Origin of the sequence: Anoxybacillus ayderensis (assembly GCF_000833605.1) — a bacterium.
Taxonomy (GTDB): domain Bacteria; phylum Bacillota; class Bacilli; order Bacillales; family Anoxybacillaceae; genus Anoxybacillus; species Anoxybacillus ayderensis.
Genome location: NZ_JXTG01000018.1, coordinates 1 through 42,215, shown reverse-complemented (window position 1 = coordinate 42,215; position 42,215 = coordinate 1). Strand labels below are relative to the sequence as shown.

Sequence of the window (42,215 nt, the reverse complement as noted above, 5' to 3'; positions counted from 1 at the left end):
GGAGTTGTATGAACGAAGAAAAGAGACAATCGAACGAAATTTTGCAGATTTGAAAGAGAAGCATGGTCTGCGCTGGACAAATTACCGTGGATTGGAAAGAAACCAGATGCAGGCGATGCTTGTTTGTGCTGCGATGAATTTAAAGAAATTAGCAAACTACCTATGGAGAATGGGCACCTCTCCTCTTTTTCAATTATGTATGTCGTTATTTTCGTCGGTTCATCAAGGAAAACAAATATCAAAATGGAACAAAATGGTTGTAAAACAACTGTCTTACAACCATTTTGTCAACAGTCTGAGAGCTGATTTTGCACAATAGCAAAACAGCTCCTTATCATTTATGCATTGTTTTTTAAAATTTCAGATTTAAATATTTGTTCGTACACCGGCCACTTTAACACTCGTTTTAAATATTCTTTAAATGAATACACCTTCTTTGGACTTTTTCTAGCATGCACTTGTGCAATAAACGTTTGCAACCTTACTTTTACCATAAATTGATAAGGGTTATCGTCCTCCAATACCGGAATTTCGATAATTTTTACTTTTTGCCCATCTACGTTTTTAAACTCTAGGCTTTTGAATAACAAAATATCAATCCTCTTTTTTGACCGATTTACTTATATTATACACGATTTTTATGTTGAAGTATGTCACATTTCGTCATCGATTTATAAAAAATTTTTGTCAAATGAGCAAATGGAACAAGCTGCTATCTTTATTCACTTCCATAAACGGAAAACCTTTTTTCTTCATTCGTTCGATGAGCGGACCGTAATCTTCACGACATTTTAATTCAATGCCAACGAGAGCGGGGCCACTTTCTTTATTATTTTTTTTCGTATATTCAAAGAGTGTAATGTCGTCTGTTGGTCCTAATACTTCATCGAGAAATTCCCGCAAAGCGCCAGCACGTTGCGGAAAATTCACAATAAAATAATGTTGAAGTCCTTCATAAATCATAGAACGCTCTTTAATTTCTTGCATGCGCCCAATATCGTTGTTTCCTCCGCTAATAATACAAACAACGGTCTTGCCACGAATATGTTCTTTATATAAATCAAGCGCAGCAACCGGCAACGCTCCAGCAGGCTCGACTACAATCGCGTTTTCATTATAAAGTTGCAAAATCGTTGTACATGCTTTTCCTTCAGGAACAACGACAATATCATCGACCATTTCTTTTGCTAATGCAAATGTTTTTTCCCCCACACGTTTCACTGCCGCGCCATCTACAAATGGATCAATTTCACTTAAAGTGACGACTTCTTCTGCTTCAAACGATTTTTTCATGGAAGGAGCTCCTTCAGGTTCGACGCCAACTAATTTCGTTGCTGGTGAAATACTTTTGATATACGTTCCGACACCAGAAATAAGCCCCCCACCGCCAATGCTTGCAAACACATAATCAATCGCTTCTTCACAATCATTTAAAATTTCAACACCAACTGTTCCTTGCCCAGCAATCACAGCTTCATCATCGAATGGATGGATAAATGTTCGCTGCTCTTGCTTTGCGCAAATAAGTGCTTGTTCATAGGAATCATCAAATGTATCGCCAACTAAAATAATGTCAACAAACTCTCGACCAAAAAACTGTACTTGCGATACTTTTTGTCTCGGAGTTGTAGATGGCATATAAATTTTCCCATGCACACCGAGCGCTCGACATGAATAAGCTACACCTTGAGCGTGATTGCCTGCACTTGCGCAAACAATTCCATTTTTCTTTTCTTCTTCACTTAAGCTTTTCATTCGATAATATGCACCACGAATTTTAAACGAGCGAACGACTTGTAAATCTTCCCGTTTAAAATATACATGACAATCATACCGTTCTGAAAGCAATTCATTTTTTTGTAAAGGGGTATGATACACGACATCTTTTAACGTTTGATAAGCAATTAAAATATCTTCTACATATACGCCATGTTTTCGTTTTACTTGTTGTTCCATTTTCTCGTTTCCTTTCTATTTATAATTTCATTGTCAAAATTATGTTATTCTAAAATATATCATATTTTCGAATAAAGAAAAGTAAATTTTCTAAAAATTATTCAAAAAGATGAAGCTCGCCAATTAGCGAGCTGTTCGTTCATATATACAAAATGTGTGTGGATAACGATTTTTTTCGTCTTGCACACCTTGTCGAGCGGTACGAAGCACCCATTGCTTTTCATCAATTGGTGGGAAAAATGCATCTCCTGTAAACGTTTCGTCAATATGTGTAACGTACAATTGATCGGCTAGCGGCATCGCTTGTTCAAACACTTGTGCCCCCCCGATAACAAACAAATGACCATGTTGCTGTTCTATTTGTTCGATGTCATCAATTGAATGAATGACTTGAACATTCGAATCCGCTGAAAACGTGTTGTCCCGTGTAAGTACGATGTTTATTCTTCCAGGAAGCGGACGGCCGATCGATTCAAATGTTTTTCGCCCCATGACAATCGGATGACCCATAGTTACATGTTTAAAATAAGCTAAATCCGACGGTAAGTGCCAAGGTAATGTATTGTTCCAACCAATGACTCGATTTCGATCCATCGCGACAATAATAGAAATCAATTGACTCACTTCCCTTACACAGACACGTCCGCTTTAATGTGCGGATGCGGATGATAATCAACAATTTCAAAATCTTCAAAGCGATATTCAAAGATAGACGCTGGTTTTCGTTTAATGACTAATTTCGGAAGTGGACGCGGTTCTCTCGTTAATTGCAACTTCGCTTGTTCGATATGATTCATATATAAATGAACATCACCGCCAGTAAAAATAAGTTCTTTCGGTTGTAGATCGCATTGTTGAGCAACCATATGCGTAAGTAGTGCATAGCTTGCGATATTGAACGGAAGACCTAAAAACGTATCAACCGAACGCTGTTGCCACATGCACGATAACGTCCCATTTTCCACGTAAAACTGAAAAGCATAATGGCAAGGAGGCAACTTCATATTGTCTAATTCCGCAACATTCCATGCGCTTACTAAAAGACGGCGCGAATTTGGATTGTGCTTTATTTGTTCAATCACTTCGCTAATTTGATCAATCGTTCGGCCGTCTGCTCCCCTCCATGAACGCCATTGAGCTCCATATACCGGACCTAAATCTCCGTTTTCATCTGCCCATTCATCCCAAATTGTTACACCATTTTCTTTTAAATAACGAATATTCGTATCCCCACTTAAAAACCAGAGCAACTCATGAATAATTGAACGAATATGTAACTTTTTTGTTGTAAGTAAAGGAAATCCTTCACGTAAATCAAAACGCAATTGACGTCCAAATACAGAAATCGTCCCTGTTCCCGTACGGTCATCCTTATACACACCGTTTTGTAAAATATCTTCAAGTAATTGTAAATATTGCTTCATGACACCCTCACCCTTTTTTATGTACTGTCATTTATTATGACATAAACGATAAAAGTAGGAAAGACAAAAACCGTAGGATTTTCCCCTACGGTTTAACAAATACGAGGCAACATTAATCCTGTTAATCGATATAATCTTCGTGTTGTGCCAAGCGGTGTTCGCAACAATAATTGACCTTTATTTGTTGCTCGAACAGTTCCGATGACAGCGGCATCTTTTCCTTCAGGTTGAGAACGAAGGGCATCAAGAACAGCCTGTTCATCTTCTTTTGGAACGATCATGACCACTTTTCCCTCATTGGCCAAATAGAGCGGATCAAAACCGAGCAATTCACATGCTCCTTCCACTTCTTGTTTTACAGGGATACGTTCTTCCTCCAATTCAATCGTTACCCCAAAATCTTCACAAATTTCTACAAGGGCAGTCGCTAATCCCCCGCGGGTTGGATCGCGCATCAGGCGAATGCGTTGACTTGCTTGTAACGCTTTGGCAATGAGCGGATACAATGTTGCACAGTCGCTCTCAACCGTTGATACAAGACCTAATTCCCCTCGGGCCACTAATATAGCTACTCCATGATCACCAACTGAACCGCTGACAATGACCGAGTCGCCTTCACACATTTTAGGCTCAAGCGGATGGGAAATGACTCCGATCCCTGTTGTATTAATATATAATCCATCCGCACTACCACGTTCAACAACTTTTGTATCGCCCGCAACAATCGCCACATTTGCTTTTTTTGCTTCTTCAGCCATCGATTGCACGATCGTTTTTAAATCACCAATTGGAAACCCTTCTTCGATAATAAAACTACAAGTCATGACTTTCGGGATCGCTCCAACGACCGCTAAATCATTTATTGTTCCAGCTACCGCTAACTTTCCAATGTTTCCACCTGGAAAGAAAAGAGGTTTAACGACAAAACTATCCGTTGTCATGGCTAGCTCATGCAGGTCTAACGTAAACGTAGCTGCATCGAATTTTGCATGACGATCGTTATGAAACATAGAAACAAAAATATCCGCAATGAGCTGATGAGCTAACTGTCCTCCGTCTCCGTGGGCGAGCGTTATTCGCTCCATTTGTTACTCCTCCCTCATATATTGATAATACGCTGCACAACTACCTTCTGATGACACCATACAAGGTCCAATCGGATGAAGCGGTGTACATGCTTTCCCAAACAATACACATTGTGGTGGATCGATAAGCCCACGAATGACTTCTCCACACCGACACTTTGTTCGACGCGGTTCGCGCGTTAAAACAGAAAACTTCACCTTTGCGTTAAACCGATCATACTCTTTCTTAAAATCCATTCCACTTTGTGAAATCACCCCGATACCGCGCCACGCCTCATCGCATAATGTGAAATAATGGTTCATCCAATATTTCGCTTGTACATTTCCTTGTTCATTCACTACACTTTTATAATCGTTTAATACAATAGCGTGCTGTTTGAGTGCTAACATTAATAAATGACGAATTGCACTTAACATATGTAATGCTTCAAATCCACTAATTACTGCAGGCATATTGTATTCCGTTGCTAAAAATTCAAAATGAGCTCTCCCCATCACCATGGATACGTGCCCAGGGAGTAAAAAACCGTCTAGTGACACGTCTCCATCGTGAAGTAATTGCCGCAAAATTGGCTCCACTAGCTTTGTCGACATCCACATGGAAAAATTGTGCACTTGCTTTTCTTCTGCTTCTTTTATTGCTGCAGCTAAAATTGGGATGGTTGTCTCAAACCCTATCCCTAAAAAAATAACTTCTTGATACGGATGCTGTTCAGCAATACGAACCGCATCAACTGGAGAGTAGACGACACGCACATCTTTTCCTTCTGTCTTCGCTTGCATCAACGTTCCATAAGATCCAGGCACCCGCATCATGTCGCCAAATGTGCAAATGATTCGATCTGCACCATCTGTCAAAGAAATCATTGCATCAATTGTTACTTGATCAGTGACGCAAACAGGACAACCAGGACCAGAAATGAGACGAACGTATCCTTCGAGCGCTTTTTTTACTCCCGTACGAGCAAGTGCCATCGTATGTGAACCGCACACTTCCATAAACGAAGGCATTCGTCCAAACGTTTGTTGAAACTGATTTGCTAACGTCTGTACTTCTTTTAACAACGTTCGACTGAGCGCTGAACGAGTTGGGCTATCCATCACGTCTAGCATCGACTAGCTTCCTCCATTCTTCCAAACTTTCTTTTGCATACTGTTCATCAATAATCGACATCGCCTGTCCAGCATGCACAATGACATAGTCGCCAATTTTGACTTCAGGAACAAAAATAATTCCAACATCCATTTGCGATCCCATGACATCTACTCGTGCGGAAAAACCTTCAATATGTAACACTTTTGCCGGTACTCCTACACACATACACGATCCCTCCTATGTGCTGCGATGATTAACTGTCCAAGAGCTAGTCCTCCATCATTGCACGGTACTTTTTGATGCGTGTAAACACACAATCCAAGCTTACTGAGTTCTTGACGAAGACGTTTAACGATATAACGATTATGCATACTCCCTCCCGATAATACGATATTTCGTTCGTACGTTGGATATTGTTGTAAAGCTAAACGAACCAATTCGACAGACGCTTGCACGACTGTTTCATGGAAGCGACCAGCAATGATATTTACTTGTTCATGAGCTTCAACATCTTCCCATATCGCTTGCCACATCTTTGCCAAATCAATTTCCCATTCATCCTGTTTTTTTATATGAAACGGATAAGCTTCATATATTTTTGTATCATCAATAAATTCAGAAAGTCGAACAGCCGCCTCTCCATCGTACGTACTATGCGTGCAAACGTACAAAAAGGCACTAACGGCGTCAAATAGCCTCCCGCACGTACCTGCTAAAGGAGAGTGTAGCCCTTTTTCGACCATTTGTTTTAATACACGTACCTCTTGTGCTCTTTCGGTAAATCGCTTCTCCGCCAGAGCATATCCTTGTTCACCGAAATAATGTCCGAGCATGCCGACGGCTGTACGCCAAGGCTCTTTGATGCAACGCTCTCCACCTGGAAGCGGAGTATACGTTAAATGCCCGAGCCGTTTATATTGTGAAGCATCTCCGTACAGTAGCTCAAACCCCCATATATGTCCGTCCTCCCCGTATCCTGTTCCATCTAAAATAAGGCCAAAACAAGGGGAATATATGTGATTTTCCTCCATGCACGAAACCATATGTGCATGATGGTGTTGGACAGCTACAATATCGGTATGCCATTGTTTTGCGATGTTCCACGTTTCATAGTTTGGATGCAAATCAACAGCAATTGCTTTTGGTGTCACTCCCATCCAAGTGCGTAAATGTTCGTATTCCCTTTGGAAATGTTCAACGACTTCTACATGCTCTAAGTCACCAATATGAGGTCCTAAAAAAATTTGATGATGTCTCCCAAACGCGAATGCATTTTTTTGTTGCCCACCAAGTGCTACAATTTCATGAACGTCATACTTCGTCTCTAATGGATCGGGAACAAAGCCACGCGCTCGTCGAATAAAATGAATCTTGCCACTCTCTATTTGAACAACAGAATCATCAATAGGGTGAACAATCGGACGATTATGTACAAGAAAATAATCAGCAATGCCTTGTAAATCACGTAAAGCTTGTTCATCTTCGTATATCATGGGCACCCCTGAACGATTCGCACTTGTCATCACGACAACAGGCAATCGGTCATCAAGCAATAAATGGTGAAGTGGGGTGTACGGTAACATCACTCCAACTGTTTGTAACCCCGGAGCAACCGATGAAGCAATCATTGTGTTTTTTCTTTGTTTCACAACAACAATGGGAGCTTCCGGCGAAGTTAACAACCGTTTTTCTTCCACAGTTACATGACAGAATTGTTCTACAATATCAAGGGAGGCTGCCATGATAGCTAGCGGACGATGAGGCCGTTGTTTTCTTATTCGTAATTGTCGGACAGCCACTTCATTTGTCGCATCACAAGCTAAGTGATATCCACCTAATCCTTTCACCGCAACAATCGCCCCAGCACGAATATATTCCTTCGCTTGTTCAATGGCATCTCCTTGCAACGCTTGCCCATCTGGCATCAATAATGCAACAGATGGACCGCATGTTGGACAAGCAATAGGCTGAGCGTGATGACGGCGGTTCATAGGATCTTTGTACTCTTGCTCACATCGTTCACACATTTGGAACGAGCGCATCGATGTAAACGGACGATCGTACGGTAACTGTTCAATGATTGTATAACGAGGGCCACATTGTGTGCAATTAATAAACGGATAGCGATACCGATGATCATTTGGATCATACATTTCTCGTAAACAATCTTCACAAACAGCCGTATCAATTGGAATTACGAGCGAAGAACTTCCTGTTCGTTCGCTCGGAATGATAGAAAAATCTTTAAAAGCACGCCATTGTGATAAAGTTACAACCATCTCATCGATGCGAGATAGCCGCGGTGCCTCCATCGGTAAAGAGTAAATAAACTGGTCAACTGCATATGCATCGCCTTCGATATGAATAAAAACCCCATCCATATTATTTTGGACTATTCCTTTTACTTGATATCGCTGGGCAAGTGCGAAAATAAAAGGACGGAAGCCAACTCCTTGCACTCGTCCTTTCACTGTGATATTGACTGCTTTTTGCATCGAGCAACCCCTTCTCGAATCCAATGTAACCATTCATCCATTCCTTCACCCGTTTTTGCTGACAATGGAAGCAACTTAGACTGTGGATGAATACATGATAAATCTTCTTTCGCTTGTTCGACATCAAAATCAAGATACGGTAGTAAATCAATTTTATTTAGTAAAACAAGCTCTGTTCTCATAAACATCGTCGGATATTTTGGGATTTTGTCATTCCCTTCTGGTACGCTTAACACAGCTACTTTATGTTGCTGTCCTAAATCATAACCGGATGGACAAACAAGATTTCCTACATTTTCAATAAATAAAATATCAAGATGTTGAAAATCAAATTGCGGTAAAACAGCCGCAATCATGCGAGCATCTAAATGGCACCCTCCATGCGTATTAATTTGTACGGCTTGCGCACCAAGGGCACGAATGCGATCTGCATCTTTTTCTGTTGCTAAATCCCCTTCAATGACACCGATACGAAACTCATTTGCTAACGCCTCAATCGTCTTCTCTAAAATAGTTGTCTTCCCTGCGCCCGGTGAGCTCATTATATTGATGACAAGCGTATTCGTTTCCTCAAATAATTGACGGTTAAACGCAGCTGCACGGTTATTGTTTGTTAACACATCAACTTCCAATGTAATTTTCATGCGTCAAACTCCCTTCATATGCCAATATACGAAATGTTTCTCCTGCTACAATGTTTCCACTCGGAAGTAAACATGCTGGACATTGAGCAATTTTTGTCACGGGCTCATATTGGCTTCCACAAATTGCGCAAACTGCTTTCGCTTTCTCTATATGAATGATCAATTCAGCATTCATTGTTAAACAGTTATTTGCTTGCATTTTGTACACATCAAACGCAAATTGTAATGCATCCGGAAGCACATTGCTTAACGTGCCAACAAGCAATTCTACTTTTTTCACATATTTTATCTTTTTCATTTGAGCATCTTGCTCGATTAACTGAACGATTTCTCCCATTAACGCCATCTCATGCATAAGAATCCCTTTCTATTTGCACATACCACTCATCTCCTTCTCGTTTTGTAGGAAGAAGTGGCATATGCAACGTTCCTTTTTGTGAAAATACATGCCATTCACGATCACAATACAAGCAAATAAAACGATGATCTTGCTGAATATAATGCGGCATGACTTGACAATGTGAACAAATAGCTTTTCTTACATATAACGTCCCTTCATGTTTGTAAACAACGAGCGGGATGCGATCAACAGTTTTGATTTCAACGTCACATATATCATCGCACGGGCCAATAGCATGCCACGTGCGATGATTAGAAAATAATTTCTTCACTTTTTCCACCTCGTCTTCTAATAATGGGGCGGAAGCTTCTTTCATTGTTTCAATTAAACTATTACGCATCATTTTTAAAAATTGCAGGCGATTCATGGCGTACGACACCACTTCTCTACTTGGTGAACAACTCGCTCAACAACGTGTGGAAGTTGTGCTTGGACAATTGGCGATAACTCTAATCCGAGACATAAAGATGCAGGTTGAACACCAAATAAAACCATTTGTTTTGGACATGTTTGACGTATTTTGGCGGCTGACAACACTTCCTGAAAACCGAGTTGATGAATGGACATTTTAATTCCAAAATATGCTGGAATTTCATCATCGATTAACGTAACGATTGTTCCTGCTTCTTTCCCTGCATTGACAGCATCGACAATTGCCAAATACTCCGTCTCTTCAATTGTCCCAAGTAAACGCATCCCATCAGTTGAACCTTCAATCACTTCTACGTCGTCATATTTCGCCAATTTTTCTTCTAATAAAGGCAAAATATGAATGCCTACTCCTTCATCGGAATATAGTAAGTTTCCTATTCCGAGAACAGTTATTTTTTTATTTTTCATCCTGTTCACCTAATGCTTCTTTTTTTCTTTCTAGTTTATAGCCAGTAAAAATGGATGACATCGTTCCATTTCGTTGTAAATAGTCTTCGCGAAATGCCATATATACGTGTACAACAGTAAAAATGATAAACCCCCATGCTACAAGATGATGCCACGAACGAACAGAATAGCTATCGCCACCAAATAAATGGGCAACCCACATAAACATTTTTCCATAAATTGATTCTGGTTGTGGTTCAAATAATAAATAGTAACCTGTAAGCATCATAATGATCGAACCAAGACCAATAAAAATCCAATAACTTAATTGGGCGAGTGGATTATGTCCAATGTAATGTTTTTTATTGTTTTTCATAAATAAGTAATATTTTATTGTTTCAAACGCTTCCTTCCAAAAAGAAAGGCGAAACGGATTCGATGTCGCATGCTCATTTCCTTTGTACACCCAATACCAACGGACAGCTAAGTTAATAGTAAAAAGAAAAGCAACGAAAAAGTGGATATAGCGCGCCCACCCCATTAAAAAGGAATAATATGCCTCTTCTTGAATAGATGCGGACACAAACGGGCGACCGATGAACACGCCCGTAATCATTAACACTAGAATAGAAAAAGCATTAATCCAGTGAAAAATACGAACAGGTAGCTCCCATACGTACACTTTCACCATGTGATCGTTTAATTCAATATGTTTTGCTTTTCGTGACCGCTTCCAAATGACTTCCGTCCGTTTTTGTTCAATTTTTGGATTTGTCGGGATCGACATACACTCCCCTCCTACCCAATACGAATATGAGTCGTTTGTTTCGATTCAAGATCTGTTAAATGAACCGCACATGCTAAACATGGATCGAACGAATGGACGATGCGCAAAATCTCTAACGGCTTTTCTTTATCGAGCAATGGCGTTCCTTTTAAAGATGCTTCATACGCACCAATTTGTCCTTTATGATCACGCGGTGAAGCATTCCACGTCGTCGGAACAACCGCTTGATAGTTTTTCGTTTTTCCATCTTCAATTTCAATCCAATGACCTAGCGCTCCACGTGGCGCTTCCATCCATCCGACTCCTTTCGCTTTTTTCGGCCATGTACTTGGCTCCCATTTTGTTCGATCAAATGTAATTTGGTTTCCATTGCGAATATTCGCCAATAATGCGTCCATATCGTCACGCATCCATTTTGCAACAAGAATGGACTCAAGTCCGCGCGCTACTGTGCGACCAAGTGCTGAACGCATCGCTTCAAGCGGCCAATTCAATTTTTTCAACGTGTCATCTATTAATCCGACAAACTCATCTTTCTTTAAAGCATAGCCAACGAGCATGCGTGCAAGTGGACCTGTTTCCATCGGATGCTCTTTCCATCTTGGGGATTTTAACCAGCTATATTTTTCATCTGTATTTAATGTTTTAAACGGTGGCTTTGGTCCTGTATAACGAAGTGACGTTTCACCCTCCCACGGATGCTTACCAACGCCCCCTTCTTTTCCGTCATACGTATACCACGAGTGATCGATAAACTCTTTTACTTGTTCTGGATCTTTCGGATCGACATCGAGCACTTCATTGAAGTTTCCATTTAAAATGACACCACGTGGGAAACGGTATAAGTGAACGTCTCGAATATCGCCTGTTGAAAAATCTCCATAACATAAATAGTTGTTTAAACCACCACCATATGTCCAATCTTTATAAAATGAGCCGATCGCCAATAAGTCTGGGATGTAAACATTATTTACAAACTCTACTGCCTGATCGATAATTTGCGAAACATGCATCAAACGTTCGGCATGAATGGCATTATCGCTATTAATATCAATTGGCGTAGCCATCCCACCGACGACATAGTGAGGATGTGGGTTTTTTCCTCCAAAAATCGTATGAATTTTCACAATTTCTTTTTGCCAATCAAGCGCTTCTAAATAATGAGCAACAGCAAGTAAATTCACTTCAGGTGGTAACTTATATGCTTTATGCCCCCAATAGCCGTTTGCAAAAATGCCGAGTTGTCCACTATCCACAACTTTTTGTACTTTCATTTGAATGTCTTTAAAATAACCTGGAGACGATTTTGGCCAACTAGAAAGCGACTGAGCAATGCGGCTTGTTTCGTTTGGATCTGCTTTAAGCGCACTTAATACATCAACCCAATCAAATGCATGTAAATGATAAAAGTGAACGACATGGTCATGTAAAAAAACAGCCGCGTTCATAATGTCACGAATCAAATGTGCGTTTCTTGGAATTTTAATATCAAGCGCATCTTCAACGGAACGGATAGAAGCTAAAGCATGAGTTGTTGTACAAACACCGCAAATGCGTTGCACATATGCCCAAACATCCCGTGGATCGCGATCTCGTACAATTAACTCAATGCCACGAACGGCTGTACCTGAACTAAATGCTTCTTGAATGACACCGCTGTCATCAACATCTACTTCAATGCGTAAATGCCCTTCAATTCGTGTTACTGGATCGACAACAATACGTTCTGTCATCTTTATTCACCTCGATCATGATGTTCATCTTTTTTCTTCATTGCTGTTACCGCAGCATGAGCAGCGACACCTGCAGCAGTCACACCAACCGCAATCGCTCCGACCGTTTCTGGATTAATCGTCGTTTGAGATGCAGGAATTTTTGCACGACGAACGAAGAAAGGACCGTTATCCCAAAAACCTTTCTCGGAGCAACCGATACATGGATTGCCGGATTGAATTGGATAACTAACCCCACCGTTCCAGCGCATTTCCGCACAGGAGTTATATGTTGTTGGCCCCTTACAGCCTACTTTATATAAGCAATATCCTTGTCTTGCTCCTTCATCATCAAACGATTCCGCAAATAAGCCTGCATCAAAATATGCGCGACGATTACATTTATCGTGAATACGATGACGATAAAATGCTTTTGGTCTGCCAAGATGATCAAGCTCTGGAAATTTCCCGAACGTAATAATGTGTGCAATAACACCTGTCATGACTTCTGCAATTGGCGGGCATCCTGGGACTAATATAATAGGTTTATCTTTCACAAAATGCGTAATCGGTTTGGCTTTTGTTGGATTTGGATATGCCGCAGGAATCCCTCCCCACGATGAACAGCTTCCATATGCAATAATCGCTTTTGCTCCTTTAGCAGCGCGAAGAAACGTTTCTTTTGCCGATACGCCACCAACGGTTAAAAATGCATCGTCTGTTGGCAAGCTTCCTTCCACTGCAAGTATGTATTCTCCCGGATAATGTTCAAGAACATGTTCCAGCGCAGCTTCAACTTGATGACCCGAAGCAGCAGAAAGCACTTCCGAATATTCGAGAGAAATCATATTTAACAGCACACTTTCCACTTTCGGATGCGTCGAACGAATAAATGATTCAGAGCACCCTGTACAGTCTTGAAACTGTAACCAAATAACCGGAACACGCTGGTTCTTTTCCATCGCTGCAACCACTTGGTCCGTTTGTGAAAAATCAAGCCCCATTGTCGCCGCAAGTGCTGTACACATTTTTAAAAAATCGCGTCTCGTAAAACCGCGATCAAGCACTTCTTCTAAAATAGTTTTTCTTTTCACATAGCTCCTCCCCTTCACATGATAGCGTTTACATTTAATTATATATGATTATTTCCCTTTATGTTATTTTAATGGTTTAATTGTCACAAAATGTTCTTAAATATATTAACAACATGAAAATAGTTTTTATTATAATAAGTAGATAAATAAAAAAGCGCCTTCTATTCGGAAGACGCTTCTTGCTTCAACTGTTTTTCTTTTCGTTTATACACAAATTTCGAGATTGATATACTTACTTCATATAACAAAAGCAACGGGATCGTTACTAAAAAGTCAGAAATAAAATCTGGTGGTGTAATCGTAACCGCGATAATTACTAATACAAAATACGCGTATTTTCTTACTTTTTGTAACGCGTATGGATTAATAATGCCAATGCTTGTTAGAAACATAACGATAATCGGCAATTCAAACAATATCGCAAACGGAATCGTCATGTTCAAAATAAACCGAAAATATTTTTCTGTTGTAAACATCGTTGCGAACAAATCTTCACCGAGGCTCATTAAAAAATGAAACACCATAGGCAACACAACAAAGTATCCAAAGCATAAGCCGAGTACAAATAGTAAAAACGTAGCTGGAATATATGACAGCGTTACTTTTCGCTCCCGTGGTGTAAGAGCAGGCTTCACGAACATCCATACTTGCCAAACGAATACAGGAATCGTCATTGTAATCGCAAACACGCCAGCTAACATCACATATACCCATAAAATATCGGTCGGACTTAAAATCGTTAGCTTCACATCTAAATCAGCAATAAGCCAACGGTATAAATCTTGCACAAAAATAAATCCTAAAATAAAAAATAAAATAAGTGCCCCAACAACAATAAACACGCGTTTGCGTAATTCTTCCAAATGTTCGACTAACGTCATCTCTTTATCTTCATATCGTTTCTTTTCTTCCACGAGCGTAAACACCAACCTTTTTCCATGTTAAAAACGGCAACACATCGTTGCCGCCTTATGATTTACGCGCTTCTTTCTTTTCATCAAGCTCCTCTAATACTTCATCACGCAATCCTTTTGTTGACTTTTTAAATTCACGCAATGTTTCACCAAAAGCCCGTCCGATTTCAGGTAGTTTTTTCGGTCCGAAAATGACAAGAGCGATGACAAGGATTAAAATTAAGCCAGGTACTCCGATATTTGAAAGCATAACGTCATCTCCTTTTTTTTATACATACGCTTCTTTTATTGTATTGCTAAGATCTTCATTTTTCAATGACAAATTTTTAAGAGGTGTGAGAAATGTTTGACAATCGACATACAGTATACGCTATTTTCTTTACCATATCTAGCGATATTACCGTAAAAGTCGGGCAATTAGGCAGCTTTTTATTCCCGAGCGGAAACTATATTTATGTGGGAAGTGCGAAACGAAACATTCAATCACGTATTCAGCGCCATATGCAACTGGAAAAGCGAAAACGCTGGCATATCGATTACATTCGTCCATACGGTGAAATTACACACGTTCAAACGTATTCCTCCGAACTGAGCGAATGTGAACGAGCCCAACAGCTGTTTCAACAATACAAAGGACAATGGATTGTAAAAAAATTTGGCTCATCGGACTGCCGCTGTTTTTCCCACCTTATTTATTATAAAGAATAAACGAGGGATGTATTCCCTCGTTTAACTTGCTTTCTCATATTGTTTTTCGTATTTTTCTTCCGATTTTGCAATAATAACTGCACATGCCGCATCGCCTGTAATATTCACGACTGTTCTCGTCATATCAAGTAAGCGGTCAACTCCTAAAATAAGGGCAATTCCTTCAACAGGTAGACCAACGGATGTTAACACCATGGAAAGCATAATTAAACCAACACCTGGAACACCTGCTGTACCAATACTCGCAAGTGTTGCCGTTAAAATGACGGTCAAAAGATCGCTAAATGTTAAGTCCACACCATACACTTGTGCGATAAACATCGTTGCCACACCTTGCATAATGGCTGTTCCATCCATATTAATTGTGGCTCCAAGAGGTTGAACAAAACCGCTAATGCTCTTCGGAACGTTTAAATTTTTTTGTGCTGTTTCCATCGACACTGGCAACGTAGCATTGCTGCTCGATGTACTAAACGCAACAGCCATCGCTGGAGAAAATCCTTTAATAAATGCGATAGGGCTCATTTTCCCAAGTGTCCATACCGCCGTACCATACACGACGAAGAAATGAATAAATAACGCTAACAATACAGCAAACATATATTTCCCCATCGCTGCAATCGCATCAAATCCTTGTCCGCCAATCGCAATCGCAATTAATGCGAACGCACCATATGGCGCAAATTTCATCACCCATTCTACTAAATACATGAGAAGATCATTTGCTTGCTCTACGATGACTCTCACTTGTTTTACTCGATCACCAAGGCGGGCGACAGCCATTCCAACAAGCACCGCAAATACAATGACTTGTAACATATTTCCTTCAACCATGGCTTGGAATGGGTTTGTTGGAATAATATTCAATAATGTGTCTACAACCGGCGGAGCTTCTTTCTTTTCAAACGATGCCCCTTCTAAATTAAAATTCCCTTCTCCTGGACGAATGACAGATCCTAATGTTAAAGCAATTATAAGCGCAAGAGAAGTAGTAATTAAAAAGAATGCAATTGTTTTCATACCAATACGACCGAGCTTTTTCGGGTCACCAACACCAGCTGCTCCTAAAACGAGCGATACAAAAACAATTGGAACAACAAGCAGTTTAATTAAGTTAATAAATATTGTTCCAAGCGGATTGAGTACGTATGTTTTTGCGAGGTCAAACCATTCTGTTGGAAGAGCTAAGTTGAAAATGAGTCCAACGATAATTCCTGCAAACATTCCTAGTAAAATTTTTTTCGTCATTGACATATCCACACCTCCATCAAATTCTGCGTCTTTTGCTGTAAAACGTATTCAACTTCGTTCGGGAAAAGGGTTAAGGGAGAGAACCTATTCAATTGTAAATGTTTTTTTTAAAATTGTAAAGAAAAAATGAATATAATTGTTAGAAAAGTAGTTTAATTTCTTTTTTTACAAAAAAAACTACCACGATAATGTGGTAGTTTACATCCGCTTTGTTTTTTTGCGACTCGAATCTACTTCAATATTTCCTGTTTCGTGTTCAGTCGTACCTTGTCCTTTGATCTCCGGTGAACTTAATCCTGTTTTCGAAGCATCCTTTTTTCGTTTACCCATTTCATTCACCTCCTACTGTCTTATTTTGCATCATTTATGAAAGTTCAATCGTACCAAAATGAAATTTTGCCGTTTTTCTTCGATAAACGAAAAAATGAAATTGCTCAAAACGTGAACTTTGCCAATGATCTTTTAGTACAACTCGTTGTCGAGCTACTCGTTTTGCTTGTTCGATATCTTCTGCTGTCACATCCGTATATAGCGCTGCCTGTTTTAATCCCCTTACTCCATCCGCTTCATCAATAGTTACTTCAAACATCGGATCCAAATAAACAACATCATATGACTGATCATCACATTGCGCTAAAAAAGAGCGAAAATCGGCATGATGTACATGAATGCGTCGCATCGCTTCATTAAGTTCAACGACATCACTTTCCCAATGACGTAACCCTTGTTTTGTTAAGTAAGCGATATGTGCACTCCCTTCAATTCCCACCACTTTTCCTTTCTCACCAACAACTAAGCTAGCAATTATGCTATCAGCTGCTAATCCAAGCGTACAATCTAAAAACGTCATCCCTTTTTGTAATTTCGTCGCTTGTAAAAACGGTTCACTTTCCCCTTTTAAAATACGCTTTGCGCGAAAGGAAGCAGAATTTGGATGAAAAAATAACGGTTCATCTCCGTTAATCAAATGGATTTCTAATCTTTCTTTCCCTACGACCAGAACAGGTTCAGCTATCTGTTGCTGGATGGCTGTAATGGAACGTTTTTGACGCGGGATGTACGGAATTTGTAATTCATCGGCAATTTGTTTCGCTTTTTCAATCATTTGTTCATTCGTTCGGCCAGCAGTTGTCACAATCATACGGTCACCCCAAAAGAAAAAGGATGTCAATTGGACACCCTTAGCAATGTTTTTCAAAAGCTTGCATAATATTTTGCATAATATTTTCAAGAGAATTGGCTTCAATATCGTGGCGTGGAATAAAATGGACAACTTCTTTTCCTTTTAATAAGGCCATCGATGGCGAAGAAGGTTCAATGCCAACAAAATACTCACGCATTTTAGCCGTTGCGTCACGATCTTGTCCAGCAAATACGGTCACAAGATGGTCTGGTTTTTTCTCGCTCATTTGTACCGCCTGAATAGCTGCTGGACGTGCAAGCCCTGCCGCACAACCACAAACAGAATTAATGACAACAAACGTCGTTCCTTCTACTTGTTCCATAAATTGTTCCACTTCTTCACTCGTCCGTAATTCTTTAAAGCCACCGCTGACTAATTCATCACGCATCGGTTGTACGACTTGACGCATATATTCTTCATATGACATAAACATACGTGCATCCCTCCAAATCATTCTTGCTTTTACAAGGATACAACAATGCAAATAGAAAAATCAATAAAATAAAAAACATTGAACAATTTTCTAAAAATTTTTATAATGAATGTATTTATATGATGTAAATGGAGGTTGAGAACATTGCCAATTAATATTCCACGTGATCTTCCAGCTAAAGAAATATTAGAACAAGAAAATATTTTCGTCATGGATGAAGATCGCGCCTATTCTCAAGACATTCGACCGTTAAACATTATTATTTTAAACTTAATGCCACAAAAAGAAAAAGCAGAAACACAACTATTGCGTTTGCTTGGAAATTCACCGCTACAAGTACATGTGACTTTTTTACGTCCCGAAACACATGAAGCGAAAACAACATCAAAACATCATCTTGATCAATTTTATACAACATTTCAACATGTTCAGCATAGAAAATATGACGGCATGATTATTACTGGTGCACCCGTTGAACATTTGCCGTTTGAACAAGTCGATTACTGGGATGAGTTAACTCAAATTATGGAATGGACAAAGACGAATGTCACATCTACGTTACATATTTGTTGGGGTGCACAAGCAGGGATGTACTATCATTACGGTATTCCAAAATACGATTTGCCACAAAAATGTTTCGGCGTATTCGATCATATGTTAGAACAAAAGCACGTCAAACTTACTCGTGGATTTGACGATATTCATAAAATCCCTCACTCGCGCCATACAGATGTGAAACGTGAACATATCGAAGCGGTTTCTGAGTTAACAATTTTATCTTCATCCGAAGAAGCTGGCGTCTGTCTCGTCATTTCAAATGATGGAAAACAAGTATTTTTAACAGGACACCCAGAGTATGATGCCACAACGCTCAAAGAAGAATATGAGCGAGATGTTGCCAAAGGGTTGGACATTCAAATCCCAAAATATTATTTTCCACATGACGATCCGAATAAGCAACCATATAACACGTGGCGTTCCCATGCGAATTTACTGTTTGTCAATTGGCTCAACTACTATGTGTATCAAGAAACGCCATACATTTGGGAGTAAGCTTTCGCTTTTTGCGAGAGCTTTTTTATTGGTAAATATGTAAAGAAGGCATATAATGTCTTGTATACATAAAGGAAGGAGACGTGCAAGATGGTTGATCAAACGAGACATGTTTCGTTTATTGTGACAGGATTGCTGTTAGCTATTTTAATGGCAGCGATGGATAACACGATTGTTGCAACGGCAATTGGGACGATCGTTGCCGATTTAGGTGGCGTGGATCAATTTGTTTGGGTGACATCTGCGTACATGGTTACCGTGATGGCTGGTATGCCGATTTTCGGGAAGTTATCCGATATGTATGGTCGAAAACGTTTCTTTTTATTCGGGTTAATCGTCTTTTTAATCGGTTCTGCGCTCTGCGGTTTAGCACAAAGCATTGTACAACTTAGCATTTTCCGCGCGATTCAAGGAATTGGTGGCGGGGCATTAATGCCAATTGCATTTACAATCGTATTTGACGTATTCCCACCAGAAAAAAGAGGAAAAATGACAGGATTGCTCGGGGCAGTCTTTGGAATGTCAAGCGTGCTTGGTCCGCTCCTCGGTGCTTATATTACCGATTACTTAAGTTGGCATTGGGTATTTTACGTCAATGTGCCAATTGGTTTATTGTCTATTTTTTTCATTGTTCGTTATTACAAAGAAACAACGCCACATACGAAGCAAACAATCGATTGGTTTGGCGCACTCACTCTCATTGTTACAGTCGTTAGCTTAATGTTCGCCCTTGAATTAGGCGGGAAAAAATATGATTGGAATTCATTCACCATCATATCGTTATTTATGATTAGTGCCATTTTCTTACTAACATTTTTGTATGTAGAAACAAAAGTAAAGGAACCAATTATTTCATTTTCGCTATTTAAACGACGAACGTTTGCTGTAGCGCAGTTGCTTGCCTTTTTATACGGTGCGACATTTGTCATTTTAGCTGTTTTTATCCCGGTGTTTGTACAAGCAGTTTATGGCGGTACAGCGAGAAATGCTGGACTCATCTTAATGCCGATGATGCTTGGATCTGTTGCAGGCAGTTCGTTCGCTGGTATTTCACAAACGAAAACATCGTATCGAAACATTATGTTTATTTCTGTGATCGCTTACTTTACAGGCATGCTATCGCTTAGTTTTATGACACCAGAAACGTCAAAATTATGGCTAACGATTTATATGGTATTAACTGGACTTGGAGTCGGATTTTCTTTCTCACTTTTACCATCGGCATCTATGCATAACTTGGAACCACGTTTTCGCGGAACAGCGAATTCAACCAATTCGTTTTTTCGCTCGCTCGGCATGACGATTGGTATAACCATTTTTGGAACAATCCAATCGAATAAACTAATGAGCGAATTACGCGAAACGTTCGGTGCGAGCACAACATCATTTATTCCTGATCCCCATGCATTGTTTGAGCCAGGGACACGGGCACAAATTCCACCAAACGTATTACAAAAAATTGTGGATGCGATGGCTTCGTCGATTACGTATTCGTTTTCTATCGCATTAATTCCGATTGCATTTGCTGCGTTAGCAATTCTCTTTATGGGAAATGAAAAATTAGAAGTGCAACAAAAAGGCAGGGGGCAGTAACACGTCCTCTACCTTTTTTGCAACATAAATAACCACATAAACGAAACAGCCTGTTTTAATTCTATTGGTAGCTGCTGAATGAAATGCTCATCGACGCCACGCTTATATACCCCTTCTTGCGCAACAATCGTGAATCCGTTTTCCTTTGCTAACTGTTCAAACTCCCATGGCATCATCGTATTACAAATGACTGCTTCATCATATAAACGACGATAGCTATTCACTCGAGGAGCGGCTGTTGGGCCGAGAATGCCTACACATACATGTGCATTTGTTTTTAATACCCGACGAACTTCTTCAAGTGCAGCAAGTGGGCGTTCGGTCCATTCCAAGCAGTTAATAATCATCGCCCCGGAAAACGTTTCATCTGGAAAAGGCAAGTTCATAATGTCTGCTTGTTGAAAATGAAGATGTTCATGATATCTTTGTTTTTTCGCTAATTCAATCATTTCGCTTGATAAATCTAATCCGATGACACGATATCCTTGTTGACATAGTTTATATGACCCGTATCCATCCCCACATCCAATATCTGCAATATATCCTTCTTTCGGCATATATGTCTTCACAAACGGGATAATCGCCTTTCGACTTCCTTTCTCCCACATGTCTTCACTACTTTGATGCCACCACTCTGCTCGCTCATCCCATTGCTTCTCCGCTTCTTTATGCCACGCGCGCATAACTCCACCCCTTTTTGAAAAAATAAACATGTTACGTTTATTGTAGCAGAAAGGAGGCGGAAACATGACAAAAAAAGTGAACGAAGGAAGTCGAAATCAAAATGCACCGACACAACACGGGCAACTATATGAAGGTGCAGGAGACAACAGTAAAGGCCGTAAGCAAAACAAAAGCCAAAGCGATAAAACAGAGTAATGAAAAAAGTCGGGCTGATCGCCCGACTCATTCTTCTCGCTTGCTAACACGAATAGCTGGTGTGTTGTTCCCAATATATAACGGAACGCCTTCTTCATGTCGATGGTCATAAAAATAACGATTGATCTCTTGTTCAGCAAACGCTACTTCATCTTCTCGCATTGTTCGTTTTTCCTCCATCGTCTATCCCCCCTAGACGATAGAATAACCGAACAAAACGTTATTCATGCAAAGGCTCGTCTGAAACAATCACTCCATCTTCATCAACATATACGTATGTACCTGGCTTCCACTCTATATCCCCGAAATAAACAACTGTGTCCCGTTTCCCTTTTCCTTCTTTTTTACTTTTGCGCGGACATGTTCCGAGGGCAAGTACACCAATTGGCATCGTACTTATTTCTTTCGAATCACGAATACATCCATGTACAATAATACCTGCTAATTGGCGATCATATGCGATTTGTGCCAGCCGATCACCCACAAGCGCACATTGTTTTGATCCTTTTCCATCAACAACGACTACACTTCCTGCTGGTACTGTTTCTAGCGCCTCTCGAACAAGCACATTATCTTCGAAAACATCTACCGTTGTAATCGGTCCATAAAACGATGTTTTTCCACCGTAACTTTGAAATGTCAGTGAACAAACGCGTACACGTTCCCCGTATTGATCACATAAATCTGCCGTTTTCATCCTCATCCCCCATTTTTGTCAATCTCAACATAATCATATTCAATTTATTCAGAAAAATCAATAAATGAAAGCGAAAAGAACGAACTGTTCTCTTCTATCGCTCCGTTCGTTAAAAAATAAATAAACAAAACGAGAAAGCAGTAAAAAAGCAACGTTTCAAAAAAGCTAGACGTACGATAAGTCATAATAAAACGATATCTTTTTTTAGAAAATGGCCAAAGTAGCGGAACACCTTGACTCGAACAGTAATCAGCTAACACATGAAACGCATAACCGAGACATAATCCGAGCGTAAAAGGAGAAAAATGTTGGAATAATAAAACGGCTGTGATCGCTCCCCATGCTAATAGCGAGTGTGTAAATCCGCGATGACCGAACGCCTTTTTCACTTGTTTCGCCACACCAAGTGAACGGCGACCAATATATGAATTTGGTTCATCAATATCAGGAAGCAACCCTCCAATCGCTAATCCGGCTGCATAGGTAACAGTAAAAGATATAGAGGTATATGTTGCAATCCCGGCACCAATGGCTAATGATGAAACAATATGAGTATGATAACGCATGGTTTTTCACCTCCCTTTTTGTAAACGTTTCACATGACATTTATTATTAACATTCATGAATTTGCGACTGTTTTTTCAATAAATATTCATTTCTTCAACCAACTTTGTGAAACTATTAGCATTATACTAGTATATGAACAAATTGACAAATGAAGCTGGTGAGAAAAAATGATAAAAAAAACACCTGCAGAACTAAGCGTTATGAAAAGTTTAGCATTTTTCGCTGTTGTTTTTCAAAGTGCGTTATTGTATGTTATGAATCATCGCTCTCCACATGCTGAGGAAGCGATTATGATCAGTATATTGTTTCAAGTCGTCAAATTTTCTGCGCCCGTGTTCGTCTTTTTAGTCGGATTTCATATCGCACAACAAACAGATGCGATTCATTATTCACGTTACATGGCCCATAAATGGAGAGAGCTCATTGTTCCATATATAACATGGTCGTTTATTTATTTGATATTATTTTCTAGTCATTCACATGCATTTGAAGCGGTGAAACAACTATTGCTTGGAGAAACAGCTCCTCATTTATGGTACGTCGTCATGATTATACAATTTCATTTGCTTATTGTCGCCATTGTTCCATTTTTCCGATGGCTGAATGAAAAAAAATATTGGAAATTATTTATTATCGTTAGTGCGATCACTTACATGGGCTTCATTACATTCATTTCTCCAATCGTTCAAAGCAAATCATATATACATTACGTTGACCGTACATTTTTAGCTTATTTTTTCTATTTTTGTTTAGGTAGTATGGCTGCGTACACATTGCCATCTTGGAGAAAATTTGTTATTCGAGCCATTCCGCTTAACACGTTTTTATTTTTATCGCTTTTTATTTTTGTTGGTTATGAGTTGTTTATATCTCAAGGTGTTTTTTCTATCGATTTAAGCGCGATTACGTATTTAAAGCCGTCGATGGTGTTATATGTTACATCAGAAATTGTTTTGTTATACGGTTTGTCAATTACTATCGTACAAACAAAATCACGACTATATACAACGTTACGTTTCGTTAGCCGATATACGTATGGAGCATATATCGGACATGTGTTTTTCTTATATATGTTTGCACCGACCATTCCGACAACGATATATTCACTGTTACAAGCGGTGATCTTGTTTACAATTACAACCGTGGCTTCGGTCGGCATTTGTTATATGATACACGCCACACCATTTAGCTTACTTTTTATCGGTCAAGCGCGTGAACATCGGACACTTTCAATCCCAACGATTTCAAAACTGAAAAAAGGCATCCCGAGTTAAATTTAGGGATGTCTTTTTATTTTATTTGCACAAACCTCTTCCTATTTCCAACATATAATAAATCGGACAAATAGCAAAAGGAGGAAAAATATGAGCATTAGCCGAAAAATATTCTTAGGTTACTTCGTCACTTTATTGTTTGTGATCTGTTTAGGAGGATTCCAAATATTTAGAATGACTGAAACAAAAGAGATGTACAATCACTTAATCGATCATCGTTTTAATATCATTACAAAAACAGATGAAATGGTCACTCTTTTTTATGAAGAGAGAAAAGATATACTAACTTACTTGCTACTAAAAGATGATAAATTTTTAGCGAGTTATGGAGAAAAACGAAGGAGTTTTTATAAAAATTATGAACAAATAAGCTTAATGTTAACAACAACCGAAAGCAAAACGATTATTAACCAATTACAACAACTAGAATATCAATATTTCCAACTTGTACAACAATTTTTACGTACAACTAATAAACAAGAACAAGCAAGTATTGTCCAGAAGCTTCAGCAAACAGGGAACCATTTTTTACAAAACGCTGAACAAATGTTACAGCGACAAAAAACATTATTAGCAACGGATCAACAACGCATTGAACAGTACATGAAACAAACGTATATGATATCACTCATAATTATCGTATCCCTCATTTTATTTGGTAGCGCTGCTTCCTTTTTTATTAGCCGTCAAATTTCTAAACCGATCCATCTCGTTTCTGATGAGTTACAGCGCGTAGCGAAACAAGATTTATCTTCCCCACCTTTACCCGTGAAAACAAAAGATGAAACAAAATATATGATTGAATCGATTAATCATATGAAAGCAAAATTAAAAGAAACGATCGAAACGATGAAAGACATTTCTATTCATATGGCATCGCAAGCAGAACAATTTTCCACAAGTGCAGAAGAAAGTACACAAGCAGCTGAAAAAGCAACAGAAATGGCGGAGCAAACATATGGGCAAGCCGAGCAACAATTGCGTATGTTAAAAGAAGCTGATCATTCTTTACATGAGTTTGCGATCGGAATGAATCAAATTGCTGAAAGTACAGAAGATTTGCTTACATCAGCCGAACGAGCACATGATTTTGTCAATCAAGGAAAACATTCCATTCAAGCAGTGACAGCACAAGCCGCCGATATGCGCGATGCTATGTTTACAACAAAAACACTTGTTGAATCTCTCCAACAACGTTCAGAGAAAATCGGAAAAATTACAAACGTCATTACGGCTATTGCCGAACAAACGAATTTACTTGCGCTAAATGCCGCCATTGAAGCTGCGCGTGCCGGTGAACACGGAAAAGGATTTACTGTCGTCGCTCATGAGGTGCGAAAATTATCCGAACAATCGAAAGAAGCGGCAAAAGAAATTGAAACGATGCTAGATCAAATAAAGGTCGAAACAAAAAGAGTAGCGCAAGCCATGGAGGAAAACACGAAAAAACTTGTTGATGGCACGACATACTATGACACAGCAGAACGTTCATTTCAAGTTATTAATCAATCGGTAGAACAAGTGTTTTCTAAAGTACAAACGACATCCGCAGCAATTGAACAAATGACCGCGATTTCAAACGAAATAACCGAAACAATGAAACAATTAAAACAAATAGCGGACGAAGTGATGAAAAGAAGTAAAGAAAGTGCCGTGACGATGGAAGAACAGTTAGCGATGAACGAACAAATTTCTTCCGCTGCCCAAACGCTTGCCCAACTTGGCGATCAGTTACGCACAACAGTGGAATCATTTCGTATATAGACGTGCATACATCTATGCACGTCTACTTCTTGTCAAAATATTTCGCTAATTCAACAATCATCGCCCCCATCCGTTCGTGAGCTGGAGCAATGACATGCGCAATCCCTTCCTCGTGTAACGCTTCTTTCGTTACTTTTCCTACCGCAACAGCCACAACGTCACCGTCAAATGCTCGTTTTATTTCTTGTGCATATCCACCTTCGTTCACAAACGAAAAGAAAAAGCGTACTTGAATCGCTGATGTAAAACAAACTGCTTGTACAGATCGAGAAATAATTTCGTCAACAAGCTGTTTCATTAAATGAGGCGCAGGTGGAGTATGGAGATACGGCCATATCTCTTGATATAAAGCTCCTCGTTTAGTTAAAAATTGTTGCAATGACGGAGCTGAATCTCCATAAAGCTGAATAACAACATGTTTACCTGTCCAATCCACTTCTTCTAGCACATGAACAAGACCTTTTGTCGTTCCATCGTCTGCCGTTATGTGTGGGTTTATGCCGTATGTACGTAGGACGTTCGTCGTTTTATACCCACGCACCGCCACATGCGCTTGACGAATGGCTTGAAGAAACATTTCTCCTACTCCCCACTCGTCTGCTTTTTTCATTAATGTTTCAACACCAATTCCTGTCGTAAAAATAAACCAATCGACTGGCTCATTGACGATTTGATAAAGTTGTTGTTTTAGTTCTTCATTAAAAAACATCGTTCCTTGAGCAGGTCGTGAAATTGGAATACCCCCTTGTTTAACGATAAGCGCACTCATTTCCTCTATTTTACGTGAGGCACATAGTGCAATGTTTTTATTCGCCAACGCTTTCTCAACCATTCATCTCATCTCCTTTTCTTCCCATCACATCACATAAAGGTGCGAAATAGCGCAAATTTTGTAGAAACGTGACATAAAACATCGAATAGTTATATATTCACACGATAACTAAATTCGCCTACAATGTAAAGAGACGATTCGACGAAAATATTCAAATTATTCGAAATATATGTCGAAAGGAGCGGCTTTATATGCCCTCGTTAATTAAAGAAATATTGCTAAATTTATTTTTTATTATATTAGCGCTATTAATTGTTCCCATTTGGCTTGAAGAACGGCGCATATCCGATCACGCAAAAACGATTTTAAAAACGATGGCAATCGGGATATGTATTATATTTTGTATGACGTTTCCTATCCACGTAACGGATAGTCTTATTTTTGATTTACGTCAAGTCGCCATCTGGATTGGCGGTTTATACGGAGGAGCATTGTCAGCCCTTTTTCTTTCGAGCATGGCTGTTATTTATCGCATCATTATCGGTGGCACGGAAGGTATTATTGTGACGATGATCATTACAACCATCCAAGTCATTATTTCCTTCTTTCTTTACCGAAAATTCCAAACGTCTTTTTCCCCGAAACAACGGATTACTTCGATTATTCTTTTATCGATCGGAACAGCTATGTTAACAATGATACTCTCTAGCATATGGATTGTTGATGACTATCAAATTTTACATATCATTTCAACATATTTTCTAGCACAACCAGTTGCAGCGTTTTTAGGTGCTTATATTACTGAAACGATCCAAAAACATAACGATCTTCGTCGCCGCATTGTTCGTGCCGAAAAGATGGAAGTGGTCGGCCATTTAGCCGCTTCGATTTCGCATGAAGTGCGCAATCCATTAACTGTATCTCGAGGATTTATGCAGTTGTTACTACAAAGTGAACGAATGAATTATAAAGATAAACAATACATTCAAATCGCAATTGAAGAAATTGACCGCGCAGAAGCAATTATTACAGATTATTTAACGTTTGCCAAACCAGCTCCAGAACATGTCGAAAAGTTAAATGTAAAAACCGAAATTGAGCGAGTAATTGATATTTTACGCCCTCTCGCCAATATGAACAGCATTGAAATTCAAACGTCTCTAGTGCCATTTGCGGTAAAAGGAGAACGCCAAAAATTTCAACAATGTTTATTGAACGTCATGAAAAATGCTATTGAAGCGATGCCAAATGGAGGTACATTACGTATTAACGTATCGATCGATAAAGATTACGTACTTATTCATATTAGTGACACAGGAGTTGGCATGACAAAAGAACAAATTGAACGTTTAGGGGAACCTTATTTTACAACGAAAGGAACAAAAGGGACAGGTCTTGGGATGATGGTTGTTTATCGCATTGTTGAGACGATGAAAGGAGATTTATTTATTCATAGTGAAGTTGGTGAAGGGACAGACGTATATATGTATTTTCCATCCTATTATAAAACAGATGTCGAGAAATTTTCACGAAAAAACGAAAAAGCGATTCCAATTTGAACAAGTTGTTTATTGACTTGTTCTTTTTTTTGTTTTATTGATTATTTAGAACATAGTTTAATTAATGAAAAAAGGTCGTATGTCAAACGACCTTCTATAGCTGTTTAGAAAATTCTCTACCGAACGCAATGCACAACTGTTTATCTTCATTTGTTGGCGTCAATTCGATCTTCAAACCTTCGAGAACGACTTCAGCCCCTCGTTCTTGCAGTTTTTCGATTAAAATATCAACCGCAGCACCATATTTTTCATAACTTGAGTCGCATGAGCCGAAAACAGCCGCTTTTTTTCCTGTTAAGTCCACGTCATCCAATTCATCATAAAAATCTAAAAAATCATCTGGCAATTCACCATCTCCCCATGTGTACGCTCCAAGCAAAATACCGTCATATTGCTCAAGTTCTGTCGCTGTAGCATCTAACACTTCTTTTACATCCAACTCGACCCCTTGTTCACGTACACCTTGAGCAATCGCTTCTGCCATTTCTTCTGTATTGCCTGTCATGCTTGTAAATACCATGATTACTTTTGCCATCAGTAATCCCCCTATAAATATAATTGATAATAATTTTCAACAATTATATATTAAATGATAATGATTATCTTTGTCAAAATATTTTAGTAAAAAACGCGCGATTTTTCTCATCGCGCGCTCATAATCTATTATTCTTTCACTTCTTTTTTCCATAATCCAACCATTAACGCAGTCACAAGTGAACCGATGAAAATGGCAAGTACATATAACAATGGATTCCCTTTTACAATCGGGATAACGAAAATGCCGCCATGTGGCGCTGGAAGTCCTATACCAAACATCATTGTCAACGCTCCCGCAACGGCTGAACCGACGATGATGGAAGGAATGACACGTCCTGGATCAGCTGCCGCAAACGGAATAGCCCCTTCTGTAATAAACGAAGCACCCATAATATAGCACGTTTTTCCTGCTTCTCGTTCCGCTTTTGTAAATTTCTTTTTGAATAATGTTGTTGCAAGTGCTAATCCTAAAGGAGGCACCATTCCACCTGCCATAATGGCTGCATGTGGTGCGTAATTTCCGGCATCAATCATCGCAATGCCAAACGTAAACGCCGCTTTATTAATCGGTCCACCCATATCAACCGCCATCATACCACCGAGGATAAGACCAAGTAAAACAAGGTTGCCTGTTCCCATATTTTCAAGCCATGTTTTCATTCCTTCATTTAACGCTTTTACTGGATCAATGACGACATACATCATAATGAATCCTGTAAGCAATATCCCAAATAACGGATAAAGAAGAACCGGTTTAATTCCCTCAAGCGATTGTGGTAAACGACTAAACCATTTTTTCAATCCGACAACGAGGTAACCGGCTAAAAAGCCCGCAATTAGTCCACCTAAAAAGCCTGCACCGCCATTTGCTGCCATAAATCCGCCGACCATCCCCGGAGCAAACCCTGGACGATCCGCTATGCTCATCGCAATAAAACCAGCTAACACTGGAATCATAAGTGCAAAGGCACTACCACCACCGATATCCATCAACGCTTTTGCAATCGGATGGAATGATGGATCATTTGGATCAAATGCTTTAATACCAAAAATAAATGAGATCGCAATTAAAATACCGCCACCAACAACGAACGGAAGCATATTCGATACGCCGTTCATTAAATGTTTATAAAATCCTGTTCTTTCTTTCGGTGCATACGAACGATGCCCACCACTTGCGCGATAAATTGGAGCCTCTTGTTTTAATGCGCGATCAATGAGTTGCTCTGGTTTACGAATAGCATCGGCAACAGGTACTTGGATGACATGTTTTCCATCAAATCGATCCATCTCTACTTGCTTATCTGCTGCAACGATAATGGCGACCGCTTCTTCAATTTCTTGTTGTGTTAACTCATTTTTCACACCACTCGAACCGTTTGTTTCTACTTTTATATCTACTCCCATTTCTTTCGCTTTTGCCTTTAAGGCGTCAGCAGCCATATACGTATGCGCAATTCCTGTCGGACAAGCCGTAACAGCTAACACTTTTTTCTTTCCATATAGTTGTTTTTCTTCTGTCACCATTTCTCCCTCCTTTTCTTGAATCGCTTGAATGATCTGTTGTTTTGTCGAAGCGTTTTCAATTTTCGAGCGAAACGATGCATCCATTAACAATGTCGACAAGCGAGATAACGCTTCCAAATGTGTGTTATTCGCTCCTTCTGGTGCAGCAATCATAAAAAACAAATGGCTTCGTTTTCCGTCTAACGAATCGTAATCAATTCCTTCTTTTGAACGTCCAAAAACAACGGCTGGAGTGCGCACCGCTTTCGTTTTTGCATGAGGGATAGCAATTCCTTCGCCAATCCCTGTCGTGCTCTGCGCTTCACGGGCAAAAATAGCTTCAATAAACGTTTGACGATTGTTTAATTTTCCTGTCTTCTCAAGAACGTCTACTAATTCTTCAATCACTTCTTTTTTTGTTCGCGCGTTCAAATCAAGGACAATCGTATCCTCTGTCAACAAATCTGTTATTCTCATACACGCTCCTCCATTCGTATAATTTTTACTTCATCTAATAAGCGATGAACCTCTTCTTCTGTGCATAAATCTTCAGAAAATGCTGTGGCACTCCCCGCGGCAACACTATAACGAAACGCTTCTTCAAGCGATGCTTCGTTCACATATGCAGCTAAAAACCCCGCTACCATCGAATCACCAGCACCAACCGAATTTTTTACTATTCCTTTTGGGGCTTGAGCGACTAATATCACATCTTTATGGAACAAGATGGCCCCATCCCCAGCAAGTGAAACAATAACGTGCTGGACACCATTGTTAATCAGTTTTTTTCCGTATTCCAACGTTTGATGACGACTATGAATACTGACTCCGAACAATTCCCCAAGCTCCATTTGGTTTGGTTTAAGTAAAAACGGCTCGTATGCAACGGCTTGTTTCAGTGCATTGCCACTCGTATCAACGACAACAGCAACCCGTCGTTTTTTTGCTTCTTCCATCATCGTGACGTAAAATGTATCATCTACCGAGGGTGGAAGGCTTCCTGCTAAAACGAGTATATCTCCTTTTTTTAATTGCTTAATTTTAGCAATTAACGCTTCTTTATGTTCGTCGCTAATGATCGGTCCTTCCCCATTTATTTCCGTTTCTTTTTCCCCTTTTAATTTAATGTTTAGTCGCGTTTGTCCAGGCACAGTAATAAAATCTGTTAAAATATGCTCCCTTTTCAATTCATCAGCAATAAACTGACCTGTAAATCCACCAATAAATCCAAGCGCAATATTATGAACGTGTAACCGTTTCAATACACGCGACACATTAATTCCTTTTCCGCCCGGAAAATATGCCGTTTTTGTTGCTCGATTTAATTTTCCAAGTTCGATCTGTTGTGCTGTCACAACATAATCGACGGAAGGATTTAACGTACATGTATAAATCATGATTTCACAACCTCTACTGTCGTTTTTGCTTCATACATTGCTAGCAACTCTTCATCTGTTTCATCCGTAATCATCGTTGCCTCTTGTAATGGTGCAATTTTGGCAAACGTACTTTCGTTTAATTTTGAGTGATCGGCTAATACAAAAGCTTGTTGTGATAAATGAATAGCGGTTTGTTTTATAATCGCTTCTTCCGGATCTGGAGTTGTATAACCAAAATCAATATGAACGCCGTTTACACCGATAAAACATTTGTCAAAACTATACTGTTGCAACGAGTGAATAGCTCCTCGACCAATTAACGCATTCGTTTTTTTCTTAATGAGTCCGCCAACAAGGTACGTTGGAATGTCTTTTTCTAACAGTACCTCAATATGCATAATACCATTCGTTACGACGACGATATTTTTCGCTTCAATATAAGGAATCATCTGTAATGTTGTCGTTCCTGCATCTAAATAAATGCAGTCACCATCTTGAATAAGACTTGCTGCGTATTTTCCAATGAGCTGTTTTTCATGAATGTTTTTCGTCGATTTTTCAAAAACGCTCAACTCTTCTCTTTTTTGTTGCAACAACGCAGCCCCACCATGAACACGCTTTAATTTTTTTTCTTTTTCTAGTTGGCTTAAATCACGTCGAATCGTCGATTCTGAACATTGTGTCGCTTCAACAAATTCATGTAACTTTACCACTTCTTTTTCTTGTAGCAACTGCAAAATAATGCGATGTCTTTCTGGTGTTAACAATTTTACACCTCCTTTTTAAACCGCTTACATCTTTATCATACCGAAGTATCACCAAAAAATCAATCAAATTCATTCAATTTTAATCAAAAATTATCATTATTTTTTACATATCATTCAAAAACAATCATATTTCAGAAAAATAAAAAACTGCCTCATGTAGAGACAGTTTTATTGGTGATTTTCTCAGGATAATATTCTTCAATCATTTGGATAAATGGCTCGACATATTGAGGATCAAATTGCGTACCAGAACAACGGCGCAATTCAACAATCGCTTCGGAGAATGTTTTTGTTCGTTGATACGGGCGGTCTGTCGTCATCGCATCGAATGAGTCAATAATGCACAAAATACGGGCTAACTTTGGTATTTCCTCCCCTTTTAGCCCATAAGGATAACCTCGTCCATCGTAACGCTCGTGATGAAGTTCAACAAGTGGAATCACTTCTTCAAAACGACCATCGGAGAGAACAATTTCTTTCCCCCATATGACGTGTTTTTTCATCATTTCCCATTCATCAGAGGTGAGTTTGCCTGTTTTATTAATAATGTCTCGCGAAACTTCGATTTTACCAATATCATGAACGAGTGCCCCTAAAATAAGAGTCCGTTTTTCTTCTTCTGTAAGCGGCAATCGATCACTAAATTCCATTGCATATGTAAATACACGTTTACTATGACGATATGTATACACGTCTTTATAAAGCAACAGTTTCAGCTGCTCTTCAATTGCATCTAAGTCTTCTTTAAATTTCAATGCATCACGAGATATTCTTTTCTCATCATACAATTGCACATTGTTTTTTCCTTGTGCTTTCGAATAATAAAGCGCTTGGTCAGCTTTATGTAGCAGTTCACTTTCTTCATACATGTCAGATTCATACTCAGCAATTCCGCATGAGAACGAAATACAACGATATGGAAGTCGTTCGACCCCGTCAAATGGCGTGTCATTTAATTTTTTCCGCAATTGATCCATAAAAGCTGCTGCTTCGTGTTTCTCCGTTTTCGGCAAAATGATCGCAAACTCTTCTCCACCATATCGTGCTACTGTAAAACCACGATCTTTCGTTTCATTTTTTAAATACTCCCCAACAAATTTCAACAATCGGTCACCTTGCACATGACCGTGATAATCGTTATATTTTTTAAAATCATCTAAATCTAAAAAAGCAACCGAAAACTGACCACCCGTTCTTTTCGTCTCCCGAAATAGTTCCTTTAAGTAATCTTTAAAATATCCGTGGTTATATAAGCCGGTGAGGTAATCTTTATTTGCCTGGTTAGCCATTTCTTGATACCACTCGAGCACTTTTCCAAACGTAATGGATAACAAAACAACTAAAACTGTAAATAAAAACAACCCAAAAAAACCTTCGTTATCAATTAAAATAATAAGCACTAAAGAAAGAAGTAGTGTGACGAAATATGCAAAAAATACTTCTTTTAAAAGACCTATGTTAAATACCCTATTAAACTTCTTCGATCTATCTGTTAAATAAAACCCTGCTATAATCAAAATGTTAATTGCAAAATATACAGTCAAGCTGAATATGTAAGGATATAGATTTTCTGAAACTTCATCACCTATTTTACCTCCGAAGAAGAAAAAGAGCAAAAACGCTGCTACCATCATCAATAAATACATTGAAAAATTCAAAAGATGCGCCCATAACGGAATATGCCTGTGATATATAATTCTAACCAAAGAAAAAAGTAAAAAACTCCAAATTGCCACAGAAGGGCCAAAATGTAGTGCCGCTGCCAGAAAAATAGCTGAATCCATAGAAAAAGTGTTCTTATTTTCAACTACTTGAATCTCAAAATAAGTTAAAAAAAACGCTGTGATAGCTAAAAAATAGATCCATACCCATTCTTCAACAGTCGGAAGGTGAAAATAAGAACGAAACACCATACTACTCGAAAAAAAGGAAAATAAACCCAAAATATAAATGTATACCTGCGATCGAGTTTTCACCATATATTAGTCACTCACCCTGAATCTATAATCGGATAAAAATGTTAAAAATAAAGGAGGTAAAACCTCCCCAATTTATTTATACCCCAATTATTCTAATCCCTGAAGTCAACGCAACAATAACAGAACCGATAACGACGAGATTAATAAGTACGTTTTTCACGCGTGCGTTCATGTTTTTCACCTCCCTTCATGTGTTGGTTGAAGAGAATTTGTTTGTTTTTCCTTCATCATTAAATACTGAATAAACAAAAACACACCAATATTCATGACTACATCGCCTATGCTAATCACTTTTGCACGCGGATAAGGCGGTGCTAAAGGGATAATGTCCCCTAAGAACGGGAAAATGGTGTCATTTGTAATAGCCGTATGCTTCCCGTAAAGTCCTGTTTTTAGAAGCTCGACGTATTCTTGTCCTAAAACAGCTTGTGTCGCTTCAAGTGAAACAGGCATTCTACCGCCATTCAAAGCAATGACAATGAAATTTAAAAGCACACCAGCAAAAATCGTTTTCATCCCCGGATAATGACGATTAAGCCAAATGAACGTTAATCCAACGATGTAGACAACGATAAATGTGATGTTACTTATATTCGCTAAAATAGCGATACGATCCTGCAACAAGAAAAAAATCCATTGCACAAGCAATAAGATTGGAAAAATCCAACCTCCTTTTAACTTCAAAGTTGCGATGCCTTTGAAATTACCTCCGCGAAATAAGCCAATGAGAATTCCTAAAATAATTCCATCGTATACCATATAGCCCTCACATTTCTTTAAAACCAAAATTTTTTGTCTTTTTATTGATTATATTATCACATTTTTTTTTATGTGAAAACGGTTATATTGATGAAATATTTCTGTTTTTCTATTGATTATTTAGAACATAGTTTTATTTTTAAAAAAACCAGCTACCGAGTGGGTAGCTGGTTTTTTTTTCATTTAAACATTTGTGCAGCGCGAACTGCTTTTTTCCATCCATCATATAAATGTTGGCGAACATCAGTAGACATTTTCGGTTCGAAGGCACGATCAATATTCCACTGCTTCGCAATTTCATCTTTACTTTGCCAATATCCAACCGCAAGTCCTGCTAAATATGCCGCACCAAGCGCTGTTGTTTCATTCACAACCGGTCTTTCAACTGGTACACCGAGAATATCACTTTGAAATTGCATTAAAAAGTTGTTTTTCACTGCTCCGCCGTCTACACGCAACGTTTTTAACGTAATACCCGCATCCGCTTCCATTGCAGTTAACACATCTTTCGTTTGGTATGCAAGCGACTCAAGTGTGGCACGAATGAAATGCTCTTTTGTCGTTCCACGCGTTAAGCCAAATACCGCTCCTCGTACGTCGCTATCCCAATACGGTGTCCCAAGCCCTACAAATGCTGGCACGACATATACGCCATCTGTTGATTGCACTTTTATTGCATACGCCTCGCTATCTTTTGCTTCTTTAATCATTCGTAATCCGTCACGTAGCCATTGAATCGCAGATCCAGCAACGAAAATGCTCCCTTCTAGTGCATACTCGACTTTCCCATCAATCCCCCACGCAATCGTCGTTAACAAACCATGCTTTGACTGAACGGCTTTTTCACCCGTATTCATTAACATAAAACAACCTGTGCCGTATGTGTTTTTCGCCATTCCTTCTTCAAAGCATGCTTGCCCGAATAATGCCGCCTGCTGATCCCCTGCGATTCCAGCGATCGGTACCTCTTGTCCGAAGAAATGGTACGGTGCCGTATGTGCGTAAATTTCTGAAGATGGTCGAACATCTGGCAACATCGCTTTCGGCACTTGTAAAATGTCTAGTAACTCATCATCCCATTTTTGCTCATAAATGTTGAACATTAACGTTCTTGACGCATTAGAGTAGTCAGTTACATGTACTTTCCCGCCAGACAGTTTCCAAGTAAGCCATGTGTCAATTGTTCCAAACAATAAGTCCCCACGTTCTGCTTTTTCACGTGCACCATCAACATGGTCTAAAATCCATTTCACTTTCGTTCCTGAAAAGTAAGCGTCAATGAGCAAACCTGTTTTTTTATGAAATACATCATTATATCCAGCCTGTTTCAATTGTTCACAAATTTGTGCTGTTTGGCGTGATTGCCATACAATCGCGTTATAAATCGGCTGCCCTGTTTGTTTATCCCATACGACTGTCGTTTCCCGTTGGTTCGTAATACCGATAGCCGCAACTTGCTTCGGCTCAATAGCCGCTTCGGACAATACGGTTGCAATGACTGCTAAAATAGAACCCCAAATTTCATTCGGATTATGCTCGACCCATCCTGGTTGAGGAAAATATTGTGTAAACTCTTTTTGTGCAATATGCACAACTTCCCCTTTTTGATTAAATAAAATGGCACGTGAACTCGTTGTCCCTTGATCAAGAGCTAAAATGTACATAAACCGATCCCCCTTGCAAAAAAAGACCCACACCGCGATTCATCAAAACGCGTGTGAGTCTCTCCTCTCTCTCACTAACATAATAAACTTAATTATAAGACTAATCGTTTTTGAAAACGCTGTCAATACATTTGTTACGGAGCAAAATACCGCCAAAGTTCGACATTTGATGTCGTTACCGCAACAGCCCCTGCGGCAAGCGCTGCTTCGACCTCTGTTTCATTTTCTATTAATCCGCCAGCGATAATGTCCTTCCCCGTTCGTTCATGAAGTTGGGAAATGACTTTCGGAACAACACCGGGCAACACTTCAATATAATCCGGGTTTGTTTTTTCTACAAGTTGAACGCTTCGCTCAAACGCATTCGAATCAATAATAAATGTGCGTTGAATTGCGATCACACCTTTTTGTTTCGCTTTCGTAATTACGCTGCTTTTTGTCGAAATCAATCCATATGGTTTGACGAGCTGACATAAAAATTCCGTCGCATATTCGTCGCTTTTTAGCCCTTGAATTAAGTCAACGTGAAGAAACATTTTTTTACCATGTTCATTTGCGTATGTATACACACTTTTCAGCATACCAATATGAATATCTAAAAATACCCCATATTCGTAATTCATTTTGATAAGTTTATCAAAATCTTTCATCGAACGTACAGCAGGCAAAATACGTTGTCCGTTCATCCTTCCATCACCTTTACATAAAATGTACGCGTTCTCGGCCCATCGAACTCGCAAAAATAAATGCCTTGCCATGTCCCAAGAAGCAGCTGACCTTTCGTGACAATAACATGCACCGATGATCCAACCGTGCTTGCTTTCATATGTGCCGCAGTATTTCCTTCACTATGCCGATCAAGCGCATGATGCCATGGATACAACTCATCAAAACGACGAATCATGTCTCGTTTCACATCTGGATCAGCATTTTCATTTATCGTCATTCCTGTGGTTGTATGTGGACAATAAACAACAGCAATTCCTTCTTGTACTCCACTTTCTGTAACAAATGATTGAACAAACGAAGTAACATCTACAAACTCATCTCGCTTCGTTGTTTGAATCGTCCATCGTTTCATCATCATATCTTCCCACCTTTATCCTCATATATTTATGATCATACATATTTTCACAGTTGTTTTCCATAAAAAAATTCATGAATCACGAAATAACACCTATCATAGTGAAAGCCCAGGATGATCTGGGCTTTAATCATATACATGGTGAGACGGAATGATATAATCTACCGAAATCACAGGCAAATCATGCTGTTCAACCGAGGCAACAATTAACCCTTGTTTGCTTACAATACCAAATTGTTCTTTCTGCTGTTCAAATGCTGCTTCGCTAAACGCTAAAACCGTTTGATATAGCTTTTCTTGATCGACTTTTTGCTTTCGTACATGGTTACTTAACTTAATGATGACTTCTTTTCCACAAATTTGACCACGATACATGCCGCTCACTCCCTTTCTATACTCCTTACTGTTAATGTTATGCACTTATTACAAAAATCCTCCTCTAAAAAAATTTTTTGAAAAAATCGCCTTTTTGTCTTGACTCTTCCTTGTCATTCGTGTATAGTCTAATTATCATCTAACTGAATATATATCCTGCACCGATTGGTTGCTGTGGATATATTCCGTTATATGAAAAATTTTTTCATTAGCCTATTGGCTAAAAGGTATTAGGAGGATTCAGTATTATGCAAAACGGTAAAGTAAAATGGTTTAACAATGAAAAAGGTTACGGATTCATCGAAGTTGAAGGCGGAGACGATGTATTCGTACACTTCACAGCAATCCAAGGTGAAGGCTACAAAACGTTAGAAGAAGGTCAAGCTGTTTCTTTTGAAATCGTTCAAGGAAACCGTGGCCCTCAAGCTGCAAACGTAGTGAAATTATAATCGTCTGAGATGATTCATATATAGCTCGACGAAAAGACCAGCAAACGCTGGTCTTTTTTCATTACATACTCGCCTCCTTTCACACAAATACTACAAACGAGGAGGGATAGTAATGACACAAAATCCAAAAAAACCGCATCTTCAGTCCGATAGCGTATTTACAGAAATCGAAAATGCGCGTTTGGCGGTTGAGTCAGCCAAAAAAATGGTGGCAGCAGCAACGATGAGCTTAGATGACCATGCGTTTGATCATGCAAAACAGGCAATTAAAAATGCCAAAGAAGCGATCGCGCGCGCCAAAACAGGCGCAGAAGATCCGTTGTTGTTACAATGCGAAAAGGAACTAGCAGACGCACATCATCAATTATCAGAGACGATCAGTCACATGTAACAACAGAGTGTCCCGAGTATACGGGACACTCTGTTGTTATGTTTTTTGTTTCACAAGCAACTGACCGTATTGTTGTATTTTTTCGCCTACTGTACATGTTTGAATGCAAAACGATTGCGCATACGACTTTCCGCACTCTTTACGAAATGTTCTTTTCACAAAACATTCTTGGCAATACGTATCAAACAACTCATTTAACCGAAGTAATACATCTTTTCGATTCATCATTCACGCTCCAACCGCATTGTACTCGTAATGATCGTTCCATGAAGCGCTTGTGTCGCTAATTGATCCGCTTCACCATTTTGTTTTCTACGAATTGGTTCATAAATTGGTGAAATACAAAGCTTCTTCATTTTTTGCTCAATTCGCTCAACCCATCTCCCTTCTTCTGAAAATACAGGCCATTCATCCGATAATTGATGAAATACGACATGTGCATCCCCGCGAAAAACAACGGGTAAATGATGAACACCAAGATGTTCAAGCTGTTCGAGTAAAAAATAGAATGCTGCATACTCCGCTTCATTATTTGACTGCAATTCATCTAGCTGCGCATTTGCACGTATACGAAACAGATCGCCGTTTTGTTTATAATAAATAACAACGCCAACTCCCGCTTTTTTTGTTTCATGGTCAAAACCACCATCAAAATAGGCAACAATATCATGTGGCTCTGTTTCAATTTCTTTCATTAGCTTGATTAGCTCTTTCTTCGTCCATGCCACACCACGTGTATCATAAAATAAAAGTTGTTTTACTCTTCCTGTTTTCTCTATATCTTCTGCAAAAGATAAAGCCTCCTCCACTTCCATTTCTTTTGATGTCCATACCATTTCCTTTTTTTTCGGTGTTACATACGTCCACTCCATAAACACCTTCATGTCGCTCACCTTTTCTTTTTGATTTTATTATAACAGTTTAGACAAAAAATGATCTCAATTGTATAATATCCTTTGTGCCTTTATACTTTCATACGAGGGAGGGATCATCTTGTTCAATGAAATACTCGGTCTTTTTTCTGCCATCATTACATTTTCACTTGTATTGCTCATTTATCGTTTCTTTGGTCGCTCAGGTTTATTCGTCTGGATCGGCTTTTCTACTGTTGTCGCTAATTTACAAGTCGTTAAAACGGTTGAATTGCTTGGCATGACAGCTACACTTGGAAACGTCATGTACGGAACCGCCTTTTTAGTGACTGACATTTTAAGTGAAAAATACGGAAAAAAAGAAGCACAAAAAGCGGTATGGCTCGGCTTTTTTACACTCATTTCACTCACGATCGTGATGCAACTTGCTTTATTATTTAAACCGCATGCTACCGACTTCGCACAACCAGCATTAGAAACCATTTTCGGTTTGTTGCCACGTATCGCACTTGGTAGTTTGCTTGCTTTTTTAATTAGCCAGTCACTTGATGTTTACTTGTTTCATTGGTTTAAAAAGAAATTCCCGCATGATTCTCAACTTTGGATTCGCAATAACGGAAGTACGATGATTAGCCAATTGGTCGATACGCTCGTTTTCACATCAATCGCGTTTCTCGGTGTATTCCCATTTCATGATTGGCTACAAATTTTTATTACGACATATGTATTAAAATGGATTGTCGCAACGTTAGATACACCGTTCGTATATATCGCCAAAAAAATATCCCCAAAATATATGGAATGATGGTAAAATGTTGTATGAGACTTCGGTCTTATACAACATTTCTTGTAAAGGAGCGGAATATGAAGTATAAAGCAGATATAAGTTTATTGTTTGTCGCTTTCGTTTGGGGCGCTACGTTTGTCGTCGTTCAAAACGCCATTGCTTTTTTGCCCCCATTGTTATTTAATGGCGTACGTTTTGCGATCGCAAGTATATTGCTATGGATTTGGGTATTTATCTTTGAACGAAAACCGCTAGATAAGCAACTTATACGCGCTGGATTTATTCTTGGCATTTGGTTATGTCTTGGATATGCTTTTCAAACGATCGGCTTATTGTACACTACTTCATCAAAAGCAGGATTCATTACTGGATTAAATGTTGTTCTCGTCCCTTTTCTTTCATTTATGATTTTAAAGCAAAAACCTTCGCTGAATGCTGTCGTTGGAAGTGTGTTAGCTACGTGTGGGCTATATTTTTTGACTATAAATGGAGATATGTCAATGAACAAAGGTGATCTCTTCGTCTTTTTATGCGCCATCGCTTTTGCATTACATATCGTTTCAACAAGCATTTATGCGACAAAATTTTCAGCCGTCCTGCTAACAACCGTTCAAGTTCAGACCGTATCTATTATTTGTTTTATATGTTCATATTTGTTCGAAGATTGGTCCGTTGTTCCGCTCTCCATTTTTTTAAAATTTGATGTATGGGTCGCTTTACTCATCACCGCACTATTCGCAACAACAATTGCTTTCTTTATTCAAACGCATTTTCAACAATATACATCTCCAACACGTGTTGCTTTAATTTTTGCTCTAGAACCTGTTTTTGCTGCTTTGACTGCGTATATATGGAATGATGAGCGTCTTCAACAGGCCGCTTTATTCGGGGCTGCACTCATTTTATTAGGAATGATTTTTTCCGAACTCCCTCAACATATATGGCAAAGGAAAAAGAGCGCTCGCCTCTCATAGCGAGCGCTTTCTACTTATGACATAAGATAACCCGCCTGTAACAATACCAAGAAACGCTCCGCCAATAACTTCAATTGGCTGATGACCAAGCCGTTCACGCAATAACTCCTCTTTTCGATCAAGCTTACCATCATCAGGAGCTCCTTTTATCTTTTCGATTTCTTCAGTTAATTCATTTACACGAATAGCTAGCTCTCCTGCTTGATGACGCACTCCTTGAGCATCATACATAACAATGGTTCATCACCAAAAGATGTACTTGCACCTGCCATTAAAGTATGTTAGTCGTTTCTAACCGAACCCGTAATGCAAAACGCTGGATATTTCTGTATCCATATCCCCGACGTTTGATCAGCTTGATCTTGTTATTCGTTCCTTCCATTTTCCCATTCGAGTAAGGGGATAAAATGCAAGAAACGATTTCTTCTGTTCGCTTGACGAGCGCTTTTGCAATCGCGCGCACAACCGAACAAGGACAAAACGAATACCGATGAATCCAAGACTCCAAACGTCGTTTCGCCTGTTGCTCGTCT

51 protein-coding genes and 1 pseudogene are annotated in these 42,215 nt (G+C 39.1%); 12 read left to right on the top strand and 40 right to left on the bottom strand.

Going from position 1 to position 42,215, the window contains the following annotated elements; genetic code table 11:
- On the top strand, nucleotides 1–319 hold a 319-nt coding region (locus JV16_RS12395), incomplete at its 5' end, for a transposase (protein ID WP_152616129.1).
- A gap of 19 nt (nucleotides 320–338) precedes the next feature.
- Here JV16_RS12395 and JV16_RS12390 read toward each other — a convergent pair.
- The 17 genes from JV16_RS12390 to JV16_RS12310 form a co-directional block, all read right to left on the bottom strand.
- Nucleotides 339–590 (bottom strand): YpmP family protein, encoded by a 252-nt coding sequence (locus JV16_RS12390; RefSeq protein WP_021094802.1) that lies wholly within the window; start codon nucleotides 588–590, stop codon nucleotides 339–341.
- Nucleotides 591–687: 97 nt separating this feature from the next.
- Nucleotides 688–1,956, bottom strand: a complete 1,269-nt coding sequence (ilvA, locus tag JV16_RS12385; protein WP_021094801.1) for a threonine ammonia-lyase IlvA — start codon at nucleotides 1,954–1,956, stop codon at nucleotides 688–690.
- Between the two features lie 123 nt (nucleotides 1,957–2,079).
- Nucleotides 2,080–2,571, bottom strand: coding sequence for a dihydrofolate reductase (locus JV16_RS12380; protein ID WP_021094800.1), 492 nt, complete (start codon nucleotides 2,569–2,571; stop codon nucleotides 2,080–2,082).
- 14 nt (nucleotides 2,572–2,585) lie between these two features.
- Nucleotides 2,586–3,380, bottom strand: a complete 795-nt coding sequence (gene thyA, locus JV16_RS12375) for a thymidylate synthase (protein WP_009361209.1) — start codon at nucleotides 3,378–3,380, stop codon at nucleotides 2,586–2,588.
- Between the two features lie 92 nt (nucleotides 3,381–3,472).
- Nucleotides 3,473–4,465 (bottom strand): hydrogenase expression/formation protein HypE, encoded by a 993-nt coding sequence (gene hypE / locus JV16_RS12370; RefSeq protein WP_021094799.1) that lies wholly within the window; start codon nucleotides 4,463–4,465, stop codon nucleotides 3,473–3,475.
- A gap of 3 nt (nucleotides 4,466–4,468) precedes the next feature.
- Nucleotides 4,469–5,578, bottom strand: a complete 1,110-nt coding sequence (hypD, locus tag JV16_RS12365) for a hydrogenase formation protein HypD (RefSeq protein ID WP_021094798.1) — start codon at nucleotides 5,576–5,578, stop codon at nucleotides 4,469–4,471.
- Nucleotides 5,559–5,786, bottom strand: coding sequence for a HypC/HybG/HupF family hydrogenase formation chaperone (locus JV16_RS12360; RefSeq protein WP_021094797.1), 228 nt, complete (start codon nucleotides 5,784–5,786; stop codon nucleotides 5,559–5,561). The genes hypD and JV16_RS12360 overlap by 20 nt, the downstream gene beginning before the upstream one ends.
- Nucleotides 5,777–8,056 carry a carbamoyltransferase HypF gene (hypF, locus tag JV16_RS12355; RefSeq protein WP_021094796.1) on the bottom strand — a complete coding sequence of 760 codons (2,280 nt, stop codon included), beginning with the start codon at nucleotides 8,054–8,056 and terminating at the stop codon, nucleotides 5,777–5,779. Before hypF ends, JV16_RS12360 begins: the two co-directional genes overlap by 10 nt.
- A complete protein-coding gene (hypB, locus tag JV16_RS12350) occupies nucleotides 8,029–8,700 on the bottom strand; it encodes a hydrogenase nickel incorporation protein HypB (protein WP_021094795.1) in 672 nt (223 codons plus the stop codon). The genes hypF and hypB overlap by 28 nt, the downstream gene beginning before the upstream one ends.
- On the bottom strand, nucleotides 8,678–9,055 hold the full coding sequence (locus JV16_RS12345; RefSeq protein ID WP_021094794.1) for a hydrogenase maturation nickel metallochaperone HypA/HybF: 378 nt from the start codon (nucleotides 9,053–9,055) through the stop codon (nucleotides 8,678–8,680). The genes hypB and JV16_RS12345 overlap by 23 nt, the downstream gene beginning before the upstream one ends.
- Nucleotides 9,048–9,467, bottom strand: a complete 420-nt coding sequence (locus JV16_RS12340) for a Rieske (2Fe-2S) protein (RefSeq protein WP_021094793.1) — start codon at nucleotides 9,465–9,467, stop codon at nucleotides 9,048–9,050. The genes JV16_RS12345 and JV16_RS12340 overlap by 8 nt, the downstream gene beginning before the upstream one ends.
- Nucleotides 9,464–9,940: a HyaD/HybD family hydrogenase maturation endopeptidase gene (locus tag JV16_RS12335; protein ID WP_021094792.1), complete on the bottom strand. Its 477-nt coding sequence runs from the start codon at nucleotides 9,938–9,940 to the stop codon at nucleotides 9,464–9,466. Before JV16_RS12335 ends, JV16_RS12340 begins: the two co-directional genes overlap by 4 nt.
- Nucleotides 9,930–10,706 (bottom strand): Ni/Fe-hydrogenase, b-type cytochrome subunit, encoded by a 777-nt coding sequence (gene cybH / locus JV16_RS12330; protein ID WP_021094791.1) that lies wholly within the window; start codon nucleotides 10,704–10,706, stop codon nucleotides 9,930–9,932. Before cybH ends, JV16_RS12335 begins: the two co-directional genes overlap by 11 nt.
- Before the next feature lie 11 nt (nucleotides 10,707–10,717).
- A complete protein-coding gene (locus JV16_RS12325; protein ID WP_021094790.1) occupies nucleotides 10,718–12,439 on the bottom strand; it encodes a nickel-dependent hydrogenase large subunit in 1,722 nt (573 codons plus the stop codon).
- Between the two features lie 2 nt (nucleotides 12,440–12,441).
- The gene (locus tag JV16_RS12320; RefSeq protein WP_021094789.1) at nucleotides 12,442–13,512 is read right to left on the bottom strand and encodes a hydrogenase small subunit; all 1,071 of its coding nucleotides are present in this window, start codon (nucleotides 13,510–13,512) and stop codon (nucleotides 12,442–12,444) included.
- Nucleotides 13,513–13,673: 161 nt separating this feature from the next.
- On the bottom strand, nucleotides 13,674–14,393 hold the full coding sequence (gene tatC, locus JV16_RS12315) for a twin-arginine translocase subunit TatC (RefSeq protein WP_171335026.1): 720 nt from the start codon (nucleotides 14,391–14,393) through the stop codon (nucleotides 13,674–13,676).
- Between the two features lie 88 nt (nucleotides 14,394–14,481).
- Nucleotides 14,482–14,676 carry a twin-arginine translocase TatA/TatE family subunit gene (locus JV16_RS12310; protein ID WP_009361196.1) on the bottom strand — a complete coding sequence of 65 codons (195 nt, stop codon included), beginning with the start codon at nucleotides 14,674–14,676 and terminating at the stop codon, nucleotides 14,482–14,484.
- 92 nt (nucleotides 14,677–14,768) lie between these two features.
- Between JV16_RS12310 and JV16_RS12305 the strand changes: the two genes are divergently transcribed.
- Complete coding sequence (locus JV16_RS12305) at nucleotides 14,769–15,134, top strand: GIY-YIG nuclease family protein (RefSeq protein WP_021094787.1); 366 nt, start codon at nucleotides 14,769–14,771, stop codon at nucleotides 15,132–15,134.
- A 21-nt stretch (nucleotides 15,135–15,155) separates the two neighbouring features.
- Here JV16_RS12305 and JV16_RS12300 read toward each other — a convergent pair whose 3' ends face one another.
- The 4 genes from JV16_RS12300 to JV16_RS12290 form a co-directional block, all read right to left on the bottom strand.
- The gene (locus JV16_RS12300) at nucleotides 15,156–16,388 is read right to left on the bottom strand and encodes a dicarboxylate/amino acid:cation symporter (RefSeq protein ID WP_021094786.1); all 1,233 of its coding nucleotides are present in this window, start codon (nucleotides 16,386–16,388) and stop codon (nucleotides 15,156–15,158) included.
- Nucleotides 16,389–16,583: 195 nt separating this feature from the next.
- Nucleotides 16,584–16,715: a YuzL family protein gene (locus JV16_RS15350; RefSeq protein ID WP_021094785.1), complete on the bottom strand. Its 132-nt coding sequence runs from the start codon at nucleotides 16,713–16,715 to the stop codon at nucleotides 16,584–16,586.
- A 34-nt stretch (nucleotides 16,716–16,749) separates the two neighbouring features.
- A complete protein-coding gene (locus tag JV16_RS12295) occupies nucleotides 16,750–17,526 on the bottom strand; it encodes a class I SAM-dependent methyltransferase (protein WP_042536081.1) in 777 nt (258 codons plus the stop codon).
- A 40-nt stretch (nucleotides 17,527–17,566) separates the two neighbouring features.
- Nucleotides 17,567–18,001 carry a BrxA/BrxB family bacilliredoxin gene (locus tag JV16_RS12290; RefSeq protein ID WP_042536079.1) on the bottom strand — a complete coding sequence of 145 codons (435 nt, stop codon included), beginning with the start codon at nucleotides 17,999–18,001 and terminating at the stop codon, nucleotides 17,567–17,569.
- Between the two features lie 144 nt (nucleotides 18,002–18,145).
- Between JV16_RS12290 and metA the strand changes: the two genes are divergently transcribed.
- Nucleotides 18,146–19,054 (top strand): homoserine O-acetyltransferase MetA, encoded by a 909-nt coding sequence (gene metA, locus JV16_RS12285; protein ID WP_021094782.1) that lies wholly within the window; start codon nucleotides 18,146–18,148, stop codon nucleotides 19,052–19,054.
- Nucleotides 19,055–19,144: 90 nt separating this feature from the next.
- Nucleotides 19,145–20,647: an MDR family MFS transporter gene (locus JV16_RS12280; protein WP_042536078.1), complete on the top strand. Its 1,503-nt coding sequence runs from the start codon at nucleotides 19,145–19,147 to the stop codon at nucleotides 20,645–20,647.
- An 8-nt stretch (nucleotides 20,648–20,655) separates the two neighbouring features.
- Here the strand turns inward: JV16_RS12280 and JV16_RS12275 are convergent, their stop codons facing one another.
- A complete protein-coding gene (locus tag JV16_RS12275; RefSeq protein ID WP_042536076.1) occupies nucleotides 20,656–21,330 on the bottom strand; it encodes a class I SAM-dependent methyltransferase in 675 nt (224 codons plus the stop codon).
- A 64-nt stretch (nucleotides 21,331–21,394) separates the two neighbouring features.
- Between JV16_RS12275 and JV16_RS16125 the strand changes: the two genes are divergently transcribed.
- On the top strand, nucleotides 21,395–21,526 hold the full coding sequence (locus tag JV16_RS16125; RefSeq protein WP_019416538.1) for a hypothetical protein: 132 nt from the start codon (nucleotides 21,395–21,397) through the stop codon (nucleotides 21,524–21,526).
- Between the two features lie 27 nt (nucleotides 21,527–21,553).
- On the opposite strand, the gene JV16_RS15805 is transcribed toward JV16_RS16125, so the two are convergent.
- The 3 genes from JV16_RS15805 to JV16_RS12265 are packed head-to-tail and all read right to left on the bottom strand — an operon-like array spanning nucleotide 21,554 to nucleotide 22,789.
- Nucleotides 21,554–21,706, bottom strand: coding sequence for a hypothetical protein (locus tag JV16_RS15805; RefSeq protein ID WP_167333734.1), 153 nt, complete (start codon nucleotides 21,704–21,706; stop codon nucleotides 21,554–21,556).
- A gap of 40 nt (nucleotides 21,707–21,746) precedes the next feature.
- The gene (gene rraA / locus JV16_RS12270; protein ID WP_042536074.1) at nucleotides 21,747–22,223 is read right to left on the bottom strand and encodes a ribonuclease E activity regulator RraA; all 477 of its coding nucleotides are present in this window, start codon (nucleotides 22,221–22,223) and stop codon (nucleotides 21,747–21,749) included.
- Between the two features lie 44 nt (nucleotides 22,224–22,267).
- Entirely contained in the window at nucleotides 22,268–22,789 is a 522-nt protein-coding gene (locus JV16_RS12265) for a metal-dependent hydrolase (protein WP_042536072.1), read from the bottom strand.
- 168 nt (nucleotides 22,790–22,957) lie between these two features.
- Here JV16_RS12265 and JV16_RS12260 point away from each other — a divergent pair, with 168 nt between their 5' ends.
- Both JV16_RS12260 and JV16_RS12255 read left to right on the top strand, forming a co-directional pair.
- Nucleotides 22,958–24,064, top strand: coding sequence for an acyltransferase (locus JV16_RS12260; RefSeq protein ID WP_042536070.1), 1,107 nt, complete (start codon nucleotides 22,958–22,960; stop codon nucleotides 24,062–24,064).
- 90 nt (nucleotides 24,065–24,154) lie between these two features.
- Nucleotides 24,155–25,828 carry a methyl-accepting chemotaxis protein gene (locus JV16_RS12255; RefSeq protein WP_042536068.1) on the top strand — a complete coding sequence of 558 codons (1,674 nt, stop codon included), beginning with the start codon at nucleotides 24,155–24,157 and terminating at the stop codon, nucleotides 25,826–25,828.
- Between the two features lie 22 nt (nucleotides 25,829–25,850).
- Here JV16_RS12255 and JV16_RS12250 read toward each other — a convergent pair whose 3' ends face one another.
- Complete coding sequence (locus tag JV16_RS12250) at nucleotides 25,851–26,660, bottom strand: uroporphyrinogen-III synthase (protein WP_042536066.1); 810 nt, start codon at nucleotides 26,658–26,660, stop codon at nucleotides 25,851–25,853.
- Nucleotides 26,661–26,851: 191 nt separating this feature from the next.
- Here JV16_RS12250 and JV16_RS12245 point away from each other — a divergent pair, with 191 nt between their 5' ends.
- A complete protein-coding gene (locus JV16_RS12245; RefSeq protein ID WP_021094650.1) occupies nucleotides 26,852–28,159 on the top strand; it encodes an ATP-binding protein in 1,308 nt (435 codons plus the stop codon).
- A gap of 94 nt (nucleotides 28,160–28,253) precedes the next feature.
- On the opposite strand, the gene JV16_RS12240 is transcribed toward JV16_RS12245, so the two are convergent.
- The 10 genes from JV16_RS12240 to JV16_RS12195 all read right to left on the bottom strand — a co-directional run bounded on the left by JV16_RS12240 (nucleotide 28,254) and on the right by JV16_RS12195 (nucleotide 38,209).
- A complete protein-coding gene (locus tag JV16_RS12240) occupies nucleotides 28,254–28,694 on the bottom strand; it encodes a flavodoxin (protein WP_021094649.1) in 441 nt (146 codons plus the stop codon).
- Nucleotides 28,695–28,822: 128 nt separating this feature from the next.
- Nucleotides 28,823–30,679: a PTS fructose transporter subunit IIABC gene (locus JV16_RS12235; protein ID WP_021094648.1), complete on the bottom strand. Its 1,857-nt coding sequence runs from the start codon at nucleotides 30,677–30,679 to the stop codon at nucleotides 28,823–28,825.
- A complete protein-coding gene (gene pfkB / locus JV16_RS12230; protein ID WP_042536063.1) occupies nucleotides 30,676–31,599 on the bottom strand; it encodes a 1-phosphofructokinase in 924 nt (307 codons plus the stop codon). The genes JV16_RS12235 and pfkB overlap by 4 nt, the downstream gene beginning before the upstream one ends.
- Nucleotides 31,596–32,348: a DeoR/GlpR family DNA-binding transcription regulator gene (locus JV16_RS12225; protein WP_021094646.1), complete on the bottom strand. Its 753-nt coding sequence runs from the start codon at nucleotides 32,346–32,348 to the stop codon at nucleotides 31,596–31,598. The genes pfkB and JV16_RS12225 overlap by 4 nt, the downstream gene beginning before the upstream one ends.
- Nucleotides 32,349–32,500: 152 nt before the next feature.
- Nucleotides 32,501–34,327, bottom strand: coding sequence for a bifunctional diguanylate cyclase/phosphohydrolase (locus tag JV16_RS12220; protein WP_021094645.1), 1,827 nt, complete (start codon nucleotides 34,325–34,327; stop codon nucleotides 32,501–32,503).
- A gap of 177 nt (nucleotides 34,328–34,504) precedes the next feature.
- Nucleotides 34,505–35,086, bottom strand: coding sequence for a DUF5317 domain-containing protein (locus tag JV16_RS12215; protein WP_042536061.1), 582 nt, complete (start codon nucleotides 35,084–35,086; stop codon nucleotides 34,505–34,507).
- Between the two features lie 179 nt (nucleotides 35,087–35,265).
- A complete protein-coding gene (gene glpK / locus JV16_RS12210; RefSeq protein WP_042536059.1) occupies nucleotides 35,266–36,750 on the bottom strand; it encodes a glycerol kinase GlpK in 1,485 nt (494 codons plus the stop codon).
- 134 nt (nucleotides 36,751–36,884) lie between these two features.
- The gene (locus JV16_RS12205; protein WP_042536057.1) at nucleotides 36,885–37,436 is read right to left on the bottom strand and encodes a glycerol-3-phosphate responsive antiterminator; all 552 of its coding nucleotides are present in this window, start codon (nucleotides 37,434–37,436) and stop codon (nucleotides 36,885–36,887) included.
- Nucleotides 37,433–37,837 (bottom strand): secondary thiamine-phosphate synthase enzyme YjbQ, encoded by a 405-nt coding sequence (locus JV16_RS12200; protein WP_081977280.1) that lies wholly within the window; start codon nucleotides 37,835–37,837, stop codon nucleotides 37,433–37,435. The genes JV16_RS12205 and JV16_RS12200 overlap by 4 nt, the downstream gene beginning before the upstream one ends.
- A 123-nt stretch (nucleotides 37,838–37,960) precedes the next feature.
- Nucleotides 37,961–38,209, bottom strand: coding sequence for a hypothetical protein (locus tag JV16_RS12195; protein ID WP_009361168.1), 249 nt, complete (start codon nucleotides 38,207–38,209; stop codon nucleotides 37,961–37,963).
- A 248-nt stretch (nucleotides 38,210–38,457) separates the two neighbouring features.
- On the opposite strand from JV16_RS12195, the gene cspD reads away from it, so the two are divergent.
- Nucleotides 38,458–38,658: a cold-shock protein CspD gene (cspD, locus tag JV16_RS12190; protein ID WP_003398931.1), complete on the top strand. Its 201-nt coding sequence runs from the start codon at nucleotides 38,458–38,460 to the stop codon at nucleotides 38,656–38,658.
- Between the two features lie 112 nt (nucleotides 38,659–38,770).
- Nucleotides 38,771–39,049, top strand: coding sequence for a DUF2564 family protein (locus tag JV16_RS12185; RefSeq protein ID WP_021094638.1), 279 nt, complete (start codon nucleotides 38,771–38,773; stop codon nucleotides 39,047–39,049).
- A gap of 36 nt (nucleotides 39,050–39,085) precedes the next feature.
- Here JV16_RS12185 and JV16_RS12180 read toward each other — a convergent pair whose 3' ends face one another.
- Both JV16_RS12180 and JV16_RS12175 read right to left on the bottom strand, forming a co-directional pair.
- Complete coding sequence (locus JV16_RS12180) at nucleotides 39,086–39,274, bottom strand: zinc-finger domain-containing protein (protein ID WP_035063113.1); 189 nt, start codon at nucleotides 39,272–39,274, stop codon at nucleotides 39,086–39,088.
- Nucleotides 39,274–39,933 (bottom strand): ribonuclease H family protein, encoded by a 660-nt coding sequence (locus tag JV16_RS12175; RefSeq protein ID WP_042536055.1) that lies wholly within the window; start codon nucleotides 39,931–39,933, stop codon nucleotides 39,274–39,276. The genes JV16_RS12180 and JV16_RS12175 overlap by 1 nt, the downstream gene beginning before the upstream one ends.
- A gap of 109 nt (nucleotides 39,934–40,042) precedes the next feature.
- On the opposite strand from JV16_RS12175, the gene JV16_RS12170 reads away from it, so the two are divergent.
- Nucleotides 40,043–40,726, top strand: coding sequence for a queuosine precursor transporter (locus JV16_RS12170; RefSeq protein ID WP_021094635.1), 684 nt, complete (start codon nucleotides 40,043–40,045; stop codon nucleotides 40,724–40,726).
- 59 nt (nucleotides 40,727–40,785) lie between these two features.
- A complete protein-coding gene (locus JV16_RS12165) occupies nucleotides 40,786–41,682 on the top strand; it encodes a DMT family transporter (RefSeq protein WP_042536053.1) in 897 nt (298 codons plus the stop codon).
- Here the strand turns inward: JV16_RS12165 and JV16_RS12160 are convergent.
- A pseudogene (locus JV16_RS12160) lies at nucleotides 41,677–41,919 on the bottom strand (divergent PAP2 family protein); the annotation flags it as partial. The gene JV16_RS12165 and the pseudogene JV16_RS12160 sit on opposite strands and share 6 nt — an antisense overlap.
- Nucleotides 41,920–41,953: 34 nt before the next feature.
- Nucleotides 41,954–42,215, bottom strand: a 262-nt coding sequence (locus JV16_RS12155) for a transposase (protein WP_042536051.1), incomplete at its 5' end; no start/stop codon positions are given.

Coding starts and splice junctions, on each gene's coding strand:
- JV16_RS12280 (WP_042536078.1), top strand. CDS start 19,145: ATGGTTGATCAAACGAGACATGTTTCGTTTATTGTGACAGGATTGCTG.
- hypF (WP_021094796.1), bottom strand. CDS start 8,056: ATGCAAAAAGCAGTCAATATCACAGTGAAAGGACGAGTGCAAGGAGTT.
- hypD (WP_021094798.1), bottom strand. CDS start 5,578: ATGCTAGACGTGATGGATAGCCCAACTCGTTCAGCGCTCAGTCGAACG.
- JV16_RS12295 (WP_042536081.1), bottom strand. CDS start 17,526: ATGATTGTGACAACTGCTGGCCGAACGAATGAACAAATGATTGAAAAA.
- JV16_RS12325 (WP_021094790.1), bottom strand. CDS start 12,439: ATGACAGAACGTATTGTTGTCGATCCAGTAACACGAATTGAAGGGCAT.
- JV16_RS12250 (WP_042536066.1), bottom strand. CDS start 26,660: ATGGTTGAGAAAGCGTTGGCGAATAAAAACATTGCACTATGTGCCTCA.
- JV16_RS12235 (WP_021094648.1), bottom strand. CDS start 30,679: ATGAGAATAACAGATTTGTTGACAGAGGATACGATTGTCCTTGATTTG.
- JV16_RS12165 (WP_042536053.1), top strand. CDS start 40,786: ATGAAGTATAAAGCAGATATAAGTTTATTGTTTGTCGCTTTCGTTTGG.
- JV16_RS12345 (WP_021094794.1), bottom strand. CDS start 9,055: ATGCATGAGATGGCGTTAATGGGAGAAATCGTTCAGTTAATCGAGCAA.
- JV16_RS12300 (WP_021094786.1), bottom strand. CDS start 16,388: ATGTCAATGACGAAAAAAATTTTACTAGGAATGTTTGCAGGAATTATC.
- JV16_RS12195 (WP_009361168.1), bottom strand. CDS start 38,209: ATGTATCGTGGTCAAATTTGTGGAAAAGAAGTCATCATTAAGTTAAGT.
- JV16_RS12255 (WP_042536068.1), top strand. CDS start 24,155: ATGAGCATTAGCCGAAAAATATTCTTAGGTTACTTCGTCACTTTATTG.
- JV16_RS12335 (WP_021094792.1), bottom strand. CDS start 9,940: ATGAAAAATAAAAAAATAACTGTTCTCGGAATAGGAAACTTACTATAT.
- JV16_RS12240 (WP_021094649.1), bottom strand. CDS start 28,694: ATGGCAAAAGTAATCATGGTATTTACAAGCATGACAGGCAATACAGAA.
- JV16_RS12245 (WP_021094650.1), top strand. CDS start 26,852: ATGCCCTCGTTAATTAAAGAAATATTGCTAAATTTATTTTTTATTATA.
- JV16_RS15805 (WP_167333734.1), bottom strand. CDS start 21,706: ATGGAGGAAAAACGAACAATGCGAGAAGATGAAGTAGCGTTTGCTGAA.
- JV16_RS12260 (WP_042536070.1), top strand. CDS start 22,958: ATGATAAAAAAAACACCTGCAGAACTAAGCGTTATGAAAAGTTTAGCA.
- JV16_RS15350 (WP_021094785.1), bottom strand. CDS start 16,715: ATGGGTAAACGAAAAAAGGATGCTTCGAAAACAGGATTAAGTTCACCG.
- JV16_RS12215 (WP_042536061.1), bottom strand. CDS start 35,086: ATGGTATACGATGGAATTATTTTAGGAATTCTCATTGGCTTATTTCGC.
- rraA (WP_042536074.1), bottom strand. CDS start 22,223: ATGAAAACGGCAGATTTATGTGATCAATACGGGGAACGTGTACGCGTT.
- JV16_RS12220 (WP_021094645.1), bottom strand. CDS start 34,327: ATGGTGAAAACTCGATCGCAGGTATACATTTATATTTTGGGTTTATTT.
- JV16_RS12290 (WP_042536079.1), bottom strand. CDS start 18,001: ATGTTTATGTCATATGAAGAATATATGCGTCAAGTCGTACAACCGATG.
- JV16_RS12200 (WP_081977280.1), bottom strand. CDS start 37,837: ATGATGATGAAACGATGGACGATTCAAACAACGAAGCGAGATGAGTTT.
- hypE (WP_021094799.1), bottom strand. CDS start 4,465: ATGGAGCGAATAACGCTCGCCCACGGAGACGGAGGACAGTTAGCTCAT.
- ilvA (WP_021094801.1), bottom strand. CDS start 1,956: ATGGAACAACAAGTAAAACGAAAACATGGCGTATATGTAGAAGATATT.
- cspD (WP_003398931.1), top strand. CDS start 38,458: ATGCAAAACGGTAAAGTAAAATGGTTTAACAATGAAAAAGGTTACGGA.
- pfkB (WP_042536063.1), bottom strand. CDS start 31,599: ATGATTTATACATGTACGTTAAATCCTTCCGTCGATTATGTTGTGACA.
- JV16_RS16125 (WP_019416538.1), top strand. CDS start 21,395: ATGACAAAAAAAGTGAACGAAGGAAGTCGAAATCAAAATGCACCGACA.
- JV16_RS12310 (WP_009361196.1), bottom strand. CDS start 14,676: ATGCTTTCAAATATCGGAGTACCTGGCTTAATTTTAATCCTTGTCATC.
- JV16_RS12205 (WP_042536057.1), bottom strand. CDS start 37,436: ATGAACGGACAACGTATTTTGCCTGCTGTACGTTCGATGAAAGATTTT.
- JV16_RS12360 (WP_021094797.1), bottom strand. CDS start 5,786: ATGTGTGTAGGAGTACCGGCAAAAGTGTTACATATTGAAGGTTTTTCC.
- thyA (WP_009361209.1), bottom strand. CDS start 3,380: ATGAAGCAATATTTACAATTACTTGAAGATATTTTACAAAACGGTGTG.
- JV16_RS12305 (WP_021094787.1), top strand. CDS start 14,769: ATGTTTGACAATCGACATACAGTATACGCTATTTTCTTTACCATATCT.
- JV16_RS12340 (WP_021094793.1), bottom strand. CDS start 9,467: ATGAATCGCCTGCAATTTTTAAAAATGATGCGTAATAGTTTAATTGAA.
- JV16_RS12180 (WP_035063113.1), bottom strand. CDS start 39,274: ATGAATCGAAAAGATGTATTACTTCGGTTAAATGAGTTGTTTGATACG.
- JV16_RS12175 (WP_042536055.1), bottom strand. CDS start 39,933: ATGAAGGTGTTTATGGAGTGGACGTATGTAACACCGAAAAAAAAGGAA.
- JV16_RS12185 (WP_021094638.1), top strand. CDS start 38,771: ATGACACAAAATCCAAAAAAACCGCATCTTCAGTCCGATAGCGTATTT.
- cybH (WP_021094791.1), bottom strand. CDS start 10,706: ATGTCGATCCCGACAAATCCAAAAATTGAACAAAAACGGACGGAAGTC.
- tatC (WP_171335026.1), bottom strand. CDS start 14,393: ATGACGTTAGTCGAACATTTGGAAGAATTACGCAAACGCGTGTTTATT.
- glpK (WP_042536059.1), bottom strand. CDS start 36,750: ATGTACATTTTAGCTCTTGATCAAGGGACAACGAGTTCACGTGCCATT.
- JV16_RS12275 (WP_042536076.1), bottom strand. CDS start 21,330: ATGCGCGCGTGGCATAAAGAAGCGGAGAAGCAATGGGATGAGCGAGCA.
- hypB (WP_021094795.1), bottom strand. CDS start 8,700: ATGAAAATTACATTGGAAGTTGATGTGTTAACAAACAATAACCGTGCA.
- JV16_RS12265 (WP_042536072.1), bottom strand. CDS start 22,789: ATGCGTTATCATACTCATATTGTTTCATCATTAGCCATTGGTGCCGGG.